Raw genomic sequence first — 54,588 nt, forward strand, 5'->3', positions numbered from 1 at the left:
CGGCTGCGGCTGCGGCTGCGGCTGCGGCTGCGGCTGCGGTCGGCCGGACGGCCGCTGCGCTGCTTCGTCCTGCGGTCGGGACACGGGGACCTCCGGTGGTGCGTATCGGTTCCGGGGAAGGAGGCGGAAGAGGGTGGGGACGGGGCGCGGGGCGGCGGACGGGGGGCGCGGGGGCGGGGCGTCAGCGGAGGCGGAACGCCTTCATCACCCGCAGGGAGGCGCTCATGAAGGCCGCGTACCTCTCGTCGTCCATGCCGAGCGACGGGGCCATGGGCAGCAGCCGCTGGGTGGCGACGGTCTGCGCCTCGGTGTACTTGAGGATGCCCTCCGAGCCGTGCCGGCGGCCCACCCCGGACTCGCCCATGCCGCCCATCGGCGCCTGGACGCTGCCGTACGCGGCGGCGTAGCCCTCGTTGACGTTCACCGTGCCGGTGCGCAGCCGGGCGGCGACCTCGCGGCCCCGGCGGGTGTTCTTCGTCCAGACGCTGGAGTTGAGGCCGTAGGGGGTGGCGTTGGCCAGCGCGACCGCCTCGTCCTCGTCGGTGAAGCGGTAGACGGAGACGACGGGGCCGAAGGTCTCCTCGCCGCAGACGGCCATGGGGGCGGTGACGCCCTCCAGGACGGTCGGCTCGTAGAACAGCGGACCGACGTCGGGGCGCGCTCTGCCGCCGGCCAGGACCTTGGCGCCCTTGGCCACGGCGTCGTCCACGTGCCGCACCACGTTCTCCAGCTGCCGCCGCGAGACGAGCGATCCCATGTCGGCGCCGTAGGCCAGCGCCGAGCCCAGGCGCAGCGCCCCGGTGCGTGCGGTGAACCGCTCCAGGAAGGCGTCGGCGATCGAGTCGTGCACGTAGAGCCGCTCGATGGAGATGCACAGCTGCCCGGCCGAGGAGAAGGCCGCTCGCACCGCGCCCTCGGCCGCGCGGTCGAGGTCGGCGTCCTCCAGCACCAGCATGGCGTTCTTGCCGCCCAGCTCCAGCGAGGTCCCCACCAGACGGAACGCCGCACGCTGGGCGACCTCGCGGCCGGTGCGGGTGGAGCCGGTGAAGGAGACGTAGTCGGCGTGGTCGACGACGGCCGGGCCGACGACCGGCCCCTCGCCGATCACGATCTGCCAGACCCCGGCCGGCAGCCCGGCCTCGATCAGCAGGTCGCGCGCCCACAGGGCGGTCAGCGCGGTCTCGGTGTCGGGCTTCATGACGACGGCGTTGCCGGCTGCGAAGGCGGGCAGCGCGTCGCCGACCGACAGCTCCAGCGGGTAGTTCCACGGGGCGATCTGCCCGACCACGCCCTTGGGGTGGCGCAGCTCCCGCACCCGGGTGAGCACCGGGATGGCGCCGGTGTGGCTCCGGGGACGCAGGTACACCGGGGCCTTGCGGCCGTAGTGGCGGGCGGCGACGGCCACCGCCTGCACCTCCTCGTGGGCGTGCAGCCGCGCCTTGCCGGTCTCCAGCTGGACCAGGTCCAGCACCTCCGACTGGCGGGCCAGCAGCAGGTCGTGGAAGCGCAGCAGGACGGCGGCGCGCTCGCGCACCGGCCGCGCCGCCCACGCCCGCTGTGCCTCGCGGGCCCGGGCGTAGGCCTCGGCGACCTCGGCGGGGGTGGATTCGGGCAGGTCGGCCAGCTTCTCGCCGGTGAAGGGGGTGTGGCAGGCGGTGCGGCCGCTGCCCGCCAGACCGCGGGTGATCCGGGCGACCAGTTCGCCGGTCACCACCTCGGCGGCGGTACGGGCGGCGGCGGGAGCGGTGGCGACCGGGTTGCCGGCCGTCGTGGGCGCGGCCGGCGCGGCGGGGGCCGCGGTGACCGCGGGAGCGTCGGGGGCGGTGCCCGTCGTCTGCGCCGCCCCGGTGGCGGCGGTACCTGGCGAATCCGTCATACCGGGGAGGGTACGGCGTGGGAAACCTTCTGTGTACCCGGCGGTAACCACTTTTCACTGAATCCGCCAGTGAACACTGGCGCAGATTGCGCGCATCCGGGCGGAGGCCCGGAGAGCGGCCCGGGAAACGGCCGGAACCCGGCCGGGAAACGGCCTCGGGCGCCGGGCGGGCGGCCCGCCCGGGCACGGCTCAGCCGGCGGCGCGGTAGGTGTCGGCGATCGTGTCGAAGACGCGGTCGATGTCGTCCTTACGGTTCTCCGGACCCCTGACCAGCACCGAGTGGTAGCGGTCCTCCAAGAGGACCGCCCGGTCGCACATGTAGGTGCTCTCCGCGCCCTCGCGCCAGCTGAACCGGCCCTCGGCCATCACCGTCCGGCCCACCTGTATCCGCCGCATCCCGGAGCTGGTCGCCCAGTCCGCGGCGCGGTACGCGTCCAGCTCCCGCTGGTCGTCGGTGAGGTACGCCATCGGGTCCGGGCCGTACTCCTCGGTGGTGTCCCGGCCGGAAACCACGACGATCTCCAGGCCCCCGTGTGTGAAGACCGTCCGCCCCCGGCCGTCCGGCCCCGCCCGCCGGGCGTCCTCGGGGAGCGCGATCCGGAAGCCGGCCGCGTCATCGTGCAGCTTGTAGCCGTCGAGCCCTTCCACCGGGTCGCCGGCCTGCGGCCGCTCGGTGCCGGGCTCCTCCGAGCCCCCGGGCCCGTCCGGACCTCCGTCCTCGTCCTCGCGCGGCGGGGCCTGCTCACCGGGCTGCTCCGGCTGCTCCGGCTGCGCACCCACGCTGCCGGGCCGCTGGTCGGCGCTGTTCCCGGTGGAGCCGGTGCCACCGCCGGGCATGTACACGGCCGCGTACACCAGCGTCCCGGTCAGCAGCAGGAGGATCAGCCCGACCAGGACCATGCCCAGCCGGCGCGGCGACCTCTGCTTCCGGGCGCGCCGGTGCCGGGCGTGGGTGGCCACCGGGGACCGCTCCGCCCGCTTCCTGCGCACCAGCTCGCCCCGCCGCCTTATGATCGGCAGCCGCCTGGGGTCGGCGGGCCGGCCCGCCTCCAGCGAGAGCGGCGCGGTGACCGTGTGCAGCCCGACCTCGGGCTCGGGCGCGGAGCGGATCAGGGAGCGCAGCCAGCCGCCCAGTTCCTCGAAGTCGGGCCGTTCGGTCGGGTCCTGACGCAGCAGCGACTCCACGACGGGCCGCAGCGCACCGCATTCCTCGGCGAACGCGGGCGGCTCGGCGCACACCATCTGCACCAGCTCGGCCACCGACTCCTCGGGGTAGGGGGCGTGCCCCTGGACGGCACGGAACAGCAGTGCGCCCAGGCCCCACAGATCGGCCGCCGGGCCGACCGGCGGGGCCAGCCGCCAGTTCTCGTAGACGGGCCCGGCCTGCTCGGGGGCCCAGCGCTCGGTGACGGCGCCGACGATCGCCGTCCTGGTCTGGCGGGCGCGCTCGGCGGCGAGCGCGGTGGTGGGGCCGCGGTAGCGGTCGCCGTCCTCCTCGCCCCAGCTACGCGCGGGCGGCGTCCGTTCTCCGTGCGGCTCCCCGCCGAACGCCTCACCCCCGTACGCCGCATCGCCGAACGGGGCCGAGCCGCCGGGGGGCACCGGGCGCAGGTCCCCGGCCTGTCCGCCGGCCTCGCCCCTGCGCGCCTCGACCTCGGCCCGGGCGGCGGCGGCGCGCGTACCGGCCCGGTACGCTGCGATGGCACCGCTGCGCGCGGCGCGCCCGTCGGCCGGGCCGCCGGGCTCCGGGTGCCCGCCGCCGTGGGGCGCGTGGTGGCCGTACGCCCCGGGCTCCCCCGCCTCCGGGCCCCCGTCGGCGCCGGGGCCGGCCAGCTGGCGGGGCACACCGCCCGTCGCCGGACCCTGGTCCGCCCCCCGGTAACCGGGCGGCAGGCCGGGGACGCCGTTCCCGGGCACGTCGTCCGCCGAACCGTCCGCGGGGCCGTCCACATGGCCGCGCGGCAGCACGCTCGGTGGCGCCGGGAGGGGGTCGTACCCGCACAGGGCCTCCTCCGCCGCGCCGGCGGCCAGCCCGGTGAGCACGACCCGGCCGTCGTCGCAGACGAGGACGGTGCGGGGGGTGATGTTGCGGTGGACCCAGCCGTGCGCGTGGACCGCGCGCAGAGCCGTGAGCAGGTCGGCCGCCAGCTCCGCCGCCCGGTGGGGGCTCAGCGGGCGCTCGGCCAGCAGGGCGGCCAGCGGCCGGGCCGCGACCAGTTCGCTGACGATCCACAGGCCGTCGCCCTCGACGAAGACGTCGAAGACCTGGTCGAGCCGGGGGTGGTCGGGTATCCGGGAGGCGGCCAGCGCCGCCTCCACCGCGCGCCGCACGGCGGGATCGGCCGGACGCCGCGTGGCACGGCCCGCGCCGTCGTGCCCGTAGCCGCCCCCGCCGGGGAACTCGGCCTCGACGACCTCCGGCAGCGGCACCTGACGGACCAGCACCTCCTGTCCGCTGGCCGTGTCGTACGCGCGGGACTCCACCAGTTCGTACTCGTCCGACGGCGGACGCGGCAAGCGGTACCGTTCGGCCAGCAGCCGACCCGAGTACTCGTCCACGGCGCCCTCCCCACACGGACTGATGCCCTACGGCCCGTCAGGATCCGTTCCCACCGGCCGGATCGCTGACGCACAGGGTCTGCGTACTATCACGATACGTGCCCGGACGGCCTCGCGCCGCCCGTAGCGGCACTCTGCCACGTCCTCACGATGCCGGTTCCCGGCGGTCGGCCATACGCACGCACCCGACCGGAAATGAGCCAAGGCGCCATCAAGGGGCTTTACGGACAAGAAGTCCGTATCAGGCACGCCATCTCCACAGCATGCGCCTTGATCGACTAGCCTCCCCTCGTCATCGGTACACCCCGTAACACCACCTTCAAACGGAAGTGATCCCCCTGAAGAAGATCCTTTTGAGCTTCGGCCTCACCGTTCTCGCCACGACCGGAACATTATTCTCGTCAGCCGCACCGGCGACGGCCCTGGACTGCACCGTCTCCAACCGCCCCTGCGTCGTCATGTACTACAACAGCAATTACGGCGGAGCGTACTTTCCGACCTCGACCAGCATATCGAACCTTGCAGGGTACACTTTCATGGGGTTCTCCGGCGATCCAGGCCGTGGACAAGGCGTGAAGAACAACGCCGCCTCGGCCCAGTTCCGCGCCGATGACAACTTCTATCTTTCCTCCGGCACCATCTTCTTCAACAGCGGTTACGCCGGACCTTGCGACACCTTCAGAACCATCGAGTACAACTGGGTGAGCTCTCCCAGGCTCGCTAGAACGTACAACGACAACGCCTCCGTTCTCATCAAGGCGGGCTACGGCACGACCCACCCGAGTGGCTGCTACGCCTGGTGAAGGTCATCCGAAATGCACGCCCGGAGCCCCTTCACTCCGCGCTGCGGAGTGAAGGGGCTCCGCTCCCACTCCCACACTCGCCCAGTGCCGCAGGAAAATGAGAAGATCAATATTGATAGCAGTGTGCGCCACACTGGCCGCAACAGCCGTGGGCGCTGCACTGCTCCGGAACGGCGAACCTCTACTGGAAGAGCGACCGGCCAACCACAGGGAAGCAGCCAGAAAACGCACCGCATCGAACACCGCGTTTACCATCGACCTTCCCCTCGATCGGTTCTCCCTGTCGCAAGAGGACCAAATCCTCTTGCAACGGGCGGAGATCAAGGCGCAGCAACTCTGTGTTGCCCGCTTTGGCGTGCCGGCCCCCAAGGCAGCCGAAATCCCCAGGGCTGCGAACTCCGCAGAGCTGACCAGGCGGTACGGACTACTGGATCGACGAGCAGCCGAAAAGAACGGCTACCAGATTCCGGATTCCTCGGACCCCGCGCCGGACGTCTACCCTGAACTCAACGAGATTCAGCACGCGCTGCTTTCCGGACACGAGGCTGATGGCGGCGTTCTCAAATCACATCGAGGCAACCCTGTTCCGGAAGATGGATGCGCGGGGGAGGCCGCGCACAAGATCCGGGCTCGCGACAAGGACGAGCAGATTCGCATGGCCGTCGCGCGGGACATCGACCACGAGAGCTACAAGCGTTCGCTCACGAATCCCCGCGTCAGGAATTCCTTCGCCGATTGGTCACGCTGCATGAAAGGGAAAGGTTTTACCTACGAATCGCCCCTCACTGTCACCTCGGATCCCCGGTTCGCGGAACCGGATCCGGACGACAAGGAACGCACGGTGGCCGTCGCCGACGTCGACTGCAAGTTTTCCGTAGATTTGCCGAACGTGTGGATGAATGTGGAGAGAAAGATCCAGCGGGAACTAGTGGAGAAGGACAAGCGAACCTTGGATCTCTTGGCCGCCGACCAAGAGAGGATACTGAAAAAGGCTCGTGCTCTACTGAGAGCAAAATGACGCACCGACGTCATTCACGGGGACGGAAGGAGGAAAAGAAAACCCTACGCGCATCCACGGAGTAGTCCGCCTCCCAGTCGGCGTCCTTGGCCGTATACATGATTCCGTATCCCAATCGTGCGCTGACTACGAAGCCGCGGTCTATCGAGTGGTAGGTGACTCCCGAGTCTCGGTACGTGAATTCCCAGTCGGCGGCCTTCCATCCCCGGTAATCGACCGGCTTGATCGACACGCGTTCGTACCGCGCGCGCCGCATCCACTGCTCCTGGTCCTGCCAGTCCTTCACGGGGTCGCTCTTAGGCGTGGTGGTCCACCCCACCAACAGCTTCTGCCCTTGTGGTCCGGCGAACCTAGCCCCCGCGGCGTCGGTCTTCCCGTACTTCCAGCCTTCCGGCAGGGAGAGCGAGAAGCCCTGTTCGTGCCGGTACTCGGCGCTCCCCTCTTCTTTTCCGCCTCCGTCCTTCCCGTCCACCGCCTGCGGGGATCCGTCGGTGCCACCGGTACGGGCAGGAGATGCGCTCACCCCCTCGGTCTCCCGCGCATCCGGATCGCCTCCGGTTCGCCCCCCGTTCCCGCCGGGGGACGCGGACCGCCCTTCTCGACCTCTCTCCCCTCTTGTTTCCTCACCACCGCCGTCGGCGGAAGTCACCAGGACCACACTGGCCACGACCGCCACCAGGACGGCAACGGCCACGAGGATGCTGAGCGCCTTTCCGCGACGGCCCTTCAGATACGCCAGGCCGGCGGACGACGGCCTGCCCGTCAGCTCCCCGGGATCGCTGTCGCCTCTGCCTCCGGAAGTCCCTCCCCCCACGGCACTTTTGACCGCGGTTGCCCCTCTCACGTCCCGTACGCCGTGCAGGGCGGCACGAAGCCGCTCGGAGGATCCGGTGGCCGCCCCGGCGCCGGCCACCGGGAGCACGGTCGTACGGGTGCCCTCCGGCTCCTCCTTCTTCTTCTCCTCGCCCCCGGCGCGCGGCCCGCGGGCCGCGCGCTCCAGCAGCGCCCGTGCGCCCGGCTCGTCCAGCCGCTTGTCCGGGTCCTTGTCCAGCAGGCCGTGGATGACCGCCTCCAGGGCCCCGGCGCGTTTGGGGGGCTCCAGCGGCTCGGTCATCACCGCGGTCAGGGTGGCGATCGCCGACCCCTTGTCGTACGGCGGGTGGCCCTCCACCGCCGCGTACAGCAGCCCGCCCAGCGACCACAGGTCGGACGGCGGACCGGGGCGCTGGCCGCGCGCCCGCTCCGGCGCTATGTAGGAGGGCGCGCCGACCAGCATGCCGGTGGAGGTGAGGGAGGGGTCGCCCTCGACCTGGGCGATGCCGAAGTCGGTGAGGACGACCCGGCCGTCCTCGTCGGCGATCAGGACGTTGGAGGGCTTCACGTCTCGGTGCAGGATGCCCTCGCGGTGCGCGGCACGCAGCACGTCGAGGATCGCCAGACCCACCTCGGCCGCCCGCCGCGGCTCCAGCGGGCCGTCCTCGCGCAGCACGTCGGCCAGGGAGCGGCCGTCGATCAGCTCCATGACGATCCAGGGGCGGTCGTCCTCGTCGACCACGTCGTAGACGGTGACGGCGCTGCTGCTGCGGATGCGCGCGATGGCCTTGGCCTCGCGCAGCGTGCGGGTGATCAGCCGGCGCTTCTCCTCCTCGTCGATGCTGGAGGGGAAGCGCAGTTCCTTCACCGCGACGGTACGGCCCAGTACCTCGTCCTCGGCCCGCCACACGGTGCCCATACCACCGCGGCCCAGGACGTCGCCCAGCCGGTAACGCCCGCCCAGCAGCCGTCCGGCCTTCTTGCCGCGGCCGTCCACGTCGCTCATGCGTCCCCTCACACTCAGCCCGCCCCAGCAGTGGCCCCATTCTCCCCCACTGGGCGGACCGCGGTGCACGCGGCCGGGGACACACAACCGGAACGGCGGTGCGCGGGGCCCGGGCTGACGCCCCGGCATCCGCGGGCGCGCCGGGTGCTCCCGCTCACCGCCCGTTCACCGCCCGCGCTGCGGCCGCCGGTGACGGCGTGTCACCGGCGGCCGGGCCGTCACAGCGGCTGGAGCGGCACGATGTCCGGCGCGCCCAGGCGTGCGGCGTCGGCGGTCTGGTCGTCGGGCTGGCGCTGGGACTCCCGCTCGGCCTCGACCCGCTTGCGGTAGTGCTCCACCTCGCGGTCGATCTGCCCGGCGTCCCAGCCGAGCACCGGCGCCATCAGCTCGGCGCACTCCCGCGCGCTGCGCGTGCCGCGGTCGAAGGTCTCGATGGAGATGCGGGTACGGCGGGTGAGGACGTCGTCCAGGTGGCGCGCGCCCTCGTGCGTGCAGGCGTACACCACCTCCGCCCTGAGGTAGTCGTCCGCGCACGGCAGCGGCTCGCCCAGGCTCGGATCGGCGGCGACCAGTTCCAGCACCTCGTCGGTCAGCGAGCCGTACCGGCCCAGCAGATGTTCCACGCGCGCCACGTGCAGTCCGGTGCGGGCGGCGATGCGGGCGCGGGCGTTCCACATCGCGTGGTAGCCCTCGGCCCCGACCAGCGGCACCTCCTCCGTGGTGCACTCGGCGACGCGGTGGTCGAGCCCGTGGACGGCCTCGTCGACCGCGTCCTTGGCCATCACCCGGTACGTCGTGTACTTGCCGCCCGCGACGACCACCAGGCCCGGCACCGGGTGGGCGACGGTGTGCTCGCGCGAGAGCTTGCTGGTGGCGTCCGACTCCCCGGCCAGCAGGGGGCGCAGTCCGGCGTACACGCCCTCCACGTCGTCGCGGGTGAGCGGCACGGCCAGGACCGAGTTGACGTGGTCGAGCAGGTAGTCGATGTCGGCGCTGGAGGCCGCCGGGTGGGCCTTGTCCAGGTCCCACTCGGTGTCGGTGGTGCCGACGATCCAGTGCCGCCCCCAGGGGATGACGAACAGCACGCTCTTCTCGGTGCGCAGGATCAGCCCGGTGGTGGAGTGGATGCGGTCGCGGGGCACGACAAGGTGGATGCCCTTGGAGGCGCGGACGTGGAACTGTCCGCGTTCGGCTGTCAGCCGCTGGGTGTCGTCGGTCCACACGCCGGTGGCGTTGACGACCTGCCTGGCCCGGATCTCGTACTCGCCGCCCTGTTCCAGGTCCTCCACCCGGGCGCCGACCACGCGTTCGCCCTCGCGCAGGAAGCCCACCACACGGGCCCGGTTGGCGGCGTGGGCGCCGTATGCGGCGGCGGTGCGCACCAGGGCGGCGACGTAGCGGGCGTCGTCCATCTGCGCGTCGTAGTACTGCAGTGCGCCCACCAGCGCGTCCTTGCGCAGGGCGGGTGCCACGCGCAGCGCCTGGCGGCGCGTCAGGTGCCGGTGGTGGGGCAGGCCGCGGCCGCGTCCGGAGGCCGTGGCGAGCACGTCGTACAGCGCGACGCCGGAGCCCGCGTACAGCCGCTCCCAGCCCCGGTGCCGCAGCGGGTAGAGGAAGGGGACGGGCCTGACCAGGTGGGGGGCGATCCGCTGGAGCAGCAGCCCGCGCTCCTTGAGCGCCTCGCGCACCAGCGCGAAGTCCAGCATCTCCAGATAGCGCAGCCCGCCGTGGATGAGCTTGCTGGAGCGGCTGGAGGTGCCCGAGGCCCAGTCCCGCGCCTCGACGATGCCCGTCGACAGGCCGCGGGTCGCCGCGTCCAGGACGGTTCCGGCGCCGACCACTCCTCCGCCGACGACCAGTATGTCCAGTTCGCGCTCCGACATGCGGGCGAGCGCCTCGGCCCGCTCGGCCGGTCCCAGTGCCGCTGTCCTCACGACTGCCTCCCTGATATGCCGATGCTCCGGTCGATTGCCCGTCCGTATGTCTGTCCGTACGCGTGTCCGTACCCGCCCTGGCACCTACCCGTTCGTCCGCCGATCCCACGACTTCGACCCGGGCGGACACCGCTCCGCACGCAATCCACCATATCTGTCATATATGCGCTTAACCTGACATCGCCCCACAAGCCAGCCAGCCCCACGATTCCGCCGACGGGGGAAGGGACGCCGCCTCATGCCCGCAGATCTCGCCGTCCTCGGTCTGGGTCATCTGGGCCTTCCCGCGGCCCAGGCCGCCACGGCCGCCGGTATCCGCACCATCGGCTACGACCCCGACGAGCACGCCGTGCGCGAGCTGGGCGCCGGGCGCCCGCCGGCGGGCGGCGGGCTGTCGGCGGCCGAGGTGCGCAAGATGGCCTCGGCCGGCTTCCGCGCCACCTCGGACCCGTCCGTACTGGGCCGGGTCCGCACCGCCCTGATCTGCGCACCCACCCCGCAGGGCGAGGGCCGCGCCCCGGACCTGGGCGCGGTACGGGCGGCGGCCCTCACCCTCGGTGAGCGGCTGCGCCCGCGGACCACGGTCGTGGTGGAGTCCGCCGTCCACCCCGGCGGCACCGAGGAGTACGTCGCCCCTCTGCTGGAGAAGGCCTCGGGGCTGCGGGCCGGGCACGACTTCCATCTCGCCTGCGCCCCCTCCCGCCTCGACCCCGGCAACCGCTCCCACGGCTACGCCAACACCCCTCGGGTGATCGGCGGGCTGACCCCGGCCTGCACGGAGGCCGCCGCCGCCTTCTACGGGCGGCTGGTCGAGAAGGTGGTGCGGGCCCGCGGGCTGCGCGAGGCCGAGACCACGGCGGTGCTGGAGACCAACTTCCGGCATGTGAACATCGCCCTGGTCAACGAGATGGCCGTGCTCTGCCACGACCTCGGCGTGGATCTGTGGGACGTGATCCGCTGCGCGGAGACCAAGCCGTTCGGCTTCCAGGCCTTCCGGCCGGGCCCGGGCGTGGGCGGCCACGGCGTCCCCGTCGACCCCGCCTGCCTGGACCGCGCCGGGCGCACCCCGGGCTACCCGCTGCGCCTGGTCGAGGTCGCCCAGGAGGCCAACGCCCGGATGCCGCGCTATGTGGCCCAGCGCGCGGCGACCCTGCTCAACGAGCACGGCAAGTCGGCCCGCGGCGCCCGCGTCCTGCTGCTGGGTGTCACCTACAAGCCCGACCTGGCCGACCGGACCGGCTCCCCCGCCCCCGAGATCGCCCTGCGGCTGATGGAGCTGGGCGCGCAGATCGGCTACCACGACCCGCATGTGCCGCAGTGGCGGGTGGCCGGCCGTCCCGTCCCGCGCGCCGACTCCCTCCACGAGGCCGCAGCCGCGGCCGACCTCACCCTGCTCCTCCAGCACCACCGCGTCTACGACCTGCAGAGCCTGTCGGCCAAGGCCCAGCTCCTGCTGGACACCCGCGGCGCCAGCCCGACGGGGGCGGCCCACCGGCTGTGACGCGCGCCCGCCGCGTACACGGAGAACACCGGAAAGGGGGCCGGGCCCGGTGGTGGCACCACCGGGCCCGGCCCCCTTTCCGTCACAGTCCCGTCATACAAGTCCCGTCATACGGGCCCCGCCGTACGGGTTCAGCCGTACGCGCCCCCGCGCTCAGCGGGAGACGGTGACCTCCACGCGCTGGAACTCCTTGAGCTCCGAGTAGCCGGTGGTGGCCATGGCCCGGCGCAGGGCGCCGAAGAAGTTCATGTGGCCCTCGGGACTGTGCGAGGGGCCGAGCAGGATCTCCTCGGTGGTGCCGACCGTGCCGAGGTTGACGCGCCTGCCGCGCGGCACGTCCTCGTGGACGGCCTCCATGCCCCAGTGGTGCCCGTGGCCGGGCGCATCGGTGGCGCGGGCCAGCGGGGAGCCCATCATCACCGCGTCCGCGCCGCAGGCGACGGCCTTGGGCAGGTCGCCGGACCAGCCCACGCCGCCGTCGGCGATGACGTGGACGTACCGGCCGCCGGACTCGTCCAGGTAGTCGCGGCGGGCCGCCGCCACGTCGGCGACGGCGGTCGCCATCGGCACCTGGATGCCCAGCACATTGCGGGTGGTGTGCGCGGCGCCGCCGCCGAATCCGACGAGCACGCCGGCCGCGCCGGTGCGCATCAGGTGCAGCGCGGCGGTGTACGTGGCGCAGCCGCCGACGATGACGGGGACGTCGAGCTCGTAGATGAACTGCTTGAGGTTGAGCGGTTCGGCCGCCGAGGAGACGTGCTCGGCGGAAACGGTGGTGCCGCGGATGACGAAGATGTCCACGCCCGCGTCCACGACCGCCTTGGAGAACTGCGCGGTGCGCTGCGGCGACAGCGCGGCGGCCGTCACCACGCCGGAGTCGCGCACCTCCTTGATCCGCCGTCCGATCAGCTCCTCCTGGATGGGGGCGGAGTAGATCTCCTGGAGCCGGCGGGTGGCCGCTTCCTCGTCCAGCTCGGCGATCTCGTGGAGCAGCGGCTCGGGGTCCTCGTAACGCGTCCACAGGCCTTCGAGGTTGAGCACCCCCAGGCCGCCCAGCTCGCCGATGCGGATCGCGGTGCTCGGTGAGACGACCGAGTCCATCGGGGCGGCCAGGAACGGCAGCTCGAAGCGGTAGGCGTCGATCTGCCAGGCGATCGAGACCTCCTTCGGGTCCCGCGTGCGGCGGCTGGGCACCACCGCGATGTCGTCGAAGGCGTACGCCCGCCTCCCGCGCTTGCCGCGGCCGATCTCGATCTCAGTCACGTGCTGTGCCCTTCCTACGGTCTACGCCCCCAGTATCCCCGAGCGGGGCACCGGGGACGCGCACCGGGTGAGCCGGCGGCGGTCACGGCCCGCCCGGGCCGTGACCGCCGCCGGCCTGTCCGTCTCAGCGCCGGGAGTAGTTCGGCGCCTCGGTGGTCATCTGGACGTCGTGCGGGTGGCTCTCCTTGAGCCCGGCCGCGGTGATGCGCACGAAGCGGCCGTTCGCCTTCAGCTCCGGCACCGTCCGGCCGCCGACGTAGAACATCGACTGGCGCAGGCCGCCGACGAGCTGGTGCACCACCGCGCCCAGCGGGCCGCGGTAGGGGACCTGGCCCTCGACGCCCTCGGGGACGAGCTTGTCGTCGGCGGCGACCGCCTCCTGGAAGTAGCGGTCCTTGGAGTAGGACTTGGCCTGGCCGCGCGACTGCATCGCGCCCAGCGAGCCCATGCCGCGGTAGGACTTGAACTGCTTGCCGTTGATGAACAGCAGCTCGCCCGGCGACTCCTCGCAGCCCGCCAGCAGGCTGCCGAGCATCACGGTGTCGGCGCCGGCGACCAGGGCCTTGGCGATGTCGCCGCTGTACTGCAGCCCGCCGTCGCCGATGACCGGGACGCCGCTCTCCCGCGCGGCGAGCGCGGCCTCGTAGATCGCGGTGACCTGCGGGACGCCGATGCCGGCGACGACGCGGGTGGTGCAGATCGAGCCCGGCCCGACGCCGACCTTGACGCCGTCGGCGCCGGAGTCGATCAGCGCCCTGGCCCCGTCGCGGGTGGCGACGTTGCCGCCGACCACGTCGACCGAGGAGTTGGACTTGATCTTGGCGACCATCTCGCCGACCAGCTTCGAGTGGCCGTGCGCGGTGTCCACGACGATGAAGTCGGCACCCGCCTCGATCAGCGCCTGGGCCCGCTCGAAGGCGTCGCCGGCCACGCCGACCGCCGCGCCGACGATGAGGCGGCCCTCGGCGTCCTTGGCGGCGTGCGGGTACTTCTCCGCCTTGACGAAGTCCTTGACGGTGATCAGGCCCTTGAGCACGCCCTCACCGTCGACCAGCGGCAGTTTCTCGATCTTGTGGCGGCGCAGCAGCTCCATGGCGTCCGCGCGCGAGATGCCCACCTTGCCGGTGACCAGCGGCATCGGCGTCATGACCTCGCGGACCTCGCGGCTGCGGTCGGTCTCGAAGGCCATGTCGCGGTTGGTGACGATGCCCAGCAGCTTGCCGGAGTCGTCGGTGACCGGCACCCCGCTGATGCGGAAGCGGCCGCACAGCTCGTCGGCCTCGCGCAGCGTGGCGTCGGGGCGGATGGTGATCGGGTCGGTGACCATGCCGGACTCCGACCGTTTGACCTGGTCGACCTGGTCGGCCTGGTCCTCGATCGAGAGGTTGCGGTGCAGCACCCCGACGCCGCCCTGCCGTGCCATGGCGATCGCCATGCGGGCCTCGGTGACCTTGTCCATCGCCGCGGAGATCAGCGGGACGTTCACCTTCACGTTGCGCGAGACGTACGAGGAGGTGTCGATGTCCTGCGGGGCCATGTCCGACTCGCCCGGCAGCAGCAGCACGTCGTCGTAGGTCAGCCCGAGTGCGGCGAACTTCGCGGGAACCCCGTCGGCACTGCTGGCACTGCCTGCGCTGCCCGCACTGCCGACGTTGTCCGTCATGACGCCTTCCATGGCACCTTCCCCAATACTCTTGCCCGGCGCGGACGTCCATGCTAACGGGCTCGGGAGGAGCCCCGTACCGCCGCGGGACCCCGGCGGGATCGCCGCCGGAGCGCTCACCGGACGGCCGGTCGGCCGGATGACTGTGATCGGCCCGGATCACTGCTCCGCGAGGGCGCGCAGCCGCGACAGGGCTCGATGCTGGGCAACGCGTACGGCCCCCGGGGACATTCCGAGCATCTGCCCGGTCTCCTCGGCGGTGAGCCCGACCGCCACCCGCAGCAGCACCAGTTCGCGCTGGTGCTCGGGGAGGTTGGCCAGCAGTTTCCTCGCCCACTCCGCGTCACTGCTCAGCAGGGCCCGCTCCTCCGGGCCGAGCGAGTCGTCGGGCCGCTCGGGCATCTCGTCGGAGGGCACCGCCGTGCTGCCCGGTCCGCGCATGGCCGCCCGCTGCAGATCGGCGACCTTGTGCTGGGCGATGGCGACCACGAACGCCTCGAAGGGCTTGCCGGTGTCGCGGTAGCGCGGCAGGGCGCACAGCACCGCCAGGCAGACCTCCTGCGCCAGGTCGTCCACGAAGTGCCGGGCGTCTCCGGGCAGCCGGGTCAGCCGCGTCCTGCAGTACCGCAGGGCGAGGGGGTGGACCCGGGCGAGAAGATCGTGGGTGGCCCGCTCGTCGCCCTCCACAGCGCGCCGGACGAGGGCACCGATCTCACCGCGGCCGTCGGCCGGGGATGGCGTCTCGTCGTCACGCATCGGTCCATGGTGCACCCGGCGCGGCCGTTCCGCCGCACCCCGTCCGTGGTTGTGCACTGAAGCGTTATGGGCGGGGGCACTCGCTGTCACGTCCCGCGCCCTCCCCTCACGCCCGGCCGTCACGTCCCCGAGGAACTCCATACATCCAGGATGCGGTACACCGGAGATTACGACACCGGCCCGTCCCCCGACGGCCCCGCCTCCCGGTGCGGCCTCCCGGTGCTTCCGGGACCGGCGGGGCGCCCTCGGGGTGCGCACGGCGCCCCGCCGAGCACGCGGCGCGCACCGCGTGCACGGCCGGCGGCGGGCGTCGGGCACGGTGGCTCCGCCGCTTCGGTGGCGCCGCTTCGGTGGCGCCGGATGTCCGCGGTCCGGAGGACGGCCGGACCGGCGGACGGGCTCACCGCGGGACCGCTCCCGCCGGCGCTAGCGAACGAGGCCCCAGCGGAAGCCGAGCGCCACGGCGTGCGCCCGGTCGGAGGCGCCGAGCTTCTTGAACAGTCTCCGCGCATGGGTCTTCACCGTGTCCTCGGACAGGAACAGCTCGCGGCCGATCTCGGCGTTGGAGCGGCCGTGGCTCATGCCCTCCAGCACCTGGATCTCGCGGGCGGTGAGCGTCGGCGCGGCGCCCATCTCGGCCGAGCGCAGCCGCCTCGGCGCGAGCCGCCAGGTGGGGTCGGCCAGCGCCTGGGTGACCGTGGCCCGCAGTTCGGCGCGCGAGGCGTCCTTGTGCAGATAGCCGCGGGCGCCGGCGGCGACGGCGAGCGCGACGCCGTCCAGGTCCTCCGCCACGGTCAGCATGATGATGCGGGCACCGGGGTCGGCCGACAGCAGGCGCCGCACGGTCTCGACACCGCCCAGGCCGGGCATCCGGACGTCCATGAGGATGAGGTCGGACCGGTCGGCGCCCCAGCGGCGGAGGACTTCCTCGCCGTTGGCCGCCGTCGTCACACGTTCCACGCCGGGCACGGTCGCGACCGCGCGGCGCAGCGCCTCTCGGGCAAGCGGGGAGTCGTCGCAGACGAGGACGGAAGTCATGATCGCCCTCCGCAGCTCATGCGCATCACCTTAGGCCTCCAGGGCTGGTACGAATCGTCACCTGTGCGGTTGACCGCCCCGGACATCCATCCGGCACTTGTCTGTGTCAACCGCCTCCGCACACTCAACGACGGTCACCCGAAAGAGTTACGGTCTCCGGCGCCCGCTTTCAACACCCTACGTGATGGCGTCGACACGGAGGGGCTATCCCGTGCAGATCAACGGCCGTGTCGTCATTTGCCCTGTTTGGCGGGTTTTCTTTTTATTACTCGCGTATGTCCCGAAAATCTCGAAGATGCATATTTACATCTACTCATACCGTGGATGTACGGTCGTGACTGTTCTCGACTGGTTCACCAGCATCAGTTCGCTTCGAGAGGACAAGCCATGGCAGATTTCTCCCGCCTTCCGGGTCCCAACGCCGATCTGTGGGACTGGCAGCTGCTGGCCGCCTGTCGAGGAGTCGACAGCTCGCTGTTCTTCCACCCCGAAGGGGAGCGCGGAGCGGCCCGCAGCGCACGCGAGGCGTCCGCGAAGGAGGTGTGCATGCGCTGCCCGGTCCGGGCGGAGTGCGCCGCCCACGCGCTCACCGTGCGTGAGCCGTACGGGGTGTGGGGCGGACTGACCGAGGACGAACGCGAGGAGCTCATGGGCAGGGCCCGCACCAGGCTGGTCGGCGCGGCCGGGGCGTAGCGCCGCTCCCCGCAAGCCCTCACGAGTGCTCCCCCGGCGCCCGGCGTGCCCGGACGCCCCGCGGGCGCGGGCGCCGGACGGGCCGGGCCCGTCCCGCGTCAGCGGCGGGCCGCGCCCGACAGCCGGTCCAGCATGGCCGCGACCGCCGGCACCCGGGCGAGGTCGGGCAGCGTCAGCGCCGCCACCTCTCGCCGCACCTTCGGGCTGATGCCCACGGTCCGCACGCCCCGGGGCCGTACCGACTCCACCGCGAGCCCCGGCAGCACGGCCACGCCCAGCCCCGCCCCCACCAGTCCCACCACGGCCGGGTAGTCGTCGGTGGCGAAGTCGATCCGCGGGGTGAAGCCCGCCCTCTCGCACACCTCCACCAGATGGCCGCGGCAGCGCGGGCAGCCCGCGATCCAGGGCTCCCCGGCCAGTTCCGCGAGCCCGACGGCCTCCCCCGCCTCCGCCGCACGCGCCAGGCGGTGGCCCTCGGGGACCAGCCCCACCAGCCGCTCGGTCAGCAGCGGCCGCACCGCCAGATCCCCCCACTCCGGGTCGCTCTCCACCGGTCCGGCGACGTCCGGGTAGCGGTAGGCGAGGGCGATGTCGCACTCGCCCTCCCGGAGCGCCTCCACCGAGCGCGGCGGCTGCGCCTCGGTCAGCGACACCCGGGCCCCGGGGTACTCCGCGCGCATCGCGGCGACGGCCGCGGGCACGATCGCGGAGCTGGCGCTGGGGAAGGACACCAGCCGGACCCGGCCCGCCCGCAGCCCGGCGATGGCGGCCACCTCCTCCTCGGCGGCCGCCAGCCCGGCCAGGATCCCCGCCGCGTGCCGCACCAGCGCCTCACCGGCCTCGGTCAGACGCGTCTCACGGCCGGCGCGCACCAGCAGCGCGGTGCCCGCCGTCTGCTCCAGGGCCTTCATCTGCTGGCTGACGGCGGGCTGCGTACAGCCCAGCGCGCGGGCGGCGGCCGAGAGGGAACCGGTACGGGCCACCGCGCGCAGCACACGGAGATGGCGTGCCTCGATCACTCCCCTACCATAAGCGCCCCCGGCGGGGTACCCCGGTGCCCGTTCGCTTCCTTGGAGGCGCCCTTCTAGTCTGCGCGGCATGCGGCTTCTCTCCGTGAACCTCGCCCGCCCCCGGTCCGTCGGCTACACCAGCGCCCCGGGCGGCCTCACCGGCATCGACAAGCGCCCGGCCGACGGCCCGGTCGCCGTCTTTGCCCCCGGCTCCGGCGGCGGCAGCGGACTGGCCGGGGACATCATCGGCGACCCGGTCTTCCACGGCGGCGACGACCAGGCGGTGTACGCCTTCGCCCGGGAGGACCTGGACGGCTGGGAGAAGGTCCTCGGCCGCGAGCTGCCGGGCGGCGTCTTCGGCGAGAACCTCACCACCGCCGGTGCGGACGTGAACGGGGCGCTGATCGGCGAGCGCTGGCGGATCGGGCCGGACGTGGTGCTGGAGGTCTCCTGCGCCCGCACCCCCTGCCGTACCTTCGCCGGCCGGCTGGGGGAGACGGGCATCCTGCCGACGGAGCGGGGAGAGGGATGGATGAGGACGTTCACGCGGGCCGCCGCGCCCGGGGCGTACCTGCGGGTGGCCGAGCCCGGCGAGATCCGCGCCGGGGACCGGATCGAGGTCCTGCACCGGCCCGGCCACAAGGTGACCGTCTCCTTCCTCTTCCGCGCCCTGACCACCGAGCGTTCGCTGCTCCCCCGCGTCCTGGCCGCCGGCGACGCCCTGGCCTCCGTCGCACGGGAGGAGGCACTGAAGTACACGGCGAAGTACGCCTCCTGACGCATCCGGCACACGGCCCGCCGGCCCCGGCCGGATAGCGTGCCCGTATGACGACTGCACTGATCACAGGGGCCACGGCCGGTATCGGCGCCGCCTTCGCCCGGCGGCTGGCACGCGACGGGCACAACGTGGTGCTGGTCGCCCGGGACACCGAGCGGCTGCGGCGGAACGCCACCGAGCTGCACGACCGGCACGGCGTCGAGGCGTCCATAATCACCGCCGACCTGGCCACCGACGAGGGCATCGCGGCGGTCGAGGAGCGGCTCGGCGACCGGAAGCACCCGGTGGACCTGCTGGTCAACAACGCCGGATTCGGCAACAGGGGCCGCTATCTGGAAGTGCCGATGGCGGACGAGCTGCGCATGCTCAAGGTGCACTGCGAGGCCGTGCTGCGGCTGACCTCGGCCGCCGCCGGGAGCATGCGCGAGCGGGGCCGCGGCGGCGTCGTCAACGTGGCCTCGGTGGCGGCCTTCGTACCGCGCGGCACCTACGGCGCGTCCAAGGCGTGGGTCGTGCAGTTCACCCAGGGCGCGGCGCGGGACCTGGGGCCGTCGGGGGTGCGGCTGATGGCGCTGTGTCCGGGTTTCGTGCGCACCGAGTTCCACCGGCGCGCGGGGATGTCCGCACAGAGCGTGCCGGGCTGGATGTGGCTGAACGCCGACCGGGTGGTGGACGCGGCCCTGGAGGACCTGGCCAGGGGGAAGACACTGTCCGTCCCGGACCCGCGCTACAAGGCGCTGCTGGGTCTGGCCCGGCTCGCGCCGCGCGGTCTGGTCTCGCGCGCCTCCTCCACCACCGGGCGCTTCAGCCCGAGGTGAGGGGGCGCGCCATCGCTCTTACGGCAGCCCCGGCCCGGTCCCGCGCGCAGGCCGGCCCGGTCCCGCACACGGACGCGGTGAGGCCCGGTCCCCTGCGCGTCAGGGGACCGGGCCTCACCGCTGCGGCGGACGTACCGCGGGAGCCCGTGCCTCAGTGGGCGTGGCCGTGACCGTGGCCGCCGGCCTCCGGCTCCTCCTCGGCCGGCTTCTCGACGACCAGGGTCTCGGTCGTCAGCAGCAGCGACGCGATGGAGGCGGCGTTCTCCAGGGCGGAGCGGGTGACCTTGACCGGGTCGATGACGCCGGCCTTGACCAGGTCGACGTACTCGCCGGTCGCGGCGTTGAAGCCGTGGCCCTTCTCCAGCTCGGCGACCTTGGAGGTGATGACGTAGCCCTCCAGGCCGGCGTTCTCGGCGATCCAGCGCATCGGCTCGACCAGGGCGCGGCGGACGACCGCGACACCGGTGGCCTCGTCGCCGTCCTTGCCCAGGCTGTCGCCCAGCACCTTGGAGGCGTGGACCAGCGCGGAGCCGCCGCCGGAGACGATGCCCTCCTCGACCGCGGCGCGGGTCGCGGAGATGGCGTCCTCCAGGCGGTGCTTCTTCTCCTTGAGCTCGACCTCGGTGGCCGCGCCCACACGGATCACGCACACGCCGCCGGCCAGCTTCGCGAGGCGCTCCTGGAGCTTCTCGCGGTCCCAGTCGGAGTCGGTGGTCTCGATCTCGGACTTGATCTGCGCGACGCGGCCCTGCACGTCCTCGGCCTTGCCGCCGCCGTCGACGATGGTGGTGTCGTCCTTGGTGACGGTCACACGGCGGGCACTGCCCAGCACGTCCAGACCGGCCTGGTCGAGCTTGAGGCCGACCTCCTCGGCGATGACGGTGGCGCCGGTCAGCGTCGCCATGTCGCCGAGCATCGCCTTGCGGCGGTCGCCGAAGCCGGGGGCCTTGACGGCCACCGCGTTGAAGGTGCCGCGGATCTTGTTGAGCACCAGGGTGGACAGGGCCTCGCCCTCGACGTCCTCGGCGATGATCAGCAGCGGCTTGGAGCTGTTGGTCTGGATGATCTTCTCAAGCAGGGGCAGCAGGTCCTGGATGGAGGAGATCTTGCCCTGGTGGATCAGGATGTAGGGGTCGTCGAGGACGGCCTCCATGCGCTCCTGGTCGGTGACCATGTAGGGCGACAGGTAGCCCTTGTCGAAGGCCATGCCCTCGGTGAAGTCCAGCTCCAGACCGAAGGTGTTGGACTCCTCGACGGTGATGACGCCGTCCTTGCCGACCTTGTCCATCGCCTCGGCGATCAGCTCGCCGACCTGCTTGTCCTGGGCGGACAGCGCGGCCACGGCGGCGATGTCGGACTTCTCGTCGATCGGGCGGGCGGTGGCGTGCAGGTCGTCGGAGACGGCCTTGACCGCGGCGTCGATGCCCTTCTTCAGGGCGGCCGGGGAGGCACCGGCGGCGACGTTGCGCAGGCCCTCGCGGACCAGCGCCTGGGCCAGCACGGTGGCGGTGGTGGTGCCGTCACCCGCGATGTCGTTGGTCTTGGTCGCCACCTCCTTCACGAGCTGGGCGCCCAGGTTCTCGTACGGGTCCTCGACCTCGACCTCGCGGGCGATGGTGACGCCGTCGTTGGTGATGGTCGGGGCGCCGAACTTCTTGTCGATGACGACGTTGCGGCCCTTGGGGCCGATCGTCACCTTCACGGTGTCGGCGAGCTTGTTGACACCGCGCTCGAGGGCGCGACGGGCGTCCTCGTCGAACTTCAGGATCTTCGCCATGGTTGCTTGGGTCCTCTCGGAGTCCTCGTCAAAGGAACCGCGCCCTGGCCCCGGACGTCTCGGACGCGGGTACCAGGGCGCGGATCACAGGCAGTCTTCGCGGTGCTTACTTCTCGATGATCGCGAGAACGTCGCGCGCCGAGAGGACGAGGTACTCCTCGTTGTTGTACTTAACCTCGGTGCCGCCGTACTTGCTGTACAGCACGATGTCGCCGACCTTCACGTCGAGCGGCAGGCGGTTGCCGTCCTCGAAGCGGCCCGGACCGACGGCGAGGACGGTGCCCTCCTGGGGCTTCTCCTTCGCGGTGTCCGGGATGACCAGGCCGGAAGCCGTGGTCTGCTCGGCGTCGAGCGGCTGGACCACGATGCGGTCCTCGAGCGGCTTGATGGCAACCTTGGAGCTGGTGGCGGTCGTCACGATCCGACCTCCCCCTTCGGAGATCTCGGCGGGGTTTGGATGTCTGGGGTGGCGACCTGGTAGATCCGTCGTCGCGGGTGCCGGATCTGCCCGTCGCTTGAGTTGGCACTCTCCATGGGGGAGTGCCAATGCTGAGACTATGACGGCGTTAGCACTCAGTCAACCGGAGTGCCAGCGCACGGCGCGTTGCGCGCAGGTGCGCCGGTACGCTGACCCCGTACCGCGTCACAGGTGCCCGCCCGTCAAGGAGTACCGCCGATGACCGCAGAGCCCCTGCCCGGCTGGTTGCACCCGCCGCCCGGCGGCTGGACCGCCGACGACCTGGATCGGCTCCCGCCGGACGGCCCGTGCTTCGAGCTGATCGACGGAGCCCTCGTGATGACGTCCCCGCAGACCTCGTTCCACGGCCAGGTGATGCGGCGGCTGTCCAACGCCATAGAACTCGCGGCCCCCCACGACCTGTGGGTCGAGTTCGAGATGACGATCCGGCTGGGGAAGCGCCAGCGCCCGGGGCCCGACATCCTCGTCGTCAGCGGTCCGCCACATGACGAACGCACCGCGTACCTCCCCGAGGAGGTCGTGCTCGTCGTCGAGATCGTCTCCGAGGAGTCGGCCGTGCTGGACCGCGAGACCAAACCGCTGAAGTACGCCCGGGCCGGCATCCGCCACTTCTGGCGAGTGGAGAAGGAAGACCGCAAGCCGGTCGTGCACGTCTACGAGCTCGACGACACCACCGGCACATACGTCCCCACCGGGATTCACCGCGACAAGCTCGTCCTCCCGGTGCCTTTCCCCATGGACATCGACCTGACCACGTTGTACCGCGCGCCGCGGTGACGGGCCGATGAGCACCGACCCGGCCGTCGGCGGCCCCCTCTCCGCCTTCCAGCGCCTGCTGACCGACGAGGGGCAGGCCCTGCTGGCGAAGCTGCGGTCCTACGACCCCGGGCGGGAGCTGGCCGTCGCCACCCGGCTGCGCCGCGACCACCCGGCCGAGCTGGTCTCGGCGGCCATCGCCCAGACCCGGCTGCGGCAGCGGGCGGCGGCGAAGTTCGGGGCGGAGGACGCGGCACGGATGTACTTCACCCCCGACGGCGTGGAGCAGGCCACCCGCGCGAGCGTGGCCGCGTACCGCGCCGGCCGCTTCGCCGCCCTCGGGGTGCGGTCCCTGGCCGACCTGTGCTGCGGCAACGGCGGCGACGCCGTCGCGCTGGCCCGCGCCGGGATCGGGGTCCTGGCCGTCGACCGCTCCCCGCTGGCCTGCGCCGTCACCCGCGCCAACGCCGGGGCGCTGGGCCTGTCCGAGCTGATCGAGGTGCGCTGCGCGGACGTGGCGGAGGTGGACACGGCCGGCTTCGACGCCGTCTTCGCCGATCCGGCCCGCCGCGGCGGACGCGGCCGGATCTTCGACCCCGAGGCGTACTCGCCGCCGCTGTCCTGGGCGGTGGAGGCCGCCCGGCGCGCCCCGCTCGCCGCGCTGAAGGTGGCCCCCGGCATCCCGCACGAGGCGGTGCCCGAGGGCGCGGCGGCGGAGTGGATCTCCGACGGCGGGGACGTCAAGGAGGCCGTGCTGTGGTTCGGCGCCGCCTCGCACGGGGCGCCCCGGGTGCGCGCCACCCTGCTGCCCGGCCCCCGCACCCTGGACTCCGCCGGCCTGCCGGATCCCCCCTCCGGCCCCGTCGGCCGCTATCTGTACGAGCCGGACGGCGCGGTGATCCGGGCGCACCTGGTCGCGGAGGTGGCCGAGCTGGTCGGCGGACGCCTGATCGACCCGACCATCGCCTACGTCACCTCCGACGAGCACCGCCCGACGCCGTACGCGACCGCGTACGAGATCACCGGCACCCTCCCCTTCAACGTCAAGCGGCTGAAGGCGCTGCTGCGCGAGCGCGGTGTCGGGACGCTGACGGTCAAGAAGCGCGGCTCGGCGGTCGAACCGGAGGAGCTGCGCCGGAAGGTGAAGCCGTCCGGCCCGCATTCGGCCACGGTCTTCCTCACCCGCGCCGCGGGCGCCCCGACGATGCTCCTGGGCCACCCGCTCCGCTGACGGGGACACCCGTACGGGTGATGGTCACGCGTTCCGGTCCGGGTGGCGCACGGGCCGCGAACAATCGCTCGCGGGGCACCCGGTGCGGCGTAGCCTGACATCAGCGACACGGGGAGGACAGCCATGGCCGCCGACCCCATCACCGAGCCGATGAACGAGCCGCAGGACCCCATCGATCTGCTGATCGCGTTCGAAAAGGCCGCAGACGCGCCGATTCGAGCCGAGTACGTCGAGGGGACGATGATCGTGGCACCGCGGCCCGACGACCACCACAACGACGCCGCGACCGAGTTCTACCTCCAACTGCGCTCGGCCGGTTTCCGGCTGGCCGGCATCGGAAGCGGATACCGTCTGGCTCTGCAAGGGGAGACGCGCTCCCTGCTGATCCCGGACTTCTACGTGAGACGGCGGAAGCCCACCGAACTCGACGAGGCGTACCGCAGGGCGCACCGGGGCTGGTACTCCATCGAGCTGCTCGCGCTGGCCGGGGAGATCACCTCCACCAACCACGAGACCGACACCGGCCCGAAGTACCGCGGCTACGCCGCCGCCGGGGCGCCCGTCTACGTGCTCGTCCACCGGCAGGAGAAGAAGGCGTACGCCTTCTCCGACCCGGTGCGGGAGGAGGACCCGGCCAAGGCCCACTACGCGACACGGGTCGAGGTGGACCTCGGCCGGCTCCTCTCCCTTCCCGCCTCCTACCCCGCGCTGGACACCGCTCCGCTGCTGGAGAGCCGGGACTGAGGCCGCGCGGCCGGTCACGGCACGTCGGCGTCCGCGCTCTCGAAGCGCCAGCGGTGGACCGGACGGTGGAGCAACTCCTGTGGTGGTGAGGGTAGTTCGGGGAGCTCGGCCTCGTAGGGGGCGTCCCACCAGGTGATGACCAGGACGCGGTCGGCAGGTGCGGTGAAGGTCTCGCGGCGCGGGGGCGCGGGGTCGAGCGCCTGGGCGCGGGCCCACTCCAGCAGCTCGGCCCCGCGGCCGTCCGCCGCGCGGGCCTCCCACATCAGGGCGACGGTCATGAGTAGAGGTTCTCCGCGCTCGTCTCGTGCACGTGGTCGTGGCTGTGGCCGTGCGCGCCGCTGTGCGAGACGCCCGGGACGTGCGGCTCGGTGACCGGCAGGGAGGAGTCGGCCGACAGGTCCCAGTCGGAGGGGGCCCGGTCGCGGGCGACCATCTCGGCGCCCAGGGCCGCGACCATCGCGCCGTTGTCGGTGCACAGTTTCGGGCGCGGTACCCGCAGGGTGATCCCGGCCGTCTCGCAGCGTGCCCGGGCCATCGCGCGCAGCCGCGAGTTGGCCGCGACGCCGCCGCCGATCATCAGGTGGTCCACCCCCTCGTCCCGGCAGGCGCGCACCGCCTTGCGGGTCAGCACGTCGGTGACCGCCTCCTGGAAGGACGCGGCGACGTCGGCGACGGGCACCTCCTCGCCCGCGCTCCGCTTCGCCTCGATCCAGCGGGCGACGGCGGTCTTCAGGCCGGAGAAGGAGAAGTCGTAGGGCGCGTCGCGCGGGCCGGTCAGCCCGCGCGGGAAGGCGATGGCGTCCGGGTCGCCCTCGCGGGCGTAGCGGTCGATGACGGGTCCGCCGGGGAAGCCGAGGTTCAGCACCCTGGCGACCTTGTCGAACGCCTCGCCCGCCGCGTCGTCGATGGTGGCGCCCAGCGGGCGCACGTCGGAGGTGATGTCGGAGGACAGCAGCAGCGAGGAGTGGCCGCCGGAGACCAGCAGCGCCATGGTCGGCTCGGGCAGCGCGCCGTGTTCGAGCTGGTCGACGCAGATGTGCGAGGCGAGGTGGTTGACGCCGTACAGCGGCTTGCCCAGCGCGTACGCGTACGCCTTGGCCGCCGAGACGCCCACCAGCAGCGCGCCGGCCAGGCCGGGGCCGGCGGTGACGGCGATCCCGTCGAGGTCGCTCGCGGCGACGCCGGCGTCCTTCAGGGCGCGCTCGACGGTGGGGACCATCGCCTCCAGGTGGGCGCGGCTGGCGACCTCGGGCACCACGCCGCCGTACCGGGCGTGCTCGTCCACGCTGGAGGCCACCGCGTCGGCGAGCAGCGTGTGCCCGCGCACGATGCCCACGCCGGTCTCGTCGCAGGAGGTCTCGATGCCGAGGACCAGGGGTTCGTCAGCCATGGGTCGTCGTTCCTTGGTGTTCCGTTGCGGGGTCGGGGGCCGGGTCCGGCGCGGTGTCCGTCGCGGGGTCCTGTACGTGACCGGCCGGGCGGCGCATCACGAGGGCGTCCACGTTCCCGGGCTGGTAGTAGCCGCGGCGCAGGCCGATGGTCTCGAAGCCGAAGCGCTCGTACAGACGCCGGGCGCGGTCGTTGTCCACCCGGACCTCCAGCAGGACCTCGTGGCACTCGAAGCCGGTGGCGGCGGTGAGCAGCGTGGTGAGCAGCCGGGCGCCCAGTCCGGTGCCCCAGTGGTCGCGGGCGGCGGCGATGGTCTGGACGTCCCCGGTGCCGCCCGTGGCGGCGAGTCCGCCGTAGCCGACGACGCGGCCCCCGCCGTCCTCGGCGACGAGGTAGCGGCGGGTGGCGTGCGGGCCGCGCGCTCGGGCGAGTTCGGACCAGAACAGGGCGGGGGACCAGGCGTCGTGGGGGAACAGCTCCCGCTCCAGCTCCAGCACCGGTTCGATGTCCCACCAGCGCATCTCGCGCAGGACGGGCTGCCGGAGGGCCTGTCCGGCGGGCTGCTCGGCGGGCTGCTCGGGTGGCACGGTCACCGGGGCGTGACCACCTTGTAGTTGGCGGGCACCTTCGCGTCCGGGCGCCGCAGGTACAGCGGCAGCGGAGGCAGGAAGCCCCCGGCCTCACCACCGTCGCCGGTGCCTGCCGCGAGGCGCTCGGCGGCCAGCGCCGCCAGCGCGGCCGCCGAGACGTGTTCGGGCAGGTCCTCGCGTACGCCGGTGAAGGTGTCCGCGTACAGCCGGGCCCCCATGCCCACCGCGGGAACGCCGGCGACCAGCTCGGCGATGTCGGCCGGGCGGTCCACGGCCGGGTCCCCGAGGCGGGTGCGGGCGTCGGCGTAGCGCGCCCAGTACACCTCCTTGCGGCGGGCGTCGGTGGCGACGACGAAGGGGCCTTCCAGTCCGGCCTCCCCGGCGGCGTGGGCGATGCCGTCCAGCGTGCACAGGCCGTGGACGGGGATGCCGCGGGCGGCACCGACGGTCGTCGCCGTCATCAGCCCGACCCGCAGGCCGGTGTACGGGCCGGGTCCGACGCCGACGACGATGCCGGTCACGTCGCCGAGCGTGGCACCGGCCTCGGCCAGGACGCGGTCGACGGCCGGGAGCAGCAGTTCGCCGTGGCGGCGGGCGTCCACCTCGTCGGCGGCTGCGAGGGTCCTCGTCCCGTCGTGCAGGGCGACGGTGACGGCGGGGGTTGCGGTATCCAGAGCGAGCAGGAGCACGCTCTCAGCCTACGGCGCGCCGCGGACCGCCGGTGCCCGCCCGCGGCACGGCGACCGCTACCGACTGCTACCGTCGGACTTACGATCACACCGGTCCTCCAGGGCTCCGAAAAGGGCTTCGGCAGGCCGGCGGGTGAAGCGGCGAGTACCGGAGGCGGGCGAGACGGTGGCACGGAACAGCGCGGGTACGTTCGTGGCCGGGCTGACCGCGGCGGCGCTCGCCGTCGTCGGCTTCCTGGCCTACCAGGCGTCCGCCGCGCGGGACCGGAACGGGCCCGCCGGTGAGCGCGGGGCCGCCGCGTCGGCCTCCCCCTCCCCCTCCCCCGACGCCGCGCGGAAGGACGCCCGGGCCCGCGACGAGGACCGTGAGAAGTCCGGGGAGCGCGAGGAGGCCGCGCTGCCCGCCGACTCCGGCTCCGGCGAGCGCGTCGTGTACTCCCTGCGGGGCGACCGGGTCTGGCTGGTGGGCGCGAACGAGCAGGTCACCCGGACCTACCGCGTCGTCCCCGGTGCGGTGGACCCGCTGCCGGGCGAGTACACCGTGAGCGAGAGCGGCCGCACCGAGCGCGTCACCGGGTCCGACGGGGTGCCCGTCGCCCATGTGGTGCTGTTCACGCAGGTGGACGGGGTCGTGGTGGGCTTCAGCGCCGCCGTGGACGGCTCACTGCCCGAGGGGCCGCCGAAGGAGGGCACGGGCGGCGTCCGCTCCAGGGCCGCGGACGGCGAGGCGATGTGGCGGTTCGCCACGGCGGGCACGAAGGTCGTCGTCGTCCCCTGAGCCGTGGGCCTCGCCGGCCGGTGTTTGCCCTCCCGCTGTTCGAACAAACGGTGGACAGGCAGGCGAGCGGCTGGAGGTGGGGCGGAAGATGGCTCTCGGGACGGACAGAACGCCCGGTGGCGACGGGGGCGGGCAGCGGCCCGCGGACGCCGGGGACCGGGCGGCCCGCGCCGCCCGGCAGGCCGGCGAGTCGGCCCGGATGGCGCGGGAGGAGCGCCGGGAGACCGAGAAGGAGCGGGCCGACCGGCGGTGGACGGAACTCCTTCAGGAGGTCAGGGTCGCCCAGATGGGCATCCAGATCCTGCTCGGCTTCCTGCTGAGCGTCGCCTTCACCGAGCGGTTCACCGACCTGGGAACCGTGGACCGCAACATCTACGTCGTCACCGTCGTCCTCGGCTCGGCCGCGACCGGCACCCTGATCGCCCCGGTGGCCCTGCACCGCTTCGTCACCGGGCACCGGATGAAGCCGCAGACGGTGGAGTGGGCCGCCCGCCTGACCATCACCGGGCTGGTCCTGCTGCTGTGCACGGTCACCTGCGCCCTGCTGCTGATCCTGCGCGTGGTGCTGCACAACGGACTGGCCTGGTGGATCGTCGGCGCGCTGTTCATGTGGTTCGTGGGCGCCTGGTTCCTGCTCCCGGCCTGGGCGCGCCGCGTCGGGCCGAGGCAGGCGCGGCGGGAGGGATAGCGGGCGGGGGCACGGCTCCCGGTGCCCCCCTCCGCCCTCGTACGGGCCCTCAGGCCGCCTCGGCCCGGGGGCCCTCGTCGTCCGGGCGCTCTCCGGCGGCGGTGCGGCGCTCGGGGGCCGGCGGTGTGGAGACCGCGTCGGCCGCGGCGCACGAGGCCAGCAGGTCGCGCATCGGCACCGCTCCGGCACCCGGCGGGTGCCCGGACGCGCCTGCGGGCGCGTCCTGCGCGGTCGTCTCGGGCTGTCGCCTCTCTGCCTCCATGGGTCCTCCCGTGGCTCATGGGGCGGGAGCGGTAAGGCGTACCTAACCACCCCTTCCGGCCTCCATGTGAACACGCCGGAGGGACCGTGCGCAACATCTTGCCGACACGGTGTCGGACCCCGGACCCCGGACCCCGGACCCTGGTCCCGGTGCGGTACGCGGCGCGCACCGGGCGGGCGCGGTCCGTGCGGGCTTCTCCGCCCTACGCGCTCTCCCCGGGCTCCGCGAGGACGGACAGGTCCTGCCCGGACCAGCGCCCGCCGACGCCGGTCACCGTCACCGTCCGCACGTCGTCCCCGGACCCGCCGGCCGCCGCCTCTGCCGCCGCTCCGGCCGGATCCGCCCCCACGGACCGTTCGATGACCACGTGCAGCCGGTCCTCCGACAGCTCCTCGACCTTCCCCTCGCCCCACTCCACGACCACCACCGAATCCGGCAGCGAGACGTCGAGGTCCAGGTCCTCCATCTCCTCCAGGCCGCCGCCGAGCCGGTAGGCGTCCACGTGCACCAGCGCGGGCCCGCCGCCGAGCGGGGGGTGGACCCGGGCGATGACGAAGGTGGGCGAGGTGACCGCGCCGCGCACGTCCAGCCCCTCGCCCAGTCCGCGGGTGAGGGTGGTCTTGCCCGCGCCCAGCTCGCCGGTGAGCAGGACGAGGTCGCCGGGCCGCAGCAGCCGGGCCAGCCCCCGGCCCAGCTCCAGCATCCGGTCGGGGGTCGCCACGCGGATCCCCACGGTCCGTTCGGGGCCCCGGAGATCACGCGGCTCGTCAGGACTCGGGGGGCTCTGCCGGCTCTCCGGGGCGGCCCCGGGGGCGGTCCCCGGAGCCCGGTGGTGCGGTGTGTCCATGGGTGTGGATGGTACGCGTCAGCAGCTCGGCCAGGCGGTCGCCGACCGCCTCGGGGTGCTCCAGCATCACCAGGTGGCCCGCGCCCTCCACGACCACCAGGTCCGCGTGCGGCAGCACCCCGGCCATCGCCTCGCTGTGCTCGCGCGGGGTGAGCAGGTCGCGGTCGCCGGTGAGGATCAGCGCGGGCCGCCCCTCCTCGAAGGCGGTCAGCGCGTCGGTCTTGTCGTGCTCGGCGAAGGCGGGGTAGAAGTCGGCGACCACGTCGACCGGCACCGACTCGATCAGCCGCTCCGCGAAGCGCGCCACCCCCGGGTCCACGTCGCGGCCGCCGAACGAGTACCGCTTGACCAGCCCCGTGAAGAGGTCGGCGGTCGCCCGACGCCCCCGCTCCACCAGATCGGCCCGCGCGGCCAGCGTCCTGAGCACCCCCGGCGCCATCCGCCGCAGTGCCCGGGCCCCGGCGGCGGGCAGGCCGAAGGTCACCTCCGTGAGGTTTCCCGCCGAGGTGCCCAGCAGGGCCACCGCGGCGACGCGCTCGGCGACGTACCCGGGATGGTGGTGGGCCAGCGCCATCACCGTCATCCCGCCCATCGAGTGGCCGACGAGGACGACCGGCCCGGTGGGGACGGCGGCGTCGAGCACCGCCTTCAGATCGCGTCCGAGCCGGTCGATGGTGACCGTCTCGCCGGCCCGTCCGCGCCCGGAGCGGCCGTGGCCGCGCTGGTCCCAGTAGACGGCGCGCAGGGCCGGGGTGGGGGGCGCGGTGGGAGTGACGCCGCGCAGGGCGGCGCGCTGGAAGTGCCAGACGTCCTGGGCGAGGCAGTAGCCGTGGCTGAAGACGACCGTGGGCGCGCCCTCGGGTATCGCGCCCTCCGGTTCGTCGGTCTCGTAGTACAGCTCGGTGCCGTCGTCGGCCACGGCCCTGCCGGGGGTGCCGCGCAGCGAGCCGTACGGGCCGGCCGCGTCCAGGGCCAGGCGCGCCCTGTGGCGTACCGCCCGGTGCACGGTCAGCCGCTCGACGGCCACTCCCGCCGCCACGCCGGCCGCGGCGAGTCCCAGCACCGCGCCGGCCACCCCCGCGCGGCGCGCCCACCCCCTGCCGCCCGCGTCCCTCATGCCCGCCTCACGCCTCCGCGTTCAGATGGACGCGCGGCACCCGGGCGCCGATCCGGGTGACGATCTCGTACCCGATGGTGCCCACCGCGCGCGCCCAGTCCTCGGCCGTCGGCTCACCCGCGTCGCCCGGCCCGAACAGGACCGCCTCGTCACCCTCCGCGGCCGCGTCGCCGCCCAGGTCCACCACGAACTGGTCCATGGCCACCCGTCCGGCGACCGTCCGCCACTTGCCCGCCACCAGCACCGGGCCGGTGCCGGAGGCGTGTCGGGGGACGCCGTCGGCGTAGCCGGCCGGGACCAGGGCCAGGGTCGTCTCACCGGGGGTGGTGTAGTGGTGGCCGTAGCTCACCCCGTGCCCGGCGGGCGCCCGCTTGACCAGGGCCAGGCGGGCGCGCAGGGTCATCACCGGCCGCAGCCCGAAGTCCGCCGGCAGACCGACCTCGGGCGCGGGCGAGAGCCCGTAGACCGACACGCCGGTGCGCACCAGGTCGAAGTGCGCCTCGGGGAGGGTGAGGGTGGCGGGCGAGTTGGCGATGTGGCGCACCTCCGGGTCGAGCCCGGCGCGGGCCGCGGTGGCCAGGGCCTCGCGGAAGACGGCGAGCTGGGCTGCGATGGAGGGGTGGCCGGGCTCGTCGGCGCAGGCGAAGTGCGACCACACTCCGGCGACCTTCACCGTGCCCCCGGCCTCGGCTGCGCGGGCGGCGGCGGTCAGCTCCTCCCACCCGGCGGGCGGGCAGCCGCTGCGGCCCAGCCCGGTGTCGATCTTCAGATGGACGCGGGCGGTACGGCCGCTGGCGCGGGCGGCCTCCACGATCTCCCGCAGCGCCCACTGGTCGCTCGCCGACACGTCGACGTCCGCCTCGATCGCCTCCCGCCAGGGCCCGCCGGGCGTCCACAGCCAGCACAGCAGCCGGCCCCGGTCCCCGGCGGCGCGCAGCGCCAGCGCCTCCTCGGGGGTGGCCGTGCCCAGCCAGGCCGCGCCCGCCCGGCGCGCGGCGCGGGCACAGGGGATCATGCCGTGGCCGTACGCGTCGGCCTTGACCACGGCCATCAGCGCGGCCCCGGTCCCGGCCGCGCGCTCGCGCAGGGCACGGACGTTGGCGCGCAGTGCGGCCAGGTCGATCTCGGCGCAGACCCGGTGCGTGTCCGGGCGGGGCCGCACCGCCGCGCCGGTGGCGGAGGGCTCACTCACGACGTCCATCGCCCCCAGTGTCTCAGGTCCGCCTCCGGCCGCCTCCCGGCCCGCCCGGCGTGTGCGGGGAGGCGGCCGGTGGGGGCGGGGCGGGCGCCTCGGGGCGGGCCCGGCACAGGCGTCCCGGCGGTGAGCCGGGGGCCGTGGCGCACCGGGTGGTCCGCCGTACGGCGGACCGGCGGGGGCGGGCCCCGGTCCGTGCCTCCGCCGCGGGCGCGGGGGCGTACCCCGGCACGCGCCCGCCGCGCCCGCCCCGGCTCACCCGGCTTCCGCGGCCTCCAGCACGTCCCGCCAGGCCGGGCGCAGCGCCTCGGCCACGTCGAGCGCGCTGACCGGCGGCGCCGCGCGGCGGCCCGCCAGGCCGTGGACGTATGCGCCCGCCACCGCCGCGTCCACGGGCTCCAGGCCGCAGGCGAGCAGCGAGCCGGCCAGCCCGGAGAGCACGTCGCCGCTCCCGGCCGTCGCCAGCCAGCCGGTGCCGGTGGGGTTGGCCCGCAGCGGGCCGTGGCCGCCGGGCGGGGCGACCACCGTGGTCGAACCCTTGAGCAGCACCGCCGCCCCGTACCGCCGCGCCAGCTCCCGCGCCGAGGCCAGCCGCGCCGACTCGACCTCCTCCCGCTCGGCGCCCAGCAGCGCCGCCGCCTCGCCGGCGTGCGGGGTGAGCAGGACGGGGGCCGTGCGCTCGCGCGGCGCTCCGGCGTCCATCAGCCGCAGCCCGTCGGCGTCCACCAGCACCGGTACCTCCGAGGCCAGCACGTCCCGGACGATTCCGCGCGCCTCGTCCCCGTCGCCGAGCCCCGGCCCGACGACCCACGCCTGTACCCGCCCCGCCCGCGAGGGCGGGCCGGAGGAGACCAGCGTCTCGGGGAAGCGGGCGATCACCTCCTCGGCCGCGGGCCCGGCGTAGCGCACGGCGCCCGCGCCGCCGCGCAGCGCCCCGGCCACCGCCAGCACCGCCGCGCCCGGGTAGCGGGCGGATCCGGCCGCGATCCCGACCACGCCGCGCCGGTACTTGTCGCTCTCGGCCGAAGGGCGGGGCAGCAGGGCGGCCACGTCCGCGTGCTGCGCGGCGCGCACCACCGGTTCGGCCGCCTCCAGATACGGGCCCAGGCCGATGTCGACCAGCCGCAGCGCCCCGGCGTGCTCGCGCGCGGGGTCGACCAGCAGGCCCGGCTTGTACGCCCCGAAAGTCACCGTCGCGGCCGCCCGCACCGCCACTCCGTGCACCTCGCCGGTGTCGGCGTCCACGCCGCTGGGCAGGTCCACGGCGACGACGGGCACCCCGGCCTCCGCGACGGCGTCGGCGATCTCCACCGCGCCCGGCCGCAGGCCTCCCCGGCCGCCGATGCCGACGATGCCGTCAAGCACCAGATCGGCCCGCCGCAGGAGCGCGGGCACGTCGGCGGACACGCCCTCCAGCACGGTGTGGGCGGCGGGGGCCGCGACGGCCCGGCCGCCGGCCGCCCGCAGCGCGGCGAGCCCGCCGGTGTGGACCTTCTCCGGGCTGAGCAGCACAGCGGTCACCCCGGCGCCGCGCCGGGCCAGGTACGCCCCGGCGAAGAGCGCGTCCCCGCCGTTGTCGCCGCTGCCCACCAGCAGGGCGACCCGGGTGCCGTAGACGCGCCCCAGCATCCCGGCGCAGGCGGCGGCCAGCCCGGCGGCGGCGCGGCGCATCAGCGCCCCGGCGGGCAGGCGCGCCATCAGCTCCCGCTCGGCGGCCCGTACGGTCTGCACGCTGTAGGCATCTCTCATGCCCCCAGTCTGACCGCCCGCCGCCGCGCCCACCCGCCGCCGATCGATCTCCGGCGGTCAGCTCTCGGCGATCACGACGGCCGTCGCCACCCCCGCGTCGTGGCTGAGGGAGACGTGCCAGTGGCGCACCCCCAGCTCGGCGGCGCGGGCGGCGACGGTGCCGGTCACCCGCAGCAGCGGCCGCCCGTGCTCGGAGGCGTGCACCTCCGCGTCCGTCCACACCAGCCCGCCGGGCGCGCCCAGCGCCTTGGCCAGCGCCTCCTTGGCTGCGAACCGCGCCGCCAAGGAGGCCACCGAGCGCCGCTCCCCGCCGGGCAGGGTCTGCTCGGCGGGAGTGAACAGCCGCTCGGCCATGGCGGGGGTACGGGCCAGGGCGCCGGCGAAGCGGTCGATCGAGGTGACGTCGATCCCCACCCCGACGATCACCTGCGGCCCCCCGTCCGCCGGAAGCGCCCGGTGTGCCCGGTGAACCCGCGGGGCCGCATCACTCCACCGTCACCGACTTGGCCAGGTTGCGCGGCTGGTCCACCTCGTTGCCGCGGGCCGTGGCCAGCTCGCAGGCGAAGACCTGCAGCGGCACGGTGGCCACCAGCGGCTGGAGCAGGGTGGGCGTGGCGGGGATGCGCACCAGGTGGTCGGCGTACGGCACGACCGTCTCGTCGCCCTCCTCGGCGATGACGATGGTCCGCGCGCCCCGGGCCCGGATCTCCTGGATGTTGGAGACGATCTTGTCGTGCAGCACGGACCGGCCGCGCGGCGACGGCACGACCACGACCACCGGCAGGTCCTCCTCGATCAGCGCGATCGGGCCGTGCTTGAGCTCACCGGCCGCGAAGCCCTCGGCGTGCATGTACGCCAGTTCCTTGAGCTTGAGCGCGCCCTCCAGGGCGACGGGGAAGCCCACGTGGCGGCCGAGGAAGAGCACGGTGTTCTTGTCCGCCAGGGAGCGGGCCAGCTCCCGCACCGGCTCCATCGTGGCCAGGACCTTCTCGACCTCCGTGGAGATCTGCGACAGCTCCCGGATCACCGAGCCGATCTCGTCGCCCCACTTGGTGCCGCGCACCTGGCCCAGGTAGAGGGCCACCAGGTAGCAGGCCACCAGCTGGGTCAGGAACGCCTTGGTGGAGGCGACCGCGACCTCGGGCCCGGCATGGGTGTAGAGCACCGCGTCGGACTCACGCGGGATGGTGGAGCCGTTGGTGTTGCAGATGGCCAGCACCTTGGCGCCCTGCTCGCGGGCGTGGCGCAGCGCCATCAGGGTGTCCATGGTCTCGCCGGACTGGCTGATGGCGACGACGAGCGTGCGCTGGTCCATGATCGGGTCCCGGTAGCGGAACTCGCTGGCCAGCTCGGTCTCGCAGGGGATGCGCGTCCAGTGCTCGATGGCGTACTTGGCGATCATCCCGGCGTGGTAGGCCGTGCCGCAGGCCACGATGACGACCTTGTCCACCTCGCGCAGCACGTGGTCGGGGATGCGCACCTCGTCCAGGGCCAGCCGCCCGGCCTCGTCGATGCGGCCCAGGAGGGTGTCGGCGACCGCCTTGGGCTGCTCGGCGATCTCCTTGAGCATGAAGTAGTCGTAGCCGCCCTTCTCGGCGGCCGAGGCGTCCCAGTCCACGTGGTAGGCGCGGGTGTCGGCGGGGGCGCCGTCGAAGTCGGTGACCGTCACCCGGTCCCGCCTCAGCTCCACGACCTGGTCCTGGCCCAGCTCGATGGCCTCGCGGGTGTGGGCGATGAAGGCCGCGACGTCGGAGGCGAGGAAGTTCTCGCCCTCGCCGACGCCGACCACCAGCGGCGAGTTGCGCCTGGCGCCGACGACGGTGTCGGGCTCGTCGGCGTGGACGGCGACGAGGGTGAAGGCGCCCTCCAGCCGGCGGCACACCTGCCGCATGGCCTCGGCCAGGTCGCCGCAGGAGGAGAAGTTCTCGGCGAGCAGATGGGCCACGACCTCGGTGTCGGTCTCGGAGGTCAGCTCGTGGCCGCGCTCGGCCAGCTCGGCGCGGAGCGCGGCGAAGTTCTCGATGATGCCGTTGTGGACGACCGCGACCCGCCCGGAGTTGTCCAGGTGCGGGTGCGCGTTGGCGTCGGTCGGCCCGCCGTGGGTGGCCCACCGGGTGTGGCCGATGCCGGTGGCGCCGGCCGGCAGCGGGCGCTCGTCCAGCAGCTTGCCGAGGTTGCCCAGTTTCCCGGCCTTCTTCGCGGCGGCCAGCCCGCCGTCGGCGAGGACGGCAACGCCCGCCGAGTCATAACCGCGGTACTCCAACCGCTTCAGTCCCGCGATGACGACGTCGAGGGCGGACTGCCCTCCCACATAACCAACGATTCCGCACATGCGATGCAGCCTAAGGGCTGCCGGGGGCGGGGGCTGTCAGCGCCCTCGGCCTATTCGTCCGACCGCCCGCCTGACGATCTCCAGGTACTCGGCCTCCTCGCACCGCGGTCTGCCTCCCGGCCGGTAGGTCTTCAGCGCGTCGCCGGGGTGCTCCCCCAGGTCCTCGTCGGGCAGTTCGTCCAGGAGTTCCTCCCACGCACGGGCGTCGCGGGCCTCTGCGGATTTCCGTGCGGCGAGGCGGCGGCGTGCCGCGCGGGAGCGCTGGAACGGAAGCGGCATACGGATCCCCTCCGGGCCGGTGGTACGCGGACCAGCCGGAAGTGGGCAGGGGTCCGCACAGCGGATTCACACACATGGAGCAAGTGCGCGAATGCGGTCAACGTAGCCGCGCGGGACCGCCGCGTACAGCCCTTCGCGCGTACATCTGTGCTACTGATCACACGGGAACGGCCGTGGGGCCGGCCGCGCGCGGCCCGACAATGGGCCCGTGTCCACCCCCACCACCGCCCCCGGACCCCCCGCCGCGTCCGGTGTCCCGCCGCAGCACCGCCGCGGCCGGCCCTCCGACGCGAGCCCCTTCGTCGACCTCGGGAGGGCCGAGTGGAGCGCCCTGCGGGAGAAGACCCCGCTGCCGCTGACCGCCGCGGAGGTGGAGGAGCTGCGCGGACTCGGCGACGTCATCGACCTCGACGAGGTGCGGGACGTCTACCTGCCGCTGTCCCGGCTGCTCAACCTCTACGTCGGCGCCACCCACGGGCTGCGCGGCGCGCTCAACACCTTCCTCGGCGACGCGGGCGGCGGGCACGGCGCCCAGCGCGGCACCCCGTTCGTCATCGGGGTCGCGGGCAGCGTAGCGGTCGGCAAGTCCACGGTGGCCCGGCTGCTGCGGGCGCTGCTGGCCCGCTGGCCCGAGCACCCGCGGGTGGAGCTGGTGACCACCGACGGCTTCCTGTTCCCCAACGCGGAGCTGCACCGGCGCGGGCTGATGTCGCGCAAGGGCTTCCCCGAGTCCTACGACCGCCGCGCCCTCACCCGGTTCGTCGCGGACGTCAAGTCGGGCCGGGAGGAGGTCACCGCCCCCGTCTACTCGCACCTGATCTACGACATCGTCCCCGGAGAGGTGCTGACGGTGCGCCGCCCCGACATCCTGATCGTCGAGGGCCTCAACGTCCTCCAGCCGGCCCTGCCGGGCAAGGACGGCCGCACCCGGCTGGCCGTCGCCGACTACTTCGACTTCTCCGTCTACGTGGACGCGCGCACCGAGGACATCGAGCGGTGGTACCTGGACCGCTTCCGCAAGCTGCGCGAGACCGCCTTCCAGAACCCGTTCTCCTACTTCCGCAGGTACACGCAGGTTTCGGAGGAGGAGGCGCTGGACTACGCGCGCGGGATCTGGCGGACCATCAACCGACCGAACCTGCGGGAGAACATCGCCCCGACCCGGGGCCGCGCCGGCCTGATCCTGCGCAAGGGGCCGGACCACAAGGTCCAGCGCCTGTCGCTGCGCAAGCTCTGACGCGGGACGCCCGCACATCGGCGGAGAGGCGGCCCGCGGCCGACCGCCCCGCCTTCCGTCGTGCCGGACCGCGCGCCCGCGCGGAGCGCGCCGAACGCGCGACGTCAGCCCAGCGCCGACTTGACCTCGTCCGCCAGCCGCTCGGCCACCGCGCGGGCCTGCTCCAGGTCCGCGGCCTCGACCATCACCCGCACCAGCGGCTCGGTGCCGGAGGAGCGCAGCAGCACCCGGCCGGTCTCGCCCAGCTCCTTCTCGGCCTCGTTCACGGCGGTGGCCAGCCGGGCCGAGGAGGAGACCCGGGTCTTGTCCACGTCCCGCACGTTGACCAGCACCTGCGGCAGGCGCCGCATCACGCCCGCCAGCTCGGCCAGCGGCCGGCCGGTGGCGGCCACCCGCGCGGCCAGCATCAGACCGGTCAGGGTGCCGTCGCCGGTGGTGGCGTGGTCCAGCACGATCACGTGCCCGGACTGCTCTCCGCCCAGCGAGTAGCCACCGCGCTTCATCTCCTCCAGCACGTAGCGGTCGCCGACCGCCGTCTGGAGCAGCTCGACGCCCTCGCGCTCCATGGCGAGCTTGAAGCCGAGGTTGGACATCACCGTGGCCACCACGGTGTTCCCCCGCAGCGCGCCGGCGTCCTTCATGCCCAGGGCCAGCACGCTGAGGATCTGGTCGCCGTCGATCTCCTCGCCGGCCGCGTCCACGGCCAGGCAGCGGTCGGCGTCGCCGTCGTGGGCCACGCCCAGGTCGGCGCCGTGCTCGACGACGGCCGCGCGCAGCCCGGCGAGGTGGGTGGAGCCGCAGCCGTCGTTGATGTTGAGCCCGTCGGGCTCGGTGGCGATGGTGACCACCTCGGCGCCCGCCCGCGCGAACGCCTCCGGGGAGACCCGCGCCGCCGCGCCGTGCGCGCCGTCGATGACGACCTTGAGCCCGTCGAGCCGGTTGGGCAGGACGCCGACGAGGTGGGCGACGTACTTGTCGAAGCCCTCGTCGTACTCCTTGACCCGGCCCACCCCGGCGCCCGTCGGGCGGTCCCAGGGCTCGCCGGAGGCGTGCTCGCGGTAGGTCCGCTCGATACGGTCCTCCAGTTCGTCGGCGAGCTTGTGTCCGCCGCGGGCGAAGAACTTGATGCCGTTGTCGGGCATGGGGTTGTGGCTGGCGGACAGCATCACACCCAGGTCGGCGCCGAGCGCGCCGGTCAGGTACGCCACGGCCGGGGTCGGCAGCACGCCCACCCGCAGCACGTCCACGCCCGCGCTGGCCAGCCCGGCCACCACGGCGGCCTCCAGGAACTCCCCGGACGCGCGCGGATCACGTCCGACCACCGCCACCGGGCGATGGCCCTTGAACGTACCCGCCTCGGCGAGCACGTGCGCCGCCGCGACCGACAGACCGAGCGCCATTTCGGCGGTCAGGTCGGCGTTGGCGACTCCGCGCACACCGTCCGTACCGAAGAGTCGTCCCACCGTGGTTCCTCCGAGTTCCGAGCTGAGCTCCGGGCCTGCCGAGGCCCGGTCGATCCAGATATACGCCCCTTGGCGGCGGATGCGGCACGGCCGTGACCGCGGCATGCCGACGGTCGCCCCACCGGACGCGCCGGTCCGGGGGCGAGTGGTGGCCCGAAGACGAACGCCCCGACGCACCGTGACGGTGCTGTCGGGGCGCTCATCAGCGGATCCCAGGGATTCCAGCGGACAGCGAGGCGCTGATCAACGCTTGCTGTACTGGGTGCCCTTGCGGGCCTTCTTCAGACCGGCCTTCTTCCGCTCGACCGCGCGGGCGTCGCGGGTCAGGAAGCCGGCCTTCTTCAGCGGGCCGCGGTTGTTCTCCACGTCCGCCTCGTTCAGGGCGCGGGCCACGCCCAGGCGCAGCGCGCCGGCCTGGCCGGAGACGCCACCGCCGCTGATGCGGGCGACGACGTCGTAGCGGTTGTCCAGCTCCAGAACCTTGAACGGCTCGTTGACTTCCTGCTGGTGCACCTTGTTCGGGAAGTAGGCCTCCAGGGTGCGGCCGTTGATCTTCCACTGGCCGCTGCCCGGCACGATGCGCACGCGGGCGATGGCGTTCTTCCGGCGCCCGGTGCCGGCGCCCGGCTGGGGCTCACCGAAACGGGACGCGAGGGACTCGGTGGTGTACTCCTCGACGCCCTCGGGGGTCTCGGTGGTGTACTGCTCGACCTCTTCGATCGGGGTCTCGGCGGTGGTCTCGGCCACGGTTCTCCTTAAGCTCTCTTCAGTCTTGGTTGTGGCCGGACTACTGCGCGACCTGGGTGATCTCGAACGGGACCGGCTGCTGGGCGCCGTGCGGGTGGTTCTCACCCGCGTAGACCTTCAGCTTCGAGAGCATCTGGCGGCCCAGGGAGTTCTTCGGGAGCATGCCCTTGACGGCCTTCTCCACGGCCTTCTCCGGGTTGTTCCTCAGCAGGTCGTCGTAGCGGACGGACCGCAGACCGCCGGGGTAGCCGGAGTGGCGGTAGGCCAGCTTCTGGGTCCGCTTGTTGCCGGAGAGGTGCACCTTGTCGGCGTTGATGATGATGACGAAGTCACCAGCGTCAACGTGCGGCGCGTACACCGGCTTGTGCTTGCCCCTCAGAAGGGTGGCGGCCTGGGTGGCCAGACGGCCCAGGACGACGTCGGTGGCGTCGATGACGTGCCACTGGCGCTGGACGTCGCCGGGCTTGGGGCTGTACGTACGCACGGTCGTAGCCTTCGCTTCTTCAGTGAGTGTTTCCTGACAAGGTCACCGGAGATCACGACAGCCCTGACCGCACTCCGGTGACGCAAGCCGGTGCGGGTCGCTGGTCATCGTCCTGGTGGACCAGGCGTAACGGCCTCTCACGTGAGAACGAGCAAGCCAATACGCACAACGAACCAGCAGGATACCGGCCGTCCTCCGCACGGGTCAAAACACCCCCTCCCGGCGGAGCGCCGGGCCCGGCGCGGGGCCCGCGGGTGCCGCCTCCCGCGGCGGGCGTGTCAGCGCGCCCGCGCCACCCGCCCCTCGCTCCAGACCGGCTCCGGCGCCTCACGCACCCGCCCGTCCGCGCCGAAGACCAGGAAGCGGTCGAAGGAGCGGGCGAACCAGCGGTCGTGCGTCACCGCCAGCACCGTCCCCTCGTACGCCTCCAGCCCCTGCTGGAGCGCCTCGGCGCTCTCCAGGTCCAGGTTGTCGGTCGGCTCGTCCAGCAGCAGCGCCGTCGATCCGGCCAGCTCCAGCAGCAGGATCTGGAAGCGGGCCTGCTGGCCGCCCGAGAGCTTCCCGAAGGGCTGCTCGGCCTGGCGGTCCAGCTCGTAGCGGCGCAGCGCGGACATCGCCGCGCCCCGGTCCTTCGCGTGCTCGGTCCACAGGACGTCCAGCAGGGTGCGCCCCTCCAGCTCGGGATGGGCGTGGTTCTGGGCGAAGTGGCCGGGGACCACCCGGGCGCCCAGCTTCCACTCGCCGGTGTGGGCGACGTCGCCCCCGGCCAGCAGCCGCAGGAAGTGCGACTTGCCCGAGCCGTTGGAGCCCAGCACCGCGACCCGCTCGCCGTAGAAGACCTCCAGGTCGAACGGCTTCATCAGCCCGGTCAGCTCCAGACCGGCACAGGTGACCGCCCGCACCCCGGTGCGCCCGCCGCGCAGCCGCATCCGGATGTCCTGCTCGCGCGGCGGCTCCTGCGGCGGGCCGGCCTCCTCGAACTTCCGCAGCCGGGTGCGGGCCGCCTGGAGCCGGGAGGCGAGCCCGTCGTTGTAGGCGGCCTTCTGCTTGAGGGTGTTCACCAGTTTCCTCAGCTGCGCGTGCTGCTCGTCCCAGCGCCGCCGCAGCTCCTCGAAGCGGGCGAAGCGCTCCTTGCGGGCCTGGTGGTAGGTGGCGAAGCCGCCGCCGTGCACCCACACGTCCGATCCGGCCGGGCCCGGCTCCACGCTGACGATCCTCCGCGCCGCCCGGGCCAGCAGCTCGCGGTCGTGGGAGACGAACAGGACCGTCTTGCGGGTCTCGGCCAGCCGCTCCTCCAGCCAGCGCTTGCCGGGAACGTCGAGGTAGTTGTCCGGCTCGTCCAGCAGCAGCACCTCGTCCGGGCCGCGCAGCAGCGCCTCCAGCACCAGCCGTTTCTGCTCGCCGCCCGACAGGGTCCGCACCCGCCGCCACTGCGCCTTGTCGTACGGGACGCCGAGGGCGGCGGTGGTGCACACGTCCCAGGCGGTCTCGGCCTCGTAGCCGCCGGCCTCCGCCCAGTCCGCCAGCGCCTGCGCGTAACCCATCTGGGCGGCCTCGTCGTCGACCTCCATGATCCTCAGCTCGGCGGCGTCCACCGCCTCCGCCGCCTGGCGCACCCGCGGCCGGGCCACCGAGATCAGCAGGTCGCGCACCGTGCGTTCGTCCCGGACCGAACCCACGAACTGCGGCATCACCCCGAGCCCGCCGCCGACGGTCACCGTGCCGCCGTGCGGCCTCAGCTCGCCGGCGATCAGCCGCAGCAGCGTCGTCTTCCCGGCCCCGTTGGCGCCCACCAGGGCCACCACCGAGCCCTCCCCCACCCGGAACGAGACATCGCCGAGCAGCACCCTCCCGTCGGGCAGGTAGTACTCCAGGTGCGCGGCCTCGACGTGTCCCATCCTCCGACTGTGAACGCGCCGACGGCCCCGCGGCAAGCGAATAAGATGCGGGGCATGAGCTTTGGGCAGGGGGGGCCGGGCTGGGGCCCGGGAGGACCGTCCGGACAGCCGGGGCCGCCGGGGCAACCGGGGCCGTTCGGGCAGCCTGGGCGGTCCGGGCCGCCGGAGCCGTCCACACCGGACTGGGCGGCACTCGCCGAGCGCAGCGAGCGTGCCCGCGCCCGGCGCCGCCGCTGGCTGATGATCGGCGGCGGGGCGGTGGCCACCGCCGTCGTCGCCGCGATCGTCGCGGTCGCCGTCGTCAACGAGGGCGGCTCGGGCCCCGGCCCCGCCGCCTCGGACTCCCCGGCGCCGTCGGCCTCCGAGACCCCGCCGCCCGACCCGGAGCAGCCGGAGCCCACCTTCTCCTCCGAGCCGCCTCCCCCGCCGCCGGACCCGCGGGACTTCCTCTCCAGCGCCGAGAAGGACACCGCCCCGCTCGGCGCCGGCACACTCTTCCCCGGCGACTCGATGAAGGCCAACGGCCGCACCTACGACAAGGGCGCCACGGCCTCCACCAAGAGCTGCGCCTCCGGCACCCAGGGCGCGCTCGGAGCGGTGCTGGCGGACAACGGCTGCCGCGAGCTGATCCGGGTGACGTACGTGCGCGAGGGGGTGGCGGTCACCGTCGGCGTCGCGGTCTTCGACGACGCCGAGGCCGCGGGCAAGGCCAAGGAGCAGTCCCGGCCCAACGTCGCCTCACTGCCCGGCTCGGGCGTGCCCACCTTCTGCCGGGGCGGCGTGACCTGCCGCACCTCCGCCAACGCGCTGGGCCGCTACGCGTACTTCACCATCTCCGGCTACACCAGCGGCAAGGACGTCACCGCCTCCGAGACCGCCGCCCGCCGGGCCGGCCTGGACGCGGCCGACTTCGCCTTCGCCCGCATCCTCGAGCGCGGCCAGGAGCAGGCGGCGGCCTCGGTCACCGGCTGACCCGTGGCCCTGGACCGGGCGAGCCGGTCCAGGGCCACGGGCATCTCGGGATCAGTCCCGCTGTGCTCCCGCCGGGAGCGTGCGCAGCGTCACCTTCGTGGCCGTCTTCCGCTCGAAGGACCAGTCGAGCATCCTCGTCGCGTCCCGGTAGCGGTCGGAGCTGTTCAGGATCACTCCGACGACCGTGCGCTTGTCACGCGTCGCCGCGAAGACCAGGCAGGGGCCGGCCTTGGAGCCCGTACCGGTCTTGATGCCGATCACGCCCTTGTACGAGCCGAGCAGCTTGTTGGTGTTGTACCAGGTGTAGGTGCGGCCGTTGGTCGCCTTCTGGACGGTCCTGGTCGCCTTGACCACCGCCCTGAACGTGGAGTTCCCCAGCGCGTGCCGCGCCAGCTTCGCCATGTCGCGGGGGGTCGAGTAGTTCTTGCCACTCTTGGGGATGCCGTCGAAGGAGTCGAACTTCGTGTTCTTCATCCCCAGACCGGCGGCCTTCTTGTTCATCTTGGAGATGAACGACTTGGTGCGGGCGGCCGTCGTGCTCCCGCTGCCGAAGGTGTCGGCCAGCGCGTACGCCGCGTCGCAGCCGGAGGGCAGCATCATCCCGTACAGCAGCTGGCGCACCGTGAGCTTGTCGCCCGTCTTCAGGTCCGCGGTGCTGGCCCCGTACTTGGTCACGTAGTCGCGGTAGGCCTTCTTCACCGTGACCTTGCGGTTCAGGTCGACGCCCTTGGTGGTCACCACGACCGCCGCGGCCATGATCTTGGTGGTGCTGGCCATCTCCCTCCGGGTGTCGGCGCCCTTGCCCCACAGGGGCTTGTCGGGCCCGCTGTCCAGCAGGAAGGCACCCTTGGCCGCTATCCCGGACGGTCCCCCGGCCGCCTGGGCGGGTGCCGCCGTCGGGCCCGCCAGGAGTACGGCGCAGGCGGCCGCCAGCACCACGCCCGCCCTGCGGATCCCCCTTGTACGAAGTCTCAATGGACGCTCCGTCATCGTGGTCGACGGACCCGCGCGGCGCGGGCCCGACTACTGGACGGCCGAGCGGCACCGGCGGTTGCCCACCGGATCCGGCCAACCCGTCAGCAGCACCCCGCGCCCACACCCGCGCCCGGGAGGGTGCGGCGGTTGCGCGCCTCGGCGTTGCGCGCGGCCAGCAGTTCGTCGGCCGGGTAGCCGACCTCCTCCAGGGTGAGCCCGTGCGGCCGCACCACGTGCACCGCCGAGTCCCGCACCCCGGCCGCCAGCACCTGTCCCGGCCACGCCGGCGGGCGGTGCCCGTCGCCGACGAAGAGCAGGGCGCCCACCAGCGAGCGCACCATGTTGTGGCAGAAGGCGTCGGCGACCACCCGGGCCTCCACGGTGCCGTCGGGGCGCCGCCGCCAGCTCAGTTCCCTGAGCGTCCGTATGGTCGTCGCGCCCTCGCGCCGCTTGCAGTAGGCGGCGAAGTCGTGCTCACCCAGCAGGCGCTCGGCCGCCTCGTTCATGGCGTCCACGTCCAGCGGCCAGTCGTGCCACAGCACATGGCCGCGCCGGAGCGGGTCCACCCCTCCCGGGTGGTCGCAGACGCGGTAGGCGTAGCGGCGCCAGATCGCCGAGAAGCGCGCGTTGAAGTGGGGCGGGGCCGCACCGATCCGGTGCACCCGTACGTCGTGCGGCAGCCGCCCGGCCAGTCGGCGCAGCAGCCGTTCCCGGTGCGCCTCCCACAGGTCGGCGGGCAGGTCGGCGTGCGCCACCTGGCCGCGGGCGTGGACGCCCGCGTCGGTGCGGCCGGCGACCGTCAGCTCGAAGACCTCCTCCGAGCGGGTCACCACCCGCAGCGCGTCCTCCAGCTCACCCTGCACGGTGCGCCGCCCGCGCTGCCGCGCCCAGCCGGAGAACTTGCTGCCGTCGTACGACAGGTCCAGCCGGACCCGTACGTGTCCGGGCTCCACCTCGTCGCTCACACCGTGATCCTCTCGAAAAGCGCGTACAGCACGTACAGCGCGTGAAGCGCGTAAACGGCGGCGGACCCGCTCCCGGAAAGGGGGAGGCGGGTCCGCCGCGGTGTGCTCGGGATGCCCCGGAGCGGAGAACGCCTCAGGCGTCCTTCTTCTCCTCGGACTTCTCCTCCGCGGGTGCCTCGGCCGCGGCCTCGGTCTCCTCGGCCGGGGCCTCGGCGGCCTCGTCCTTCGCGGCGTCCTTCTTGAGGTCCTTCACGGCCTCGTCGCCCGCGGCGTCCTTGGCCGTGCGCTTCGTGGCGGCCTCGGCCTCGCCGACGGCCTCCTGCTGCACGGTCAGGGCCTCCACCAGCTCGATGACCGCCATGGGCGCGTTGTCGCCGCGGCGGTTGCCGATCTTGGTGATGCGGGTGTAACCGCCGGGGCGGTTCTCGTAGCGCGGGCCGATCTCGGTGAAGAGCGTGTGCACGACGCTCTTGTCGAGGATGGTGCGCATCACACGGCGGCGGTTGTGAAGGTCGCCCTTCTTCGCCTTGGTGATCAGACGCTCGGCCACCGGGCGCAGGCGGCGGGCCTTGGCCTCGGTGGTGGTGATGCGACCGTGCTCGAAGAGGGCGGTGGCGAGGTTCGCCAGCATGGCCTTCTCGTGCGCGGCGCCGCCGCCGAGGCGGGCGCCCTTGGTGGGCTTCGGCATGGTTGTCTCTCCTCGATGTCTGCACCGGCCGTATCAGGTACCGGTGTCAGTGTCCGTACGGGCTTGTGCCCGCCGGAGCCGGGGCGTGCGACCGCACTCGCGCTCGGCCGTACGCTCCGGGAAACGTGGGCCGACCGGGCGCGGGCGGGTGCCGCGCCCGGTCGGGATGCCGGTGGGGACCGGCGTCGTTACCGCCGGGTGCCGGTCAGTACTGCTCGGTCTCGACGAAACCGGAGTCCGCGTCGTCGTCGGCGCCGAAGGCGTCGGCGGCGGCGGTCGGGTCGAATCCGGGCGGGCTGTCCTTGAGGGTCAGGCCCATGCCGGCCAGCTTCGCCTTGACCTCGTCGATCGACTTGGCGCCGAAGTTGCGGATGTCGAGCAGGTCCGCCTCGGAGCGGGCCACCAGCTCGCCCACCGAGTGGATGCCCTCGCGCTTGAGGCAGTTGTAGGAGCGGACGGTCAGCTCCAGCTCCTCGATCGGCAGGGCCAGGTCGGCGGCGAGTGCGGCGTCCGTCGGGGACGGGCCCATGTCGATGCCCTCGGCGTCGACGTTCAGCTCGCGGGCCAGGCCGAACAGCTCGACCAGGGTCTTGCCGGCGGAGGCCATGGCGTCACGCGGACGCATGGACTCCTTGGTCTCGACGTCGACGATCAGCTTGTCGAAGTCGGTGCGCTGCTCGACACGGGTCGCCTCGACCTTGTAGGTGACCTTGAGGACCGGCGAGTAGATGGAGTCGACCGGGATGCGGCCGATCTCCTGGCCGGCCTGCTTGTTCTGCACGGCGGAGACGTAGCCGCGACCGCGCTCGACGGTCAGCTCCATCTCCAGCTTCCCCTTGCCGTTCAGCGTGGCGAGGACCAGGTCGGGGTTGTGCACCTCGACACCGGCCGGCGGGGCGATGTCGGCGGCGGTGACCAGACCCGGGCCCTGCTTGCGCAGGTACATCACGACCGGCTCGTCGTGCTCCGAGGAGACGACCAGGCTCTTGATGTTGAGGATCAGGTCGGTGACGTCCTCCTTGACGCCCGGCACGGTGGTGAACTCGTGCAGGACGCCGTCGATCCGGATGCTGGTCACGGCAGCACCGGGGATCGAGGACAGGAGCGTGCGGCGCAGGGAGTTTCCGAGGGTGTAGCCGAAGCCCGGCTCCAGCGGTTCGATCACGAACCGGGAACGGAACTCGTCCACGACCTCTTCGGTCAGTGAGGGGCGCTGAGCGATCAGCATGGGGATGTGCCTCCAGTCTTCGGCAACCGCTATTTGATGCCGAGCACCGGGCGGGAGCCCGGTTTTCCACTACAAGGGTACGGGCGGTGCGGCCCGTGCGGGCCGCACCGCCCGTGACCGTGAGCCGGTACTCCGGATTACTTGGAGTACAGCTCGACGATCAGCTGCTCCTGCACCTGGGTGTCGATCACCTGGCGCTCGGGCAGCGAGTGGACGAGGATCCGCATCTTCGACGGAATGGCCTCGAGCCACGCCGGTACCGTCTTGTCCCCGGCCTCCGCCTGCGCCACCTGGAAGGGGGTCAGGTTACGGGAGGAGGGGCGGACCTCGACGATGTCGTTGGGAGCGACGCGGGCCGACGGGATGTCGGTCTTGCGACCGTTCACCATGATGTGTCCGTGGCGGACGAGCTGGCGGGCGTGGTCGCGGGACTTGGCGAAGCCGGCCCGGTAGACCACGTTGTCCAGACGGGACTCCAGGATGCGGAGCAGGTTCTCACCCGTCTTGCCCTGCTTGCGGTTGGCCTCGTTGAAGTAACCGCGGAACTGCTTCTCGAGGACACCGTAGATGCGGGCGGCCTTCTGCTTCTCACGCTTCTGCAGCAGGTACTCGCTGTCCTTGGTGCGCCCGCGTCCGTGCTCACCCGGGGGGTAAGGACGGATCTCGATCGGGCACTTCGCGCTCTCGCACTTGGCTCCCTTGAGAAAGAGCTTCTGCTTCTCCCGACGGCAACGCTTGCAGTCGGCCCCGGTGTAACGCGCCATGTTCGTGTATCTCCTACTTCTGCCGGATCAGACGCGGCGACGCTTCGGCGGGCGGCAGCCGTTGTGCGGGGTCGGGGTGACGTCCTGGATCGAACCCACCTCGAGGCCGGTGGCCTGGAGGGAGCGGATCGCGGTCTCACGGCCGGAGCCGGGACCCTTGACGAACACGTCGACCTTGCGCATGCCGTGCTCCTGCGCGCGGCGGGCGGCCGACTCGGCGGCCATCTGCGCGGCGAACGGCGTCGACTTGCGCGAGCCCTTGAAGCCCACGTGACCGGCGGAAGCCCAGGAAATCACGTTGCCGGTGGGGTCGGTGATGGAAACGATGGTGTTGTTGAACGTGCTCTTGATGTGAGCGTGCCCGTGGGCGACGTTCTTCTTCTCCTTGCGGCGCACCTTCTTGGCGCCGGCCGTACGGCCCTTCGGAGGCATAGAAAAATACTCCTATGGAGGTGGTCGGTCCTGCGGTCCGGACCACTGGCGGTGTCCGGTGAGGACTACTTCTTGCCCGGCTTCTTCTTGCCGGCGATCGCGCGACGCGGGCCCTTGCGGGTGCGGGCGTTGGTGCTGGTGCGCTGGCCGTGGACGGGCAGACCGCGACGGTGGCGCAGACCCTGGTAGCTGCCGATCTCGACCTTGCGGCGGATGTCGGCCTGGATCTCGCGGCGGAGGTCACCCTCGGTGCGGATGTTGGCCTCGACGTACTCACGGATCCTGACGAGCTCTTCCTCGGTCAGGTCGCGGACGCGGGTGTCCGGGTTCACACCGGTGTTCGCGAGCGTCTGCTGGGAGAGCGTGCGACCGATGCCGAAGACATAGGTGAGAGCGACCTCCACGCGCTTGTCGCGCGGGAGGTCGACGCCTTCGAGGCGTGCCATGAACGTGGCTCCTGGTTTCGTTGGAGGTCTTCCGCAGCACCGTTCCCGTAGCGAGTACGAGCCGGGTCCCCGGCCTCCGTCCGGGGGTGTCGTCCCCACCGGCGTCGACGGATGTCACGGCGGGGGGTCGGGTGTCTGCGTATCTACATGTCGCTTGCGTCGCGCGAAGAACCGCGAGAGGTGCGAGGCGTGGAGGTCTTGCGTCAGCCCTGGCGCTGCTTGTGGCGCAGGTTGTCGCAGATGACCATGACCCGGCCGTGGCGGCGGATCACCTTGCACTTGTCGCAGATCTTCTTGACGCTCGGCTTGACCTTCATGGGATGTGAGGTTCTCCGGGTCAGGCCACCACCCCGCGCGGGGCGGGGTGAGGGCGAGATCTACTTGTAGCGGTAGACGATCCGCCCGCGCGTCAGGTCGTAGGGAGACAGCTCCACCACGACACGGTCGTCGGGAAGGATACGGATGTAGTGCATCCGCATCTTGCCGCTGATGTGCGCGAGGACCTGGTGCCCGTTCTGGAGCTCCACCTTGAACATCGCGTTCGGGAGAGACTCGACGACGGTGCCCTCGATCTCGATGGCCCCTTGTTTTTTGGCCATGCTTGAGCGCTTCACCTTCCGGGATCGGCTACCTGGGTCAGCCCGTGGGTGCGCGCAGGCACACATGGACCGACGAGCCAGTCTACGGCACGGCTCCGGGAAAGACGAATCGGGGATGTATGCCCATCGTGGGAGATCTTTATGCGGACTGCGGGGACTTCACCCGGCTCGCGGCCGTCCCCCACCCGGCTCACCGCAGGAGGGGCGGTGGTGCGGCCGGGGCCGCGCGCTCCGTACCGCCCGGCTCCCGGTGGAGAGAGCCTGCCGGCCCCGGTCAGTCCAGCGGGTCGGGTGCGGTGGTGACGCCGTACTCCGCCAGCTTCGCCCGGCCGCCGTCCGGCGCCGTCAGCACCAGCGGGCCCTGCTCGGTCAGCGCGACGGAGTGCTCCCAGTGGCAGGACCAGCTGCCGTCGTCCGTCTTGACCGTCCACTCGTCCTCCAGGACGTGTGTCCTGGCCGTGCCCAGGCTGACCATCGGCTCGATCGCCAGGCACATGCCCGGCACCAGCTTCGGGCCCTTGCCACGGCGGCGCTCGACGTAGTTCAGCAGGTGCGGGTCCATGTGCATCTGGCTGCCGATGCCGTGGCCGCCGTAGTCCTCGATGATCCCGTAGCGCCCCGAGGCCGGGCGGGGCTGGCGGCGGATGTACCCCTCGATCGCCTTGGAGATGTCCACCAGCCGGTTGCCCTTGCGCATCGCCGCGATGCCGGCCCACATCGACTCCTCGGTGACCCGGCTCAGCTCGTGCACCTCGGGGGCGTGGCCCTCGCCGACGAAGACGGTGATCGCCGCGTCCCCGTGCCAGCCGTCGACGATCGCGCCCGCGTCGACGGAGATGATGTCGCCGGACTCCAGCACCGTCTCCCGGTCGGGGATGCCGTGGACGACGACGTCGTTCACCGAGGTGCAGATGTTGCCGGGGAAGCCGCCGTAGCCGAGGAAGTTCGGCTTGGCCCCGTGGTCGGCGAGCACCTTGGCCGCGACCTCGTCCAGGTCCTTGGTGGTCGCGCCCGGTACCGCGGCCTTGCGGCAGGCCGCGTGCATCGCGGCGACGACCAGCCCGGCCGCGCGCATCTTCGCGATCTGCTCGGGGGTCTTGATCTCCACCATGACGGCTGACGCCTTCCAGCTCGCGGTTGTCTGTGCCACATCCGGCCCGGTGTGCTGCCGCCGGACCCGTTCACTACACGATACGGCCGCGGTGCCCGCCCCGGGCACCGCGGCCTTCTCGCCGTTCCTCGTCGGGGTCAGGCCCCGGACTGCCCGGCCGCCTGGCCGAGCGCCTCCATCGCGCGCCGGGTGACCTCGGACACCTTGCCGAGCGCCGAGATCGTCACCACCAGGCCCTGGGCCTTGTAGTAGTCGATGATCGGCTCGGTCTCGGTGTGGTAGACCTCCAGGCGCTTGCGGACGGTGTCCTCGTGGTCGTCCTCGCGCTGGTAGAGCTCGCCGCCGCAGACGTCGCAGACTCCCTCGGCCTTCGGCGGGGTGTACACGACGTGGAAGATGTGGCCGCTGTCGTTGCGGCACATCCGCCGTCCCGCGATCCGCTTGACGACCTCGTCCTCGGGGACCTCCAGGTCCAGCACGGCGTTCAGCCGGGTGCCGGACTCACGCAGGATGCCGTCCAGGGCCTCGGCCTGGCCGATGTTCCGCGGGAAGCCGTCGAGCAGGAAGCCGTCTGCGGCGTCGGGCTGCTCCATGCGGTCCCGGGCCATTCCGATGGTGACCTCGTCGGGTACGAGCTTGCCGGCCCGCATGTACTCCTGCGCCTTCTGCCCGAGCTGGGTGCCCTGGCTGATGTTGGCGCGGAAGAGGTCGCCCGTGGAGATGTGCGGGATGGACAGGTTCTCGGCCAGGTACGCGGCCTGCGTGCCCTTGCCCGCGCCAGGCGGTCCGACGAGGACGATTCGCATCAGCGGAGGAACCCTTCGTAATGGCGCTGCTGAAGCTGGCTCTCGATCTGCTTCACGGTCTCCAGACCGACACCCACGATGATCAGGATGCTGGTCCCGCCGAACGGGAAGTTCTGATTCGCGTTGAACAACACCAGCGCGACGGTGGGCACCAGAGCGATCAGACCCAGGTACAGCGAACCCGGCCACGTGATGCGGTTCAGCACGTAGCTCAGGTACTCCGCGGTGGGACGTCCGGCCCGGATGCCCGGGATGAAACCACCATACTTCTTCATGTTGTCGGCAACTTCTTCGGGGTTGAAGGAGATGGCGACGTAGAAGAAGGCGAAGAACACGATCAGCACGAAGTACGTGATGATGTAGTACGGGTGGTCACCCGTGACGAGGTGCCGGTTGATCCAGTCGGCCCAGCCAGCCTGCGACCCGCTGAACTGAACGATCAGTGCCGGGATGTAGAGCAGGGAGGAGGCGAAGATGACGGGGATCACACCCGCCTGGTTCACCTTCAGGGGGATGTAGGTGGAGGTGCCGCCGTAGGAGCGGCGTCCGATCATCCGCTTGGCGTACTGCACGGGGATGCGGCGCTGCGCCTGCTCGACGAAGACCACCAGGCCGACCATCGCCAGGCCCGCGAGGAGCACCACACCGAACTCGATCCAGCCGTCCGCCAGGTGGCCCTGCACCTTGATGGCCCACAGCAGGCCCGGGAAGCCGGCGGCGATCGAGACGAACATCAGGATCGACATGCCGTTGCCGATGCCGCGGTCGGTGATCAGCTCACCCAGCCACATGATCAGCGCGGTGCCGGCGGTCATGACGATCACCATGGTGATCGTGGTGAAGATGGAGTCGTCGGGGATGATCTGGTCACGGACGGTGCACTGCGCGAAGAGGCTGCCGCTGCGGGCCGTCGCCACCAGGCCGGTGGCCTGGAGCACGCCGAGCGCCACGGTCAGGTAACGGGTGTACTGCGTGATCTTCGCCTGGCCGGACTGCCCCTCCTTCTTGAGGGCCTCCAGCCTCGGGATCACCACCACCAGCAGCTGCAGGATGATGCTCGCCGTGATGTACGGCATGATCCCGAGCGCGAAGATGGTCAGCTGCAGCAGCGCGCCACCACTGAACATGTTGACCAGGCCGAAGAGGCCGGCGCCGGCGCCCTCGGCCTCTTTCACGCACTGGTTGACGTTCTCGAAGCTGACACCCGGGACGGGGATGTGTGCACCGAGGCGGAAGAGCACCATGATGCCGAGGGTGAACAGCAGCTTCTTGCGCAGGTCGGGCGTCTTGAACGCCCGGGCGAACGCGGTGAGCACGGTGCCTCCTGCGCCCCCCGCGTCACACGCGAGAGGTTACGGTCGTGAGGATCAACGGATAAAACGGTTCAGATTCCACAGGAGAGGCCCTGCGGAGGTCAATAACGCACGACACCTTACCGGCGACCGTGCCCCCCATGGAACGACCAACCGGGGACGCCCGTTCCTGGGCGCCCCCGGTTGCTCACCTCACCGTGCTCAGACGAGCTCGGTGACGGTGCCTCCGGCAGCGGTGATCTTCTCCTTGGCGGAGCCGGAGACCTTGTCCACGGTCACCTGCAGCGCCACGGAGATCTCCCCGTTGCCCAGCACCTTCACGAGCTGGTTCTTGCGAACCGCGCCCTTGGCGACCAGGCCCTCGACGGTGACCTCGCCACCCTCGGGGTACAGGTCCGCCAGCTTGTCCAGGTTCACGACCTGGTACTCGGTGCGGAAGGGGTTCTTGAAGCCCTTGAGCTTGGGCAGCCGCATGTGCAGCGGCATCTGCCCGCCCTCGAAGCGCTCCGGAACCTGGTAGCGGGCCTTGGTGCCCTTGGTGCCACGACCGGCGGTCTTGCCCTTGGACGCCTCACCACGACCGACGCGGGTCTTGGCGGTCTTGGCGCCCGGGGCGGGCCGGAGGTTGTGGACCTTCAGCGGCTTCTGCTCCGCCATGTCAGTCGACCTCCTCGACCGTCACGAGGTGGCGGACGGTCTGCACCATGCCGCGGATCTCGGGACGGTCCTCCTTGACGACCGAGTCGTTCACTCGCCTGAGGCCGAGGGAACGCAGGGTGTCGCGGTGGTTCTGCTTGCTGCCGATGTAGGACTTGGTCTGGGTGACCTTCAGGCGTGCCATCAGGCGCTCACCCCAGCCCGCGCCCGCAGCAGAGCGGCGGGAGCAACGTCCTCCAGCGGCAGGCCGCGGCGGGCGGCGATCTCCTCGGGGCGCTGCAGGCCCCGCAGAGCGGCCACCGTGGCGTGCACGATGTTGATCGGGTTCGACGAGCCGAGGGACTTGCTCAGCACGTCGTGGATGCCCGCGCACTCCAGCACGGCGCGCACCGGGCCACCGGCGATCACACCGGTACCGGGCGAGGCCGGCTTGAGCAGCACGACGCCCGCGGCCTCCTCACCCTGGATCGGGTGGGGGATGGTGCCCTGGATCCGGGGGACCTTGAAGAAGTGCTTCTTGGCCTCCTCAACACCCTTGGCGATGGCGGCCGGCACCTCCTTGGCCTTGCCGTAACCGACACCCACGGTGCCGTCACCGTCGCCCACCACGACCAGCGCGGTGAAGCTGAAGCGACGACCACCCTTCACAACCTTGGCGACGCGGTTGATCGCGACGACCCGCTCGACGTACGCGGTCTTCTCGGCGGCCGCGCCACCGTCCCGCCGGTCCCGTCGGTCCCGCCGCTCGCCGCCACCGGCGCCGCCACCGCGGCGCTGGGGTCCAGCCATTGGAATTACCTCTCTCTATGCGTCCGCTTGCGTGGGGACCGGCTCAGAACCTGAGCCCGGCCTCGCGGGCGGCGTCGGCCAGGGCGGCGATCCGCCCGGCGTACTTGTTGCCGCCGCGGTCGAACACGACGGCCTCGATGCCCGCGGCCTTGGCGCGCTCGGCGACCAGGGACCCGACCTGCTTGGCCAGGGCGGTCTTGTCGCCCTCACCGCCGCGGATCGAGCTGTCCAGCGTCGACGCCGAGGCCAGCGTGTGGCCCGCGATGTCGTCGATGACCTGGGCCACCATGTGGCGGTTGGAGCGCGTCACCACCAGGCGCGGACGCTCGGGGGTGCCCGACACCTTCTTGCGGACGCGGATGTGGCGCCGCTTGACAGCGGCGGCCTTGCGCGCACTGCCCTTCGCGATCTTCACACCGTATGCCATGGCTTACTTACCAGCCTTTCCGACCTTGCGGCGGATGACCTCGCCCGCGTACTTCACGCCCTTGGCCTTGTACGGGTCGGGCTTGCGCAGCTTGCGGATGTTCGCGGCGATCTCGCCGACCTTCTGCTTGTCGATGCCCTCGACGCTCAGCTTGGT

Annotated in this window: 57 protein-coding genes (1 of these 57 only partly in view); 13 read left to right on the forward strand and 44 right to left on the reverse strand. The window is 72.5% G+C overall.

The genetic code is table 11. The annotated features are described in order from the left end of the window. Positions 1-181: 181 nt before the first annotated feature. Both IQ279_RS13895 and IQ279_RS13900 read right to left on the reverse strand, forming a co-directional pair. A complete protein-coding gene (locus IQ279_RS13895; RefSeq protein WP_206348857.1) occupies positions 182-1,876 on the reverse strand; it encodes a succinic semialdehyde dehydrogenase in 1,695 nt (564 codons plus the stop codon). Between the two features lie 190 nt (positions 1,877-2,066). Beyond that, the gene (locus tag IQ279_RS13900) at positions 2,067-4,436 is read right to left on the reverse strand and encodes a serine/threonine kinase C-terminal domain-containing protein (protein ID WP_206348858.1); all 2,370 of its coding nucleotides are present in this window, start codon (positions 4,434-4,436) and stop codon (positions 2,067-2,069) included. Positions 4,437-4,765: 329 nt separating this feature from the next. Here IQ279_RS13900 and IQ279_RS13905 point away from each other — a divergent pair, with 329 nt between their 5' ends. Continuing rightward, on the forward strand, positions 4,766-5,239 hold the full coding sequence (locus IQ279_RS13905; RefSeq protein WP_206348985.1) for a peptidase M23: 474 nt from the start codon (positions 4,766-4,768) through the stop codon (positions 5,237-5,239). A 148-nt stretch (positions 5,240-5,387) separates the two neighbouring features. Beyond that, a complete protein-coding gene (locus IQ279_RS13910) occupies positions 5,388-6,257 on the forward strand; it encodes a hypothetical protein (RefSeq protein WP_206348859.1) in 870 nt (289 codons plus the stop codon). A 10-nt stretch (positions 6,258-6,267) separates the two neighbouring features. On the opposite strand, the gene IQ279_RS13915 is transcribed toward IQ279_RS13910, so the two are convergent. Next, positions 6,268-8,076 (reverse strand): serine/threonine-protein kinase, encoded by a 1,809-nt coding sequence (locus IQ279_RS13915; RefSeq protein WP_206348860.1) that lies wholly within the window; start codon positions 8,074-8,076, stop codon positions 6,268-6,270. Positions 8,077-8,294: 218 nt separating this feature from the next. Beyond that, positions 8,295-10,010, reverse strand: a complete 1,716-nt coding sequence (locus IQ279_RS13920) for a glycerol-3-phosphate dehydrogenase/oxidase (protein WP_206348861.1) — start codon at positions 10,008-10,010, stop codon at positions 8,295-8,297. A 238-nt stretch (positions 10,011-10,248) separates the two neighbouring features. On the opposite strand from IQ279_RS13920, the gene IQ279_RS13925 reads away from it, so the two are divergent. Beyond that, positions 10,249-11,511 carry a nucleotide sugar dehydrogenase gene (locus tag IQ279_RS13925; protein WP_206348862.1) on the forward strand — a complete coding sequence of 421 codons (1,263 nt, stop codon included), beginning with the start codon at positions 10,249-10,251 and terminating at the stop codon, positions 11,509-11,511. Positions 11,512-11,664: 153 nt separating this feature from the next. Here IQ279_RS13925 and IQ279_RS13930 read toward each other — a convergent pair whose 3' ends face one another. The 4 genes from IQ279_RS13930 to IQ279_RS13945 form a co-directional block, all read right to left on the reverse strand. Further along, entirely contained in the window at positions 11,665-12,774 is a 1,110-nt protein-coding gene (locus IQ279_RS13930; protein ID WP_206348863.1) for a GuaB3 family IMP dehydrogenase-related protein, read from the reverse strand. Positions 12,775-12,898: 124 nt separating this feature from the next. Further along, positions 12,899-14,437, reverse strand: coding sequence for an IMP dehydrogenase (guaB, locus tag IQ279_RS13935; RefSeq protein ID WP_206348864.1), 1,539 nt, complete (start codon positions 14,435-14,437; stop codon positions 12,899-12,901). Between the two features lie 159 nt (positions 14,438-14,596). Beyond that, a complete protein-coding gene (locus IQ279_RS13940; protein ID WP_277347750.1) occupies positions 14,597-15,193 on the reverse strand; it encodes a sigma-70 family RNA polymerase sigma factor in 597 nt (198 codons plus the stop codon). A 426-nt stretch (positions 15,194-15,619) separates the two neighbouring features. Beyond that, on the reverse strand, positions 15,620-16,231 hold the full coding sequence (locus tag IQ279_RS13945; protein WP_003948568.1) for a response regulator transcription factor: 612 nt from the start codon (positions 16,229-16,231) through the stop codon (positions 15,620-15,622). A 387-nt stretch (positions 16,232-16,618) separates the two neighbouring features. Here IQ279_RS13945 and IQ279_RS13950 point away from each other — a divergent pair, with 387 nt between their 5' ends. Continuing rightward, on the forward strand, positions 16,619-16,924 hold the full coding sequence (locus IQ279_RS13950) for a WhiB family transcriptional regulator (RefSeq protein ID WP_093660691.1): 306 nt from the start codon (positions 16,619-16,621) through the stop codon (positions 16,922-16,924). 98 nt (positions 16,925-17,022) lie between these two features. On the opposite strand, the gene IQ279_RS13955 is transcribed toward IQ279_RS13950, so the two are convergent. Then, complete coding sequence (locus IQ279_RS13955) at positions 17,023-17,943, reverse strand: LysR family transcriptional regulator (protein ID WP_206348865.1); 921 nt, start codon at positions 17,941-17,943, stop codon at positions 17,023-17,025. A gap of 79 nt (positions 17,944-18,022) precedes the next feature. Between IQ279_RS13955 and IQ279_RS13960 the strand changes: the two genes are divergently transcribed. Continuing rightward, complete coding sequence (locus tag IQ279_RS13960; RefSeq protein WP_206348866.1) at positions 18,023-18,712, forward strand: MOSC domain-containing protein; 690 nt, start codon at positions 18,023-18,025, stop codon at positions 18,710-18,712. Positions 18,713-18,759: 47 nt separating this feature from the next. After that, positions 18,760-19,530, forward strand: a complete 771-nt coding sequence (locus IQ279_RS13965) for an SDR family NAD(P)-dependent oxidoreductase (protein WP_206348867.1) — start codon at positions 18,760-18,762, stop codon at positions 19,528-19,530. A 151-nt stretch (positions 19,531-19,681) separates the two neighbouring features. Here IQ279_RS13965 and groL read toward each other — a convergent pair whose 3' ends face one another. Next, positions 19,682-21,307: a chaperonin GroEL gene (groL, locus tag IQ279_RS13970; protein ID WP_206348868.1), complete on the reverse strand. Its 1,626-nt coding sequence runs from the start codon at positions 21,305-21,307 to the stop codon at positions 19,682-19,684. Between the two features lie 106 nt (positions 21,308-21,413). Next, complete coding sequence (gene groES, locus IQ279_RS13975; RefSeq protein WP_093660681.1) at positions 21,414-21,725, reverse strand: co-chaperone GroES; 312 nt, start codon at positions 21,723-21,725, stop codon at positions 21,414-21,416. 258 nt (positions 21,726-21,983) lie between these two features. Between groES and IQ279_RS13980 the strand changes: the two genes are divergently transcribed. The 3 genes from IQ279_RS13980 to IQ279_RS13990 all read left to right on the forward strand — a co-directional run bounded on the left by IQ279_RS13980 (position 21,984) and on the right by IQ279_RS13990 (position 24,516). Beyond that, positions 21,984-22,562 (forward strand): Uma2 family endonuclease, encoded by a 579-nt coding sequence (locus tag IQ279_RS13980; protein ID WP_206348869.1) that lies wholly within the window; start codon positions 21,984-21,986, stop codon positions 22,560-22,562. Between the two features lie 7 nt (positions 22,563-22,569). Then, entirely contained in the window at positions 22,570-23,772 is a 1,203-nt protein-coding gene (locus tag IQ279_RS13985; RefSeq protein WP_206348870.1) for a class I SAM-dependent methyltransferase, read from the forward strand. 123 nt (positions 23,773-23,895) lie between these two features. Then, positions 23,896-24,516, forward strand: coding sequence for a Uma2 family endonuclease (locus IQ279_RS13990; protein WP_206348871.1), 621 nt, complete (start codon positions 23,896-23,898; stop codon positions 24,514-24,516). A 14-nt stretch (positions 24,517-24,530) separates the two neighbouring features. On the opposite strand, the gene IQ279_RS13995 is transcribed toward IQ279_RS13990, so the two are convergent. The 4 genes from IQ279_RS13995 to tsaB all read right to left on the reverse strand — a co-directional run bounded on the left by IQ279_RS13995 (position 24,531) and on the right by tsaB (position 27,184). Then, complete coding sequence (locus tag IQ279_RS13995) at positions 24,531-24,794, reverse strand: hypothetical protein (protein ID WP_206348872.1); 264 nt, start codon at positions 24,792-24,794, stop codon at positions 24,531-24,533. Continuing rightward, a complete protein-coding gene (tsaD, locus tag IQ279_RS14000) occupies positions 24,791-25,906 on the reverse strand; it encodes a tRNA (adenosine(37)-N6)-threonylcarbamoyltransferase complex transferase subunit TsaD (RefSeq protein WP_206348873.1) in 1,116 nt (371 codons plus the stop codon). Before tsaD ends, IQ279_RS13995 begins: the two co-directional genes overlap by 4 nt. Continuing rightward, a complete protein-coding gene (gene rimI / locus IQ279_RS14005) occupies positions 25,899-26,426 on the reverse strand; it encodes a ribosomal protein S18-alanine N-acetyltransferase (RefSeq protein WP_206348970.1) in 528 nt (175 codons plus the stop codon). Before rimI ends, tsaD begins: the two co-directional genes overlap by 8 nt. Positions 26,427-26,494: 68 nt before the next feature. Then, positions 26,495-27,184 (reverse strand): tRNA (adenosine(37)-N6)-threonylcarbamoyltransferase complex dimerization subunit type 1 TsaB, encoded by a 690-nt coding sequence (tsaB, locus tag IQ279_RS14010; protein ID WP_206348874.1) that lies wholly within the window; start codon positions 27,182-27,184, stop codon positions 26,495-26,497. Positions 27,185-27,350: 166 nt separating this feature from the next. On the opposite strand from tsaB, the gene IQ279_RS14015 reads away from it, so the two are divergent. Both IQ279_RS14015 and IQ279_RS14020 read left to right on the forward strand, forming a co-directional pair. Then, entirely contained in the window at positions 27,351-27,962 is a 612-nt protein-coding gene (locus IQ279_RS14015) for a hypothetical protein (RefSeq protein ID WP_206348875.1), read from the forward strand. A gap of 88 nt (positions 27,963-28,050) precedes the next feature. Further along, a complete protein-coding gene (locus IQ279_RS14020; RefSeq protein ID WP_372445133.1) occupies positions 28,051-28,650 on the forward strand; it encodes a DUF6328 family protein in 600 nt (199 codons plus the stop codon). Between the two features lie 49 nt (positions 28,651-28,699). Here the strand turns inward: IQ279_RS14020 and IQ279_RS14025 are convergent, their stop codons facing one another. The 8 genes from IQ279_RS14025 to IQ279_RS14060 form a co-directional block, all read right to left on the reverse strand. Then, complete coding sequence (locus tag IQ279_RS14025; protein ID WP_206348986.1) at positions 28,700-28,912, reverse strand: hypothetical protein; 213 nt, start codon at positions 28,910-28,912, stop codon at positions 28,700-28,702. A 202-nt stretch (positions 28,913-29,114) separates the two neighbouring features. Further along, positions 29,115-29,759 (reverse strand): tRNA (adenosine(37)-N6)-threonylcarbamoyltransferase complex ATPase subunit type 1 TsaE, encoded by a 645-nt coding sequence (gene tsaE / locus IQ279_RS14030; RefSeq protein ID WP_206348876.1) that lies wholly within the window; start codon positions 29,757-29,759, stop codon positions 29,115-29,117. Then, positions 29,680-30,876 carry an alpha/beta fold hydrolase gene (locus IQ279_RS14035; RefSeq protein ID WP_206348877.1) on the reverse strand — a complete coding sequence of 399 codons (1,197 nt, stop codon included), beginning with the start codon at positions 30,874-30,876 and terminating at the stop codon, positions 29,680-29,682. The genes tsaE and IQ279_RS14035 overlap by 80 nt, the downstream gene beginning before the upstream one ends. 7 nt (positions 30,877-30,883) lie before the next feature. After that, on the reverse strand, positions 30,884-32,077 hold the full coding sequence (alr, locus tag IQ279_RS14040) for an alanine racemase (protein WP_206348878.1): 1,194 nt from the start codon (positions 32,075-32,077) through the stop codon (positions 30,884-30,886). 249 nt (positions 32,078-32,326) lie between these two features. Beyond that, positions 32,327-33,820: an NAD(P)H-hydrate dehydratase gene (locus IQ279_RS14045; protein ID WP_206348879.1), complete on the reverse strand. Its 1,494-nt coding sequence runs from the start codon at positions 33,818-33,820 to the stop codon at positions 32,327-32,329. A 57-nt stretch (positions 33,821-33,877) separates the two neighbouring features. After that, positions 33,878-34,246, reverse strand: a complete 369-nt coding sequence (locus IQ279_RS14050) for a holo-ACP synthase (protein ID WP_206348880.1) — start codon at positions 34,244-34,246, stop codon at positions 33,878-33,880. A gap of 58 nt (positions 34,247-34,304) precedes the next feature. Next, positions 34,305-36,152, reverse strand: coding sequence for a glutamine--fructose-6-phosphate transaminase (isomerizing) (glmS, locus tag IQ279_RS14055; protein WP_206348881.1), 1,848 nt, complete (start codon positions 36,150-36,152; stop codon positions 34,305-34,307). 36 nt (positions 36,153-36,188) lie between these two features. Then, a complete protein-coding gene (locus tag IQ279_RS14060) occupies positions 36,189-36,431 on the reverse strand; it encodes a hypothetical protein (RefSeq protein WP_206348987.1) in 243 nt (80 codons plus the stop codon). A 208-nt stretch (positions 36,432-36,639) separates the two neighbouring features. Between IQ279_RS14060 and coaA the strand changes: the two genes are divergently transcribed. Then, complete coding sequence (gene coaA, locus IQ279_RS14065; protein WP_206348882.1) at positions 36,640-37,668, forward strand: type I pantothenate kinase; 1,029 nt, start codon at positions 36,640-36,642, stop codon at positions 37,666-37,668. A 104-nt stretch (positions 37,669-37,772) separates the two neighbouring features. Here coaA and glmM read toward each other — a convergent pair whose 3' ends face one another. The 4 genes from glmM to IQ279_RS14085 form a co-directional block, all read right to left on the reverse strand. Next, positions 37,773-39,131, reverse strand: coding sequence for a phosphoglucosamine mutase (glmM, locus tag IQ279_RS14070; protein WP_206348883.1), 1,359 nt, complete (start codon positions 39,129-39,131; stop codon positions 37,773-37,775). Positions 39,132-39,374: 243 nt separating this feature from the next. Continuing rightward, positions 39,375-39,878, reverse strand: a complete 504-nt coding sequence (gene rpsI / locus IQ279_RS14075; protein WP_093660649.1) for a 30S ribosomal protein S9 — start codon at positions 39,876-39,878, stop codon at positions 39,375-39,377. 40 nt (positions 39,879-39,918) lie between these two features. Beyond that, complete coding sequence (rplM, locus tag IQ279_RS14080) at positions 39,919-40,362, reverse strand: 50S ribosomal protein L13 (RefSeq protein WP_206348884.1); 444 nt, start codon at positions 40,360-40,362, stop codon at positions 39,919-39,921. Positions 40,363-40,640: 278 nt separating this feature from the next. Further along, entirely contained in the window at positions 40,641-42,260 is a 1,620-nt protein-coding gene (locus tag IQ279_RS14085) for an ABC-F family ATP-binding cassette domain-containing protein (protein ID WP_206348885.1), read from the reverse strand. 54 nt (positions 42,261-42,314) lie between these two features. Here IQ279_RS14085 and IQ279_RS14090 point away from each other — a divergent pair, with 54 nt between their 5' ends. Further along, the gene (locus tag IQ279_RS14090) at positions 42,315-43,232 is read left to right on the forward strand and encodes a hypothetical protein (protein ID WP_206348886.1); all 918 of its coding nucleotides are present in this window, start codon (positions 42,315-42,317) and stop codon (positions 43,230-43,232) included. Positions 43,233-43,283: 51 nt separating this feature from the next. Here IQ279_RS14090 and IQ279_RS14095 read toward each other — a convergent pair whose 3' ends face one another. From IQ279_RS14095 to rplF, 17 genes are all read right to left on the reverse strand, one after another. After that, positions 43,284-44,222 (reverse strand): D-alanyl-D-alanine carboxypeptidase family protein, encoded by a 939-nt coding sequence (locus tag IQ279_RS14095; RefSeq protein ID WP_101255317.1) that lies wholly within the window; start codon positions 44,220-44,222, stop codon positions 43,284-43,286. Between the two features lie 86 nt (positions 44,223-44,308). After that, positions 44,309-45,172, reverse strand: coding sequence for a tRNA pseudouridine(38-40) synthase TruA (truA, locus tag IQ279_RS14100; RefSeq protein ID WP_206348887.1), 864 nt, complete (start codon positions 45,170-45,172; stop codon positions 44,309-44,311). Positions 45,173-45,305: 133 nt separating this feature from the next. Continuing rightward, a complete protein-coding gene (rplQ, locus tag IQ279_RS14105; protein ID WP_206348888.1) occupies positions 45,306-45,860 on the reverse strand; it encodes a 50S ribosomal protein L17 in 555 nt (184 codons plus the stop codon). A gap of 205 nt (positions 45,861-46,065) precedes the next feature. Then, complete coding sequence (locus tag IQ279_RS14110; protein WP_093660637.1) at positions 46,066-47,088, reverse strand: DNA-directed RNA polymerase subunit alpha; 1,023 nt, start codon at positions 47,086-47,088, stop codon at positions 46,066-46,068. Between the two features lie 137 nt (positions 47,089-47,225). Then, entirely contained in the window at positions 47,226-47,852 is a 627-nt protein-coding gene (gene rpsD / locus IQ279_RS14115; RefSeq protein WP_093851443.1) for a 30S ribosomal protein S4, read from the reverse strand. Positions 47,853-47,879: 27 nt separating this feature from the next. Then, entirely contained in the window at positions 47,880-48,284 is a 405-nt protein-coding gene (gene rpsK / locus IQ279_RS14120) for a 30S ribosomal protein S11 (RefSeq protein WP_004571845.1), read from the reverse strand. A gap of 65 nt (positions 48,285-48,349) precedes the next feature. Beyond that, a complete protein-coding gene (gene rpsM, locus IQ279_RS14125) occupies positions 48,350-48,730 on the reverse strand; it encodes a 30S ribosomal protein S13 (protein WP_206348889.1) in 381 nt (126 codons plus the stop codon). 203 nt (positions 48,731-48,933) lie between these two features. After that, positions 48,934-49,047, reverse strand: a complete 114-nt coding sequence (gene rpmJ / locus IQ279_RS14130; RefSeq protein ID WP_003956441.1) for a 50S ribosomal protein L36 — start codon at positions 49,045-49,047, stop codon at positions 48,934-48,936. A gap of 60 nt (positions 49,048-49,107) precedes the next feature. Beyond that, positions 49,108-49,329: a translation initiation factor IF-1 gene (infA, locus tag IQ279_RS14135; protein WP_003948620.1), complete on the reverse strand. Its 222-nt coding sequence runs from the start codon at positions 49,327-49,329 to the stop codon at positions 49,108-49,110. A 274-nt stretch (positions 49,330-49,603) separates the two neighbouring features. After that, complete coding sequence (gene map, locus IQ279_RS14140; RefSeq protein ID WP_206348972.1) at positions 49,604-50,440, reverse strand: type I methionyl aminopeptidase; 837 nt, start codon at positions 50,438-50,440, stop codon at positions 49,604-49,606. Positions 50,441-50,577: 137 nt separating this feature from the next. After that, positions 50,578-51,246, reverse strand: a complete 669-nt coding sequence (locus tag IQ279_RS14145; RefSeq protein WP_206348890.1) for an adenylate kinase — start codon at positions 51,244-51,246, stop codon at positions 50,578-50,580. Beyond that, a complete protein-coding gene (gene secY / locus IQ279_RS14150; RefSeq protein ID WP_206348891.1) occupies positions 51,246-52,562 on the reverse strand; it encodes a preprotein translocase subunit SecY in 1,317 nt (438 codons plus the stop codon). The genes IQ279_RS14145 and secY overlap by 1 nt, the downstream gene beginning before the upstream one ends. Positions 52,563-52,760: 198 nt before the next feature. After that, the gene (rplO, locus tag IQ279_RS14155; RefSeq protein ID WP_093851448.1) at positions 52,761-53,216 is read right to left on the reverse strand and encodes a 50S ribosomal protein L15; all 456 of its coding nucleotides are present in this window, start codon (positions 53,214-53,216) and stop codon (positions 52,761-52,763) included. 1 nt (position 53,217) lies between these two features. Next, the gene (gene rpmD, locus IQ279_RS14160) at positions 53,218-53,400 is read right to left on the reverse strand and encodes a 50S ribosomal protein L30 (RefSeq protein ID WP_093660623.1); all 183 of its coding nucleotides are present in this window, start codon (positions 53,398-53,400) and stop codon (positions 53,218-53,220) included. After that, the gene (gene rpsE, locus IQ279_RS14165; RefSeq protein WP_093660621.1) at positions 53,400-54,005 is read right to left on the reverse strand and encodes a 30S ribosomal protein S5; all 606 of its coding nucleotides are present in this window, start codon (positions 54,003-54,005) and stop codon (positions 53,400-53,402) included. The genes rpmD and rpsE overlap by 1 nt, the downstream gene beginning before the upstream one ends. Before the next feature lie 43 nt (positions 54,006-54,048). Further along, a complete protein-coding gene (gene rplR, locus IQ279_RS14170; protein ID WP_093851449.1) occupies positions 54,049-54,432 on the reverse strand; it encodes a 50S ribosomal protein L18 in 384 nt (127 codons plus the stop codon). A gap of 3 nt (positions 54,433-54,435) precedes the next feature. Then, positions 54,436-54,588: the end of a 50S ribosomal protein L6 gene (gene rplF, locus IQ279_RS14175; protein WP_206348892.1), read on the reverse strand. The gene runs 387 nt beyond the window's last position; the window shows 153 of its 540 coding nt (coding positions 388-540); its start codon lies off the right edge, out of view — the gene reads right to left on this strand; it ends in the stop codon at positions 54,436-54,438.

This window comes from Streptomyces verrucosisporus (genome assembly GCF_017114865.1).
In the GTDB taxonomy this organism is placed as follows: Bacteria; Actinomycetota; Actinomycetes; order Streptomycetales; family Streptomycetaceae; genus Streptomyces; species Streptomyces fenghuangensis.

Bases quoted from the DNA above. Each gene is read 5' to 3' on its own strand.
- IQ279_RS13895 (WP_206348857.1), bottom strand. From the start codon at position 1,876: ATGACGGATTCGCCAGGTACCGCCGCCACCGGGGCGGCGCAGACGACG.
- IQ279_RS13915 (WP_206348860.1), bottom strand. From the start codon at position 8,076: ATGAGCGACGTGGACGGCCGCGGCAAGAAGGCCGGACGGCTGCTGGGC.
- IQ279_RS13925 (WP_206348862.1), top strand. From the start codon at position 10,249: ATGCCCGCAGATCTCGCCGTCCTCGGTCTGGGTCATCTGGGCCTTCCC.
- guaB (WP_206348864.1), bottom strand. From the start codon at position 14,437: ATGACGGACAACGTCGGCAGTGCGGGCAGCGCAGGCAGTGCCAGCAGT.
- IQ279_RS13940 (WP_277347750.1), bottom strand. From the start codon at position 15,193: ATGCGTGACGACGAGACGCCATCCCCGGCCGACGGCCGCGGTGAGATC.
- IQ279_RS13945 (WP_003948568.1), bottom strand. From the start codon at position 16,231: ATGACTTCCGTCCTCGTCTGCGACGACTCCCCGCTTGCCCGAGAGGCG.
- IQ279_RS13950 (WP_093660691.1), top strand. From the start codon at position 16,619: ATGGCAGATTTCTCCCGCCTTCCGGGTCCCAACGCCGATCTGTGGGAC.
- IQ279_RS13960 (WP_206348866.1), top strand. From the start codon at position 18,023: ATGCGGCTTCTCTCCGTGAACCTCGCCCGCCCCCGGTCCGTCGGCTAC.
- IQ279_RS13965 (WP_206348867.1), top strand. From the start codon at position 18,760: ATGACGACTGCACTGATCACAGGGGCCACGGCCGGTATCGGCGCCGCC.
- groL (WP_206348868.1), bottom strand. From the start codon at position 21,307: ATGGCGAAGATCCTGAAGTTCGACGAGGACGCCCGTCGCGCCCTCGAG.
- IQ279_RS13980 (WP_206348869.1), top strand. From the start codon at position 21,984: ATGACCGCAGAGCCCCTGCCCGGCTGGTTGCACCCGCCGCCCGGCGGC.
- IQ279_RS13985 (WP_206348870.1), top strand. From the start codon at position 22,570: ATGAGCACCGACCCGGCCGTCGGCGGCCCCCTCTCCGCCTTCCAGCGC.
- IQ279_RS13990 (WP_206348871.1), top strand. From the start codon at position 23,896: ATGGCCGCCGACCCCATCACCGAGCCGATGAACGAGCCGCAGGACCCC.
- IQ279_RS13995 (WP_206348872.1), bottom strand. From the start codon at position 24,794: ATGACCGTCGCCCTGATGTGGGAGGCCCGCGCGGCGGACGGCCGCGGG.
- tsaD (WP_206348873.1), bottom strand. From the start codon at position 25,906: ATGGCTGACGAACCCCTGGTCCTCGGCATCGAGACCTCCTGCGACGAG.
- rimI (WP_206348970.1), bottom strand. From the start codon at position 26,426: ATGCGCTGGTGGGACATCGAACCGGTGCTGGAGCTGGAGCGGGAGCTG.
- IQ279_RS14020 (WP_372445133.1), top strand. From the start codon at position 28,051: ATGGCTCTCGGGACGGACAGAACGCCCGGTGGCGACGGGGGCGGGCAG.
- IQ279_RS14025 (WP_206348986.1), bottom strand. From the start codon at position 28,912: ATGGAGGCAGAGAGGCGACAGCCCGAGACGACCGCGCAGGACGCGCCC.
- tsaE (WP_206348876.1), bottom strand. From the start codon at position 29,759: ATGGACACACCGCACCACCGGGCTCCGGGGACCGCCCCCGGGGCCGCC.
- IQ279_RS14035 (WP_206348877.1), bottom strand. From the start codon at position 30,876: ATGAGGGACGCGGGCGGCAGGGGGTGGGCGCGCCGCGCGGGGGTGGCC.
- alr (WP_206348878.1), bottom strand. From the start codon at position 32,077: ATGGACGTCGTGAGTGAGCCCTCCGCCACCGGCGCGGCGGTGCGGCCC.
- IQ279_RS14045 (WP_206348879.1), bottom strand. From the start codon at position 33,820: ATGAGAGATGCCTACAGCGTGCAGACCGTACGGGCCGCCGAGCGGGAG.
- glmS (WP_206348881.1), bottom strand. From the start codon at position 36,152: ATGTGCGGAATCGTTGGTTATGTGGGAGGGCAGTCCGCCCTCGACGTC.
- IQ279_RS14060 (WP_206348987.1), bottom strand. From the start codon at position 36,431: ATGCCGCTTCCGTTCCAGCGCTCCCGCGCGGCACGCCGCCGCCTCGCC.
- IQ279_RS14085 (WP_206348885.1), bottom strand. From the start codon at position 42,260: ATGGGACACGTCGAGGCCGCGCACCTGGAGTACTACCTGCCCGACGGG.
- IQ279_RS14090 (WP_206348886.1), top strand. From the start codon at position 42,315: ATGAGCTTTGGGCAGGGGGGGCCGGGCTGGGGCCCGGGAGGACCGTCC.
- IQ279_RS14095 (WP_101255317.1), bottom strand. From the start codon at position 44,222: ATGACGGAGCGTCCATTGAGACTTCGTACAAGGGGGATCCGCAGGGCG.
- rplQ (WP_206348888.1), bottom strand. From the start codon at position 45,860: ATGCCGAAGCCCACCAAGGGCGCCCGCCTCGGCGGCGGCGCCGCGCAC.
- IQ279_RS14110 (WP_093660637.1), bottom strand. From the start codon at position 47,088: ATGCTGATCGCTCAGCGCCCCTCACTGACCGAAGAGGTCGTGGACGAG.
- rpsD (WP_093851443.1), bottom strand. From the start codon at position 47,852: ATGGCGCGTTACACCGGGGCCGACTGCAAGCGTTGCCGTCGGGAGAAG.
- rpsK (WP_004571845.1), bottom strand. From the start codon at position 48,284: ATGCCTCCGAAGGGCCGTACGGCCGGCGCCAAGAAGGTGCGCCGCAAG.
- rpsM (WP_206348889.1), bottom strand. From the start codon at position 48,730: ATGGCACGCCTCGAAGGCGTCGACCTCCCGCGCGACAAGCGCGTGGAG.
- rpmJ (WP_003956441.1), bottom strand. From the start codon at position 49,047: ATGAAGGTCAAGCCGAGCGTCAAGAAGATCTGCGACAAGTGCAAGGTG.
- infA (WP_003948620.1), bottom strand. From the start codon at position 49,329: ATGGCCAAAAAACAAGGGGCCATCGAGATCGAGGGCACCGTCGTCGAG.
- map (WP_206348972.1), bottom strand. From the start codon at position 50,440: ATGGTGGAGATCAAGACCCCCGAGCAGATCGCGAAGATGCGCGCGGCC.
- IQ279_RS14145 (WP_206348890.1), bottom strand. From the start codon at position 51,246: ATGCGAATCGTCCTCGTCGGACCGCCTGGCGCGGGCAAGGGCACGCAG.
- rplO (WP_093851448.1), bottom strand. From the start codon at position 53,216: ATGGCGGAGCAGAAGCCGCTGAAGGTCCACAACCTCCGGCCCGCCCCG.
- rpmD (WP_093660623.1), bottom strand. From the start codon at position 53,400: ATGGCACGCCTGAAGGTCACCCAGACCAAGTCCTACATCGGCAGCAAG.
- rpsE (WP_093660621.1), bottom strand. From the start codon at position 54,005: ATGGCTGGACCCCAGCGCCGCGGTGGCGGCGCCGGTGGCGGCGAGCGG.
- rplR (WP_093851449.1), bottom strand. From the start codon at position 54,432: ATGGCATACGGTGTGAAGATCGCGAAGGGCAGTGCGCGCAAGGCCGCC.